The sequence below is a fragment of the Bacteroides intestinalis genome (assembly GCF_003464595.1).
Lineage (GTDB): Bacteria > Bacteroidota > Bacteroidia > Bacteroidales > Bacteroidaceae > Bacteroides > Bacteroides intestinalis_A.
This window is the reverse complement of record NZ_QRZF01000008.1, coordinates 1-57671: the sequence shown is the minus strand read 5'-3', so window position 1 is coordinate 57671 and position 57671 is coordinate 1. Positions and strand designations below refer to the sequence as shown.

Here is a 57671-nt window from a genome sequence, read left to right as displayed (position 1 = left end):
GGGATAACAATTTTGTTACAAAGAATATCAATTATGATACAGGACCGTTTTTTAGCCGTATTTGAGTCCTATTATCATCCTTTTTAGCTACTTTTGTACAAGTATATACAACAAACTCATAAATAAATCATTATGGAAATACTCTTTAACGGAAAACTTAGTATCGAGGTCTCTGCACATGGAGCCGAATTGTGCAGTATTTTCTCTAATGGAAAAGAATATCTGTGGCAAGCAGACCCCGCATTTTGGAAACGTCATTCACCGGTGCTCTTCCCCATCGTAGGCAGTGTATGGGATAATGAATATCGTAACGAAGGTACAACCTATGCCCTTACCCAGCATGGATTTGCCCGCGACATGGAGTTTACGCTTATATTGGAGCATGACGACGAAGTGCGTTATCAACTTGTCAGCAACGAAGAGACACTCAAGAAATACCCCTTTCCGTTCTGCCTCGAAATCGGCTATCGCATCCATGAAAAGAAAGTCGACGTTGTATGGGAAGTGAAGAATACCGGAGAAAAGGAAATGCATTTCCAGATTGGAGCACACCCCGCATTCTATTATCCGGATTTCGATGCTACTACAGAAGAACGAGGCTTCTTTGGTTTCGGTAAAAAGAATAGGCTGAAATATATCCTCATTTCCGAAAAGGGCTGCGCTGATCCGGACACTAAATATCCATTGGAATTGACTGATGAATGGCTACCTATAGATACACACACTTTTGATAAAGATGCACTGATACTGGAAGACAATCAAGTACGACAGGTTACTCTATATAATAAGGAGAAACAACCTTATCTCAGCCTACATTTCAATGCACCTGTAGTCGGTTTGTGGTCACCTCCTTCCAAGAATGCTCCATTCGTCTGTATAGAACCTTGGTATGGTCGTTGCGACAGGGCGCACTATACAGGAGAATATAAAGAAAAGGATTGGATGCAGCATCTGCAACCCGAAGAAATATTCAGAGGAAAATACACTATCGAAATAGAGGAATAAAAGAAAAACAGAACAATCCATATATCTTCCCCATACCAACTCCGTATCAAAGCCGTACCAACTCCGTGTCTGGTCCAACCACTTAGGTACGGAGCATATACGGACTTGGTACGGCTTTGATGCAGATTGGGTATAGAAAAATAGGTAAAACAGACTAATTTTACTTCAATTTATAAACCTTGAACGAACTTACCGTATAGCTTCCACCTTTAGCATAGAAACTGATGCGGTTATAAGGTTCTGATGGAAATACAAGGTTTGTCATTGCAAAACGTCCGTCATCTCCAAATGCTTCAATACTCGATTTATCAACAAAAAGACGTAATGTCATTTCCGAATTATCCTCTATTGGAGCAAAAGTCACTATCGGAAAATCCTGGCTGAATGATACGATTCCACTCTTACTACGGTCCATCGCAAATTTCTTCTCTACCAGATTATAATAGATATCCACTTCTTCTCCTTTTGAATTGAAAAGCTGGAAACCTACAATCTCAGCATTCCGGTTCTTAATTGTCATTTCAATTTCATACGTACCGGTATTATCGGCAAGCAGCTTATCCATATTATAGGTACGGTCCACTTTGAAGGAACGTTTCTTTTCTTCTTTTCCACGCAGTTTCAGCAATTCTCTGGAAGGAGAAGATTTCAGATACGTTTCACCGGCCGAGGTATAAAGGCTCAAGTCGCGGGGCACGGAATTTGCACTACGATATTGCATAGTAGGTACATCATTGGCATACTGCCAATTGCTCATCCATGCTAATGCGATATGACGACCTTCGGGGGCATTGCTCCAGGTGACAGCAGCATAATGATCTTTTCCCCAGTCCATCCATTTCGTCATTTTCGGGGATTCATTCACGAATGTTTTTCCGTCGAACGTTCCTACAAAATATTGGGCAGCACTACCACCGAAAGGTCCACCCGGATTAAGATTACAGATCAAGACCCATTTCTTCAATTCCGTACCTTCAATGGGCAGTTCTATCAAATCGGGACATTCCCAAACACCTCCATGAGCACCCTGTCCTTCACCGAAACTACTTTCATAAGCCCAATCCTTCAGGTTGGGTGAAGAATAAATCTGCATCTCCTGCCCTACGGCGAGAATCATAATCCATTTCTTGGTACCATCATGCCAAATCACTTTCGGGTCACGGAAATCACGTTGTGTAGAAGTCAGAATAGGATTACGCGCATACTTTTTAAAAGTCTTTCCATTATCAAGACTATAAGCCATGCTTTGTACCTGGCGATCACTTGCTGAAGTATAAAAAGCAACAATGGCACCGGCACCAAATCCGGCTGTATTATCCTTATCCACTACACAAGAACCACTGAAAATAGTCCCTAAAGCATCAGGCGCAATAGCTGCGGGCTGATGTTCCCAAGTAACGAGGTCGGTACTGGTTGCATGTCCCCAGTGTAAGTTTCCCCACATAGAACCATAAGGGTTATATTGATAGAATAAATGATAAACTCCATCTTTATATACCATGCCATTCGGGTCGTTCATCCAGCCATACCTGGGAGAGAAATGATATACCGGACGGAATACTTCGCGATTGGCTGTATCGAACTCATCAGAAAGTTCCATCTTGTCCCAGCAGATAGCTGTATCAGGGATCAACTGGAAATTAAAGGAAAGTGATTTATTATCAAATCCGGAGAGATCTACCGGAACAAAGTAATCTATCTTATTTATAGCCAAACGAATGTTCATATAGCGTACTACGTCATTGTCTGCTATCATATACAGTTTTGCTTCCGGGGAAGCCTCCTCTACAGGAAGCAACAGGAATTTCTTTTGATTCTCAATCTGGACAATGCTCTGTCCGTCACCTAAATGTTTAATCACGAAAGGAGGATTAATAGCTTGGCACGAAAAGACCGACCAAATTGTACCTATTATAAAGGTAAGGGTCCATCGCACGGTCAACAAATTGTTTTTTAAATTCATGATGTTTTTGGGTATTACATTTAATTAATAATGGGTTGCTCAGGAAAGCACTTTGCAAAGGAAGCGAATAAAAAAGAAACAGCCTGCTATTTATGTTTCATAAGCTGGTAATTTTGATACCTGCCTTTTATTTTGTTACAAATATGTCAGCATATGAAACATAAATTACAGCCTCTTGTCATAGAATTCCTTTTCTTTGCAACATCAAAACATCACTCGGGAAAGCATGTTTTGAGAGGTAATCCACAGCGATTACAAAATGAAAAGCATATTAATTAAAATCTAAAAACATGGAAGGCATAAAAAGATCGCTTCTATTTGCACTCTTTCTTATAATATGTACAATGGCTCAGGCCCAACGCCTGACGGTACAGGGAAAGGTGGTTTCCAAGACCGACGGAGAGCCTATTATCGGGGCAACCGTCATAGAGACTAACCAGACAGGCAACGGTACCATAACCAATATTGACGGTGACTTTACACTATCTGTGCCACAAGGTGTGGAACTGACTATTTCGTATATCGGCTTCAAGACAGTGAATGTGAAAGCACAAGCTACACTAAACATCACTCTGGAAGAAGAATCCGAATTACTGCAGGAAATTGTAGTCACAGGCTATACCACTCAACGCAAAGCTGACCTGACCGGAGCGATTTCCGTAGTCAGCATGGATGAAATTGCCAAGCAAAATGAAAACAATCCGATCAAGGCATTGCAGGGACGTGTACCGGGTATGAACATCACAGCCGATGGTAATCCCAGTGGAAATGCTACAGTACGCATCCGCGGTATCGGAACTCTGAACAACAATGACCCTCTTTATATTATTGATGGTGTCCCTACCAAATCGGGTATGCACGAACTGAACGGTAATGACATCGAATCTATCCAAGTATTGAAAGATGCAGCTTCCGCTTCTATCTATGGTTCGCGTGCTGCAAACGGTGTCATCATCATCACTACGAAAAAAGGTAAAGAAGGACAGATAAAGATCAACTTCGATGCTTCTATCGCCGCTTCCATGTATACCAATAAGATGGAAGTACTGAATGCGGAAGAATATGGCCGCGCCATGTGGCAGGCTTACGTAAACGAAGGTCAGGACCCCAATACCAATGCACTGGGTTATAAGTATAGTTGGGGCTACGATGCAAACGGTTATCCTCAACTGAACAACATCAGCATGTCCAAATATCTGGATTCCGCCAACACTGTGCCGGCTGCCGATACTGACTGGTTTGACGAAACCACCCGTACAGGTATTATCCAGCAGTACAATGTATCAGTAAGCAACGGTTCGGAAAAGGGTTCTTCTTTCTTCTCCCTGGGTTATTATAAGAATATAGGTATCATCAAGGACAGCGACTTCGAACGTTTCTCTGCCCGTATGAACTCTGATTACAACCTGATTGGCAAATTCCTGACCATAGGAGAACATTTCACCCTGAACCGTACTTCGGAAGTACAGGCACCGGGCGGATTCCTGCAGAATGTATTGCAATTCAATCCCTCACTGCCGGTTTATGATATCAATGGAGAATATGCCGGTCCGGTAGGTGGATACCCTGACCGCGAAAACCCGGTGGCAAGACTGGATCGTAACTCTGATAATCGCTATACTTACTGGCGTATGTTTGGTGATGCCTACATCAACCTCAATCCCTTCAAAGGATTCAATGTACGCTCTACCTTTGGATTGGATTATGCACAAAAATCACAACGCATCTTCACCTACCCTATCACCGAAGGTAATGTGGCAAATGATAAGAATGCCGTAGAAGCCAAGCAGGAACACTGGACGAAATGGATGTGGAATGCCATCGCTACCTACAATCTGGAAATTGGCAAACACCGTGGTGACGCCATGGTCGGTATGGAGTTGAACCGCGAAGACGATATCAATTTTTCGGGCTATAAAGAAGATTATTCCATCCTGACGCCCGACTATATGTGGCCGAATGCCGGTTCCGGCACGGCTCAGGCTTATGGCTCGGGCGAAGGCTATTCACTGGTTTCTTTCTTCGGAAAACTGAATTATACGTATGATGATAAATATCTGCTCTCTATGACAGTACGCCGTGACGGTTCTTCACGTTTCGGTAAGAATAACCGCTATGCCACATTCCCTTCTTTCTCACTGGGATGGCGCCTGAACCGTGAAAAGTTCATGCAGAACCTCAGTTGGATTGACGACCTGAAAGTCCGCGGCTCATGGGGCCAGACCGGTAACCAGGAAATCTCGAACATTGCCCGCTATACTATTTACGTTCCCAACTACGGTGTGACGGAATCAGGCGGTCAAAGCTACGGTACTTCCTATGACATTGCCGGAACCAATGGCGGCAGTATCCTTCAGTCCGGATTCAAACGTAACCAGATTGGTAACGATAACATCAAATGGGAAACAACCACACAGGTCAACCTGGGTCTCGATTTCTCACTTCTCAAACAATCTCTTTACGGCTCATTCGACTGGTTCTACAAAAAGACAACGGATATCCTGGTACAGATGGCTGGTATCGCCGCTATGGGTGAAGGAAGCAGCCAATGGATCAATGCAGGAGAAATGAAAAATGTGGGTGTTGAACTGAATCTCGGTTATCGTAATCAAACTGCATTCGGATTGAAATATGACCTGAATGCCAACATAGCCACTTACCGGAATGAAATTACAAAACTGCCTACTACAGTAGCAGCCAATGGTACTTTCGGAGGTAACGGTGTACAAAGCGTAATCGGACATGCCAATGGTTCGCAAGTTGGTTATGTAGCCGACGGCATCTTCAAATCACAGGAAGAGATTGATAACCACGCCACTCAAGAAGGTGCCGGAATAGGCCGTATCCGCTGGCGCGACCTGGATCACAACGGTATCATTAACGAGAAAGACCAACAATGGATTTATGATCCGACACCAGACTTCAGCTATGGTCTGAACATCTATCTTGAATACAAGAATTTCGACCTCACCATGTTCTGGCAAGGTGTTCAGGGAGTAGACGTCATCAGCGACCTGAAAAAAGAGACCGACCTTTGGAGCGGACTCAACATCGGTTTCCTGAACAAAGGCAAGCGAGTACTCGATGCATGGTCACCCACCAACCCGAACTCTACCATTCCTGCATTGTCACGCAGCGATACAAACAATGAGAAGCGTGTTTCCACTTACTTCGTTGAGAATGGTTCGTTCCTGAAGTTACGCAATATACAGTTGGGCTACAACGTCCCTAAAACCTTTGCCCAGAAGATGAAGATGGAGCGCCTGCGCTTCTACCTGAGTGCACAGAACGTATTCACCATCAAGAGTAAGGAATTCACCGGAGTAGATCCTGAAAATGCCAACTATGGCTACCCCATCCCGATGAATATAACTTTCGGTATTAATGTAGGCTTTTAACAATAAAATCAGTTACTTATGAAAAAGTTAATATATACAGCAATCTTAGGTCTTTCACTGATGTGCGGCAGTTGCACCGACTTTCTGGAAGACCAGCTCCCCCAGGGAACCATCAGTGACGAACAGCTGAAGAACCCGGCATACATCGACAATCTGGTGATCTCTGCTTATGCAGTATGGATTACCGCCGAAGATATCAACTCTTCCTTCTCCATGTGGAACTATGACGTACGTTCGGATGACGCTTACAAAGGCGGAAACGGTACGGAAGACGGTGATGTATTCCACTCACTGGACATCTCGCAAGGTATCATGACTACGGCATGGAACATCAGCGATATGTGGCAGCGTCTCTACAATTGTATCTCACGCGTCAACACATCTTTGCAACTGTTGGAACAAGTGGATGAAAGCACTTATTCATTGAAGCAGCAACGCATTGCCGAAATGAGATTCCTCCGTGCACACGGTCACTTCTTGCTGAAACGCCTGTACAAAAAGATTCCGTTTGCCAACGATGCCAACTTGTCACCGGAAGAATACAACTATCTCTCCAACACTACTTACAACAATGACGAAGGCTGGCAACAGATTGCAGACGACTTCCAGTTTGCTTATGATAACCTTCCCGTGAAGCAGGCAGACAAAGGCCGTCCCGCCAAAGCCGCAGCAGCTGCCTATCTGGCAAAGACTTATCTGTACAAAGCTTATCATCAGGATAATGCAGACAGCCATGAAGTGACAAGCCTCAGCACGGAAGACTTGGTGAAAGTAGTGCAATACACGGACAATGCCATCATGTCGGCAGGCGGCTACGGGTTGGAATCGGATTTCCACAACAACTTCCGTCCGGAACCTCAATATGAAAATGGCGTAGAATCCCTGTGGGCCATGCAATACTCCATGAACGACGGTACCAATAACGGTAATTGTAACTGGTCTTACGGTCTGATTGTTCCCAACATTCCGGGAGTTACCGATGGTGGTTGCGACTTCTACAAACCGAGCCAAAATCTGGTGAACGCATTCAGGACAGATGCTAACGGACACCCGCTGCTGGATTCCTTTAACAGTACCGATTACAATTCACAATCCGATTATGCTGACCCACGCCTCTTCCTGACGGTAGGTATGCCGGGATTCCCTTATGAGTTCAATAAGAACTATATGATGGATCAGTCGACTACCTGGAGTCGCAGCAATGGACTTTACGGATATTACGTGACCTTGAAGCAGAATGTGGACCCGGATGGCGATTACCTGATTAAGGGTGCCTGGTGGGGTTCTCCGATGAACCGTATCGTACTGCGCTACTCGGATGTATTGCTGATGCGTGCCGAAGCACTGATCCAACTGAACGACGGACGTATCGCCGAAGCTATCAGCCTGATTAACGAAGTACGTAACCGTGCCAAACAAAGTACGGCCATGATTGCCGATTACGAAATGGAATATGGCGTACGTTTCAACATTCAGCCTTATACAGGAAGCTACTCACAAACAGATGCCCTGAAATTGCTGAAGTTTGAACGCCGTGTAGAGCTGGCTCTGGAATCAGAACGCTTCTTTGACCTGGTAAGATGGGGTGAAGCTGCCGAAGTGCTGAATAAGTTCTATGCCGAGGAAGCTGCCGACTGCACCATCTACACGAGCGCCTCGTTCACTAAGAATAAAAACGAATATCTGCCTATCCCGTTTGCACAGATGAGTGCCAGCAACGGAAACTATACGCAGAATTGTGGTAACTGGTAACCTTATAAAAAAGAAGAACATTATGAAATCAATACTGAATAAACTAAACCTGCTTGTACTGGGAATCGTTCTGCTGTTAGCATTCCCGGGATGCAGCGATGATAATACATCCGACCTGAAGCTGGACGGAGACACATGGCTCACCGCCCTTGAACTGAATGACGCCTATACGGGAGTGATAGACCGGACCAATAAGACCGTGACCATAGCAGTGCCCGAAGTATACGACACTGATGCTATGAAAGTTACCAGCATCGAAGTATCCGAAGGTGCCGAGGCTTCTGTTAAGGCAGGCGATATGCTGAACTTCTCATTTCCCCAAGTGATAAAAGTGACTAACGGAAATGTATTTCTGGACTATACCGTCAAGATCAAGCATGATGAAGCGCGGATACTCTCCTTCAAACTGAACGATGCGTATGCCGGAGTTATCGACCAGACTAAACGTACCATCACCGTACGTGTGCCGAGCTCAGTCAATATCAAAAACATGGTTCCGATCATTACGACTTCGGCAGGAGCCATCGTAATGCCGGCATCCGGCCAGGCTATCGACTTCAGTAATCCTGTAGAATTCACTGTTTCATACAACACTGCATCCGCCGTTTATACGGTAACGGTTATCCCGACCGATGCACCGAGTGCCGTATATGTAGGTCTGGCAGCTACACTGAATGAATTGAATCCGGAAGAAAAAGAAGCAGCAATCTGGATGCTGAACAATGTTGCCAATTCGCAATATATCTCATTCGAAGATGTGCAGGCAGGAAGAGTAGACCTGAGTGAATGTGAAATCATGTGGTGGCATCTGCACATAGACGGCGGCATCGACAGCATGGATAAGTTTGAAAAGGCAGCGCCTGCGGCAATCAGTGCATTGGTGAAGATGAAAGAACTTTATAATAACGGCATGAACCTGTTGCTTACCCGCTATGCCACTTACTATGCCGCCAAGCTGGGGGCTACCCTGGACGGTAACAACCCGAATAACTGTTGGGGACAATCGGAAGAATCCGGTGAAATAGTAGGTGGTGCATGGAACTTCTTTATCCAGGGACACGAGTCGCATGCTCTTTACCAAAACCTGGTGATGAACAGCGGTGAAACAGACAAGGTTTATACCTTCGATACCGGTTACCGGACCACCAACAGTACAGCACAATGGCACATCGGTTCCGACTGGGGCGGTTACACCACAAATGAAGTATGGCGTACCAATCATGGCGGCGTTGATCTGGGTTATGGTGGCGATGGTGCTATCGTGGCATGGGAATATCTGTCCGAAGGTTCTCGCGGAGGCATCGTATGTATCGGCTCAGGATGCTACGACTGGTATGCCTATGGCATAGACGCTTCAGCGGACAAATACCACGGCAATGTGGCCAAACTGACAGAGAATGCAATTGACTATTTAACGGGTAAATAAAACTAATATATGAAAACAATGATATATTCACTCACACTGGCTGCTCTGATGATCACTTCTTTCAGCAGCTGTAGCGATGACAATGATCCGGTTTTAACTCAGAAGGACTGGGACGGAACCAGCACTTATTTTGCTTCGGCAGATGCCATGAAGTTTGATACTTACTACAAGCCATCTGTAGGTTATGTAGGCGATCCGATGCCTTTCTATGATCCGCAGGCAAAAGACTTCAAGATTATGTATCTACAGGAATACCGTCCGAACCAGGCAGGCACTTACCACCCGATATGGGCGGTAAGTACTCAGGACGCCGCTTCATATACCTCTATGGGTGAACTGATCTCTTGCGGAGGAGTGTCGGAACAGGATGCCGCTATCGGAACGGGTAGTACTATTTATAATCCTTCGGATAAATTGTACTATACCTTCTACACAGGTAACAAATATCAGCCTACTTCTTCCGAGAACGGTCAAGTAGTGATGTATGCTACTTCACCCGACTTCAAGACCTGGACCAAGAATCGCACTTTCTATCTGAAAGGTGACACTGACGGATACAGTAAGAATGATTTCCGCGATCCTTTCATATTTGAGGGTGAAGATGGAAAATACCACATGCTTGTTTCCACTACTAAAAACGGTAAAGGCGTACTGGCCGAATATACTTCTACGGATATGAAAACCTGGGAACATGCAGGTGTATTCATGACTATGATGTGGGATCGCTTTTATGAATGCCCCGATGTCTTCAAGATGGGAGACTGGTGGTATCTGGTCTACTCGGAGATGCATGCAGCCGTACGCAAAGTTCAATATTTCAAGGGACGTACATTGGAAGAACTGAAAGCAACTACCGCCAATGATGCCGGAATCTGGCCCGACAGCCACGAAGGTTTCCTTGACTCCCGTGGTTTCTATGCAGGCAAGACGGCTTCGGACGGAACCAACCGCTACATCTGGGGATGGTGCCCTACCCGCTCGGGCAATGACAATACTGCCGTAGGAGCTTCTCCGAACGAACCGGAATGGGCCGGAAGCCTGGTTGCTCATAAAGTCATCCAGCATGCGGATGGTACTTTGACTTTAGGTTTAGTAGAAGGTATCAGCCAGAAATATGCCACTGCCTCTACCGTAAAAGTGATGGAAAAGAGTAGCGGAGTATCAGAAAGCAACGGTAACTATACTCTGACGGATAATGCTTATATCCTATTCAATCGCTTAAATGTAAACAACAAGATTTCATTCACCGTAAAGACGGCAGGTGATGCAGATAGATTCGGTATTTCTCTGGTACGCGGCACGGACTCCAAGAAGTACTATACCATCGTCGTAAACCCGGAAGACAACAATAATAAACGGAAGATAAACTTCGAAGAAGAAGGTGAAGATGGTAAAGGATTCATTGACGGAATAGACAGTTATCTGTTCGACAGACCTGCTGATAATACTTATAATGTAACGATCTGTACGGATAACTCTGTCTGCGTGGTTTATATCAATGACAATGTGGCTTATACGAACCGCATATATGGCATGCAAAAAAATCCATGGTCGATTAATGGTTATTCTGGAACAGTGGAAGTAAGTAATGTGAAGGTTAGCTATTACTAACCCATTCCGGACAACCAAAGAATTTTATTATAATAATTAGGTTGATAGCATAGGCTGTGCCAGACATTTTTCTATAAATTGAATGGTACAGCCTATTTTGTCTCCGACACCTATATTTACGGATGTCGGAAACCATTCTACTTTGTGTAATTTCGTACGCTTATGGATTAGTGTTCCTCTTTAGCCAACCAGATACTAAAAAAGAGATCGTACACCTGATAATAGTCACGCTCTTTTGTGATGAAATCCTTATCAAGCAACCCAGCCAACGCAGAACGCACAGAACTGGGAGATACCAAACCATGACGCTTAGAAAAGGCACCGGAAACAACATTACGCGCCTGCCCTTCCCGATTGATAGCAATTAGTACCTGTTTCTGCTTTTCGGGCAATTGATAGAGTAGCTCGGCATAAGTATCTGCTGTGAAGTTAACAATGTAATTGATAGCATCTTCTATCATTTCCACCCCACACGTGCCTCCCTCAGGAGTTTTCAGAAAGAGGATATTCATTATTTTCTGTAAGTAGAAAGTCCCACCACGAAAACGGTCGTAAAGCACATTCACCACCTCGGATAAAAGAATCTTTCCATGCTCGCGAAAATGGCGAACGGCAAACTCAGCATACTTATCAAGAGGAATAAGTGGCAGATTCATGATAGTAACACTCTGATAGAACGGACGTGAAGGGGAAGTAAAAATAGTTCCCATCAAATGACGTTGCGAACCGGAAAAGACGAAGCGGGCATTGCTGCAATATTGAACATATGTACGCAATGTAGCTTCAATAGTATCTTCTGGGTATTTTCCTATCTGCTGAAATTCATCAATAGCAATCAGACAAGGGCGATCTGCATGCTGCAAATAATGAAATATTTCGTCAAGTGAAGCGGCAGGGTTGGTAATATCACCAAGTCCTATGTTCCAGGAAGGGACTCCACCTATATCATAAGTTATACCGGCTTGTAAAGAAGTAATAGCATTCACAAAAATTTCCCAAACCTTACGTCCCCGAGGTTTTAAAGCATCCAGAATAACCTTTCCGAACTTGTTTACAAAATCACGCAACGAACGAGTTGCATAAATATCGACAATAAAAGTATAATAATGCTCAGCTACCTCAGGTTGGGAAAAACAATGACGAATCAAATCTGTCTTTCCATAACGACGAGGCGAAATAAGTGCTATGTTATTTCCGTTAAGCAATAACGTTGTAATATCTTTAGTTTCTGTTTTACGGTCGCAGAAATACTCCGGAGAAACATAGCCGTTAGTTACAAATGGATTATTCATAAATAGACCTCCTAAAATACATGGTCTGGCAAAGATAAGAATAAAGAGAGATATTGCCAAATAATGATTGCCATTTTATGGCAATCATTATTTGGCAATACATTTATAATATCTTGATTAATCACTGAAAATCATACTCCTCTGCACACGCATAACCTTCCTCATACAGGTCTGTCAACTTTTGAATATCCCGCTCGATACGATCAACTGTTACAGGCTTCTGAGGACGAATTACAGTAATTTCTCCTGCATCTTCCATGCGCTCCACCAACTCCAATTGTTCATTGTACACACGACAACGACAGCTCAATGCCTCACGCATCTTCGGGTATTTCCGATAGAGGAAAGACGGAACATGTATGTCCTTGGCTTCTTTACGATATCCACGATTGCGGGTAAGTACAACTACATTATGGACAAAGCCTTCACTCCTTGCCCGCATCAGAGGAATGCTATCAACAATGCCACCATCAAGCATAGGTTCACCGTCTACATAAGCTATGGGACATACAAAGGGCAGGCTGCTTGAAGCACGCACTATATCAATCACCCGGTGTTTATCTTGTTTTTCTTCAAAATAATTAGCCTCACCTGTCACGCAGTTCGTAGTCACCATTTCATAGCGTTCGGGACAGCGGAAATATGCTTCATAATCATAAGGCAGGATATGTTCGGGGAACTCCTGGAACAAAAGATCGAAATCCATGATATTACGCTTTTTCAACAAATGTCTCAAACCAATGTACTGGTATTTCTCCAATAAATCAATGTTACTGTACTTGGCACGTCCGCGCTGACCGGACATATAAGAAAGCCCGTTACATGCTCCGGCACTGACTCCGATAGTATAGGGGAAGCGGATGCCACGGTCCATAAAGCTGTCCAGCACGCCGCAAGTGAAGACTCCGCGCATGCCGCCGCCTTCAAGAACTAATCCTGTTTGGGGTTTGATATGTATCTTTTTCTCCATAATTATCTGAATTAACGCTCCAAAGATAGCTTTTGTTTCCGAAATCTCCCTATCTTTGTGGCAGTAACAATCATTTAATATCAATTTAATTATGATGAAAAAGTCAATACTTATTGCCACTTTAGGCCTATTGAGTTTCAATGTGTCAGCACAAGACACTCCGAAATCAGACGAAGGTTTCATCTTCACAACCGTTAAAGAGAATCCTATTACTTCTGTTAAAAATCAAAATCGTTCAAGTACATGCTGGAGTTTCTCAGCTTTAGGTTTCCTTGAAAGTGAGTTATTGCGCATGGGCAAGGGAGAGTATGATTTATCCGAAATGTTTGTAGTACACCACACAATGGTAGACCGTGGTGTGAATTATGCACGTTACCATGGTGACAGTTCCTTCTCACCGGGTGGAAGCTTTTATGACATTATGTATTGCCTGAAAAACTACGGTTTGGTTCCGCAGGAAGCTATGCCGGGAATTATGTATGGTGATACACTGCCTGTACACAATGAATTGGATGCCGTAGCCGGTGCTTACATGAATGCAATAGCTAAAGGTAAACTGACGAAACTGACTCCGGTTTGGAAACAGGGCTTATCTGCTATTTACGATACTTACCTGGGTAAATGTCCCGAAACGTTCACTTATCAAGGAAAAGAATATACTCCGAAGACATTTGCAGAATCTCTCGGCATCAATCCGGATGATTATGTATCACTGACTTCATTCACTCACCATCCGTTCTATACTCAGATGAACATTGAAATCCAGGATAACTGGCGTAATGGACTTTCTTACAATTTGCCTTTAATGGAATTCATGTCTGTTATTGACAATGCTGTTAATAACGGTTATACTGTAGCCTGGGGTAGCGATGTCAGCGAAAACGGTTTCACTCGTGACGGTATTGCAGTGATGCCCGACGCAGATCGTGGTGCTGAACTCACCGGTTCGGATATGGCACGCTGGACAGGTCTTACTGCTGCCGACAAACGTAAAGAACTGACTTCACGTCCATTGCCGGAAATCACTGTTACTCAGGAAATGCGCCAGACAGCATTCGACAATTGGGAAACAACCGACGATCATGGCATGCTTATCTATGGTATCGCTAAAGATCAAAATGGCAAGGAATACTATATGGTAAAGAACTCCTGGGGTACAAACAACAAATACAAAGGTACCTGGTATGCTTCTAAACCTTTCGTAGCTTACAAGACTATCAATATCCTGGTACACAAAGATGCAGTGCCCAAGGCGCTGTTGAAGAAACTGGGAATTAAATAAGTGATTAGTGGTGAGTGATTAGTGATTAATGCTGCGCTGTCATTACCGCATGGTGCTAATCACTAATCACTCACCACTATTTCATCATCCTGCTATTTATATATTCCGTAAACTGATCTTTATAATTCTCTCCTACCGGAATATAAATATCTCCAAAAACAATACGCAAACGGGAAACCTCCGTTATCTTTTTCAGATTGACAATATAAGAACGATGCACACGCATGAATTGCGAAGCAGGCAATGTCTCTTCCAAACGCTTCATACTTAGTAAAGGCATAATAGGCTTTGCTTCTCCTTCAACAAAAATACGCACATATTCACTCATTCCTTCAATATACTTAATGTCCGCCAGATTAATACGTGTGACACGATAGTCATTTTTTACAAATAAAGTACCGTCACTAAAAGAGAGTTCGGATGGCACTGCCGGTGCTGTCATGGTTCCATGTTCTTTACTGCGGAATTCCCACCACTTGTGCGCTTTATCCACAGCTTTCAGAAAATCCTGGAAACCAAATGGTTTCAGCAAATAATCCACTGCATCTACTTTAAAGCCCTCAAGCGCAAATTCAGAATAAGCAGTAGTGAATATAACCAAAGGTTTCTCTGCCAATGAACGTACAAAATCCATTCCATTCAGGTCGGGCATATTGATGTCTACAAACATCAAATCTATTTTTTGTGCAGAAAGTACTTTCATTGCATCAAAGGCATCTTGGCAAGATGCCACCAGATTCAAAAAGGGTACACGAGAGATATAACCAGTCAGTTGCGTAAGAGCCAACGGTTCATCATCAATTGCTATACAATTTATCATATATCATCATTCATTAGTTATTAACTTATCGGCACAGACAACTGCACGTTAAAGCAATCTGGCTTTTCATCAATAGAAAGCTTATAACGATTGCCAAACAGCAAACGCAGACGCTTACGTATGTTATCGAGGCCAATACCATGATGCTGGTCTTCGGTCATATTATAATTACTATTAGCACAACAGAAAATAATTTCATCTCCTTCTATCTGTAAACTGACAGATACAAAAGAGGGAGACTGATAACTGACACCATGTTTGAAAGCATTTTCCACAAACGAAACGAATAACAAGGGAGGGACTTGTATCTCACCTGTATCCATCGGAAAAGACACGTCTATCCGCACTTTATCTGTATAGCGGATACGCATCAGTTCTATATAATGGTTCAGGAACTGCACTTCTTTGGAAAGCAATATCAAACGATTATTCGATTCGTAAAGTACATAACGCATCAACCGGGATAATTCAACAATCGTCTGCTTGGCTTTTTCTGTATCAATATCTACCAGCGCATGTATATTATTGAGGGTATTCATAAAGAAGTGGGGATTTATCTGATACTTCAGATAATCCAGCTCCGTTTGCAAATTGTTGCGTTCCAGTTCTTTCATAGCTTCCTGATCGCGCATGGACTTAAAAAACAGCTTAACTGCTATGTTGAAACTGAACATAAGCAAAACAATCAGCATACGCCCAAGGAAAGGACCACGAAGCAAAGGCATGAAGAAAGGCATTTCCTCAAACGGTGGACGCCGGAAATCTGGATGTCTTGGTGCCGGACGCGCTTCCCGCGTTCTCAAGGTATCAGTAGTCGAAGGAACACCCGGAACGACATACTCCCTCGGCCCGGGCCTTTCTCCCCTCCGGTCGTGCATCCTCTGTTCAACTTGCTGTCGTTTCATCGTAAAAGGGCTGGGTGAAAACAGATACACGACATAAAAGGTAAAAGCAGATATCAAAACAGAGGCTATGACATACACCACCACCTTCTGCTTCAGGAACAGGAAGGGTGCAAGCACGCGGTTATTCAACAGGAACAGTAAAAAGTAGGGCAGCATATTCAGCCACAACATGAAGATACCTTTCCAATGCATTTCCTCTGCCTTACCGGACAACAAATCAAAAAAGTCACTCACGATAGGCACCATAAGCACAATAACCCATACAATGATATATACCATCATCTCTGGCAGATAGCCTTTATAAGTAGCAGTACGGGCAAGCTTTTTTTTCATGTACAGTCTCCGTTCTTTGAGTATCATGGCAAAAATAAGAGATATAAATTCAAACTACAAAAGAAATAGATGAAGAAGCGGTTTTTGTCTGCAAAGTTCTCGTTACCAATGCCAACCACCTCCTCCACCGCCACCACCGGAAGAGATATTACCAACCGAAGTAACCATGCTGCCGGGAGTGAAAGTTGCAGTCTGAGAGCCTGCTGTATAACTTCCGCCGGTCGTTAAACCATAGAAACCGGTACCACCGGTTACCGAACCTCCGGTATAAATCGTATAACTGGTGCCTGATGCCAGTTTTGAACTACTAAACAAGAGTGTCATCTGCGAGTAAGATCGTGGAATGGTATAAGACATTATGTGTGCTCCATCTGTCCCCTGTATACTGATGAGAGTACCATTGCTACCCGTACCACCATAAATAACTGTACGTTGCGTGCAAACACTGGCAGTCGGAGTACTGGTTCCACCACCAATTCCCAGTATAGTGCCACCGGTTATCTTAAATGTATTCTGGTCACAATCGAAACCCTCTTCCGGAGAAGTTGTACCAATAGAAACAATTGTACCACCGGTTATTGTCAATGTTCCGTTGGAATCAACTCCATCATTTCCACTACTGTAGCAATATATATTTCCACCATTAAAAACAATACTTTTAGAAGCATTCATGCAATCGTCATAAGAATATACACTGACATCACCGCCATTCACCGTGAGAACACTTTTACTTTCAATTCCCTCACTTCCTTCCCCACCAGGTGTTTTTACCCAGATCGTACCACTATCGATAGTCAGATTACCGTCTGCCTTAATACCTTTTGCTGAAGAATCAAGGCGATTATAAACATATTGTTTTCCCGTGGTAATTATCTTCAATACACTATTAGCGATATTTAAAGTACCATCACAATTAATGCCTTTACCCGCAGCGCCGGTACTCTTAATAGATAACTCCACACCATTAACAATCATATTGCCATCACATTTAATGCCGGCAGCAGAACTCAGATCATTATCCTCATATAAGGCAGTCCCGGAAGTCAGTAATATCATTTGGCCCCCTGTAAGGGATACATTACCATCTGTTTTAATTGCTTTGGATGCTGCGCCTTTCACTTCTGTTTTCAGAAGACCACCTGATATAGTAACATCTCCCGAAGCTTTCAACCCCATTCCCTTTTCACCGGTAGTGGAAAGTTTCAGCAGCCCACCACGAATATCAATAAAACCTTCCTCGCATTCCAGACCGTCACTCGTAGATGTGACACAAAGAGTGCCGCCACCAATAATAATTTTATCATTGGTATGAATACCGTCCTTCACTGCAGAAGCGATTGTAAGATTACTGCCGCTACGCAGACGAACATAATCATCACTACAGATTCCATGTTTATAATTACCGGTTACAGTCAATGCCCCCGTACCACTAAAGATAAGCTGTCCCTCGCTAAAGAAACAAGCTTTTTCGTCTTCGCCATCTACGGTAGAATAAGCAGATGCATCTGTCAGATTGTTTTCTGTTCCAGCCTTCAATTCTACAAAAACCCGTTTACCCGACTGGATATTGATAGCCGCTCCACTACCATTTGTAAGCGATACGCCCGCAAGCGTAAGCTTGAACTTTTTATCACTATATGCCTTGAACGAGCCATTTGAAGCAGAGCCGCTCAACACATATTCTACTCCTGCCACGGAAGAGTTCACTGTGACATGAGCTCCATTAGTAGTTATTGTAACCCCACTAACGGAGCCGGTCACTGTTGCCGAACCATTTGAATAATCAATCTGTATGGTCGAAGAAAACGTAGAGTTCTCCACAAAATCATCATATTCGTCGTCAGACTTATCCGTAACAATTGTTTCAGCAGTTTCAACATATGATTCATCTGCTACGTCACTCCATGATACATCAAAATCGAGCAGAGTGCCCGAAGCATCCGAGCTTCCACTACTGCCACCGGGGATTGTTCCACCCTCCTCTCCCCAATCATCAAACACACTGTCTGTGCTACAAGCTACGCACAAACCTACACATACTGTAAAAATCCACATTTCATGTATCCGTTTCATTATCTTATCTCCTCTTACTTTAATTATGAGAGCAATAAATAATCTCTTTAAAATTTGAATTTATATCCTGCACCCACCACATGGCCATTTGTTTCATCATCGTCCGAATGGTTCTGATAGCGATAAAAAAAGTCCAGTGAGTTCTTTTTATTGATTTTATAACCTGTCCCGACTGTCCACCGGGTTTTATCCAACGTCCAACTATCTGACATAGAATGATACAATTCGCAGGAAGCATAAGGCGCAAAATTGGATTTCTTTATATTCCACTCTACCTGCAAACGCGAACGGAGTACATTCTTACCCTTTCCGGTAATTTCTTCATCCGCCTTTTGTGAACCGTCGTCACCATCGTATTTAGAAACCATCTGCGAAGTACGGTATGTATATTGATAGCGTTCGCGCAATGAAAAATCAAAGCGGTTCCAAGTCAGTTTACCCGTTAAAGACAAATACATACGATGGCGGGGTGACCAGTAGTCAGACACATAGTTTCCCTTTTTCGTAGTCTCGCCCGGACGGTGACTATAAATAAAGGTGTAACCGGCATCTGCCTTTAGATAAGGAGTAATGCGATATGCTACTCCTGTTCCTGCCGCCCAACGTTCCACGTTCTTCAGACCATCACGAGTACGAAACTCCCCTTCAATGGAAGCATCAAAGCCCGGAAAGATTTTCTTCCTGACTTCGGCACTGGTCCAAATACCCAAATCATCACTTTGCGCATGCACGCCTGTAACCAGCATACAGAAAAGAGCGCTCAATAAGAATATTCGTTTATCCATATCTCATAGTTATTTTATTTTCATTCTCCTTCCCGTGGTATCCGGGTTAACGAATCAATTGTATTTATCTCATCACTTACAGGCTCATAATATACTTTTAGTATAGCTGCATCTCGCAAAAAATCGATATGCCCGATCTCGACTTTAGTCACACTAAGCCCTGTCCTCTTTTCCAGATCTTCAATCAATTCCTGTCTTCGTTGCGGAATGATCAGTTCAATACGGTCATATTTCACCAGTTTGCACGATATATGTTTCAACCAACGATTACTCTCACATAGCCAGATACAAACTACGAACAATAAATTTGTCGCTACCAATTCGGCATAACTCAACTCTACAGACAGTGCATTGATAACTGAAATGGCTATAATAACAAATAGGTAAGTCATCTCACGCACAGGCATTGACTCTGTCCGGTAGCGAATTATGCCGAAGATGGCGAACAAACCAAGTGCAAATCCTATTTTCAATTTCACGCTGCCCAACAGGAAAATCATCAGGAAAATACTGATACTGATAAGTGTAAACGTGAAAAAATAATCTCGACGGCGACTCTTCGGATAATAGAAAAAACGAATAATAGCAAGCACGACTCCCATATTAAGGACGAAGCGCAACAGTAGTTCCATGAAACCCGATGCATCTATCAGCGGCGTTTCCATAAAAGCTATTTCTGAAAATTCATTCATAGTATAAAATCATTATTTAGTATATTCTCACTTGCAGCTTCCATTTTTCTGGCCCTACGTATTTTAGGTTTGAAACGGTTCTGTTTTAATTCTCTATCGGTCAGCACACAGCCCATACAATACTTACTGAAACCGGCAGGCCGAACATGAAGCTCGTTCAGAGTTTCGCGAATAGGCGATGGTGTACGCCCATCACGTTTCAGTTCCACAACCGCAAGTCCCGGCAGGGCAGCAAAATTCTCATTTATCAGATTCCGGAAACAAATATCCGTATCGATAGTGAGTCTTTCTGTCATTGCCCGGTTAACAAGAGTGATACGCTGGAAACGATTTTCGAGTTGCGGCGTCAGTTGCGGTAAAGTATACCAGGCATGCAAAGACAAGAACTCATCCGCTCCTTCGACAGATAATGCATCAAGAGTAGTTACGCGAATGCGTTGCTTGTCCGTGCGCCCTTTATTGTTTTTATTCTTCACTTCAAGAAACGTGAGGTTGGAGGAAACATACGTCCGTACTCTGATTTTTTCCCGTACAGCCCGTCCGTTCTGATGTGCCAGATACATGGCTTTATCCGCAGTATCCAGATAAACAGTATGATAAACAATATTCCGTTCGCCTGCTACTTCCTGTACATGATAGTCACAGGCAGCACGTTTCAACAGTACAGCCAACGTATCCAGCGGAAGCAGATATTTCGTATCCGTCCGGTTCATCAAACGGATACGACTCATTTCCTTCAATGTAATAGGGTTGAAGGAATCCAGCATTCCTGTTATCTCTTTCAAAGTTTCCTCTATTATCATACCTGTTTCGTTTCTGTGACAAATATAACCGGGGACTTGTTACAAGAAAAATCAAATCAACCAACGAGGCTTTTTTGATGGTAAACACATAAAGGAAATCGCCCTATCACCTTACCACCTTATCACTTTTTTATTCCTTTCTTTCCCATAAGAACAATGATGTTTTAACAATTTGTCAAGTTTTATCAATAGCAGCAAGGCACTTTGCAACTTTTTGATTATCAACATGATATTCCGGACCGTATTCAGTATACGACAGAACCCTATTCAGTATACGACTGAATGGCATTCACTATACGACTGAATTAGGTTAAGTATACCACTTTTCCTTAAACATTTGCTATTTGTAAATAATATGCAATATTATTCTGTTCTTGTTTTAGTTCATAACTTTTCCGTTAAAAGCCCCCTATATTGCTCAAAATCCTTTTCAATGTGCATTTTTTGCCCGCATTTCTTGTCAGAACAAACAGTTTGACTAATTTTGCACGCTGATAATTAATGAACCGGAGAATTTCAGTAGTTGAGTTCTATGCATCTCCTACTCTCATTGCCGGTACTGACACTTTGAGAAATACTAATACTAATAATTAATAACATGAGTTTGAAAATCGTAGTATTGGCTAAACAAGTTCCCGACACACGTAATGTTGGGAAAGATGCCATGAAAGCCGACGGAACCATTAACCGTGCGGCACTTCCCGCTATCTTCAACCCCGAAGACTTGAATGCTCTTGAGCAAGCCCTTCGTCTGAAAGATGCACATCCGGGCTCTACCGTAACCATCCTTACCATGGGACCGGGACGCGCAGCCGAAGTTATTCGTGAAGGACTGTTTCGTGGTGCCGATAACGGCTACCTGTTAACTGACCGCGCTTTTGCAGGTGCAGATACCTTAGCGACTTCGTATGCCCTCGCTACTGCCATCAAGAAGATAGGCGAGTATGACATTATCATTGGTGGACGCCAAGCTATCGACGGTGACACGGCCCAGGTAGGCCCGCAGGTTGCCGAAAAGCTCGGTTTGACACAGATCACTTATGCCGAAGAAATCCTGAACGTTGAAAAAACGACAGGACGCGTTGTCGTTAAGCGTCATATTGACGGTGGTGTGGAAACTGTAGAAGGTCCTCTCCCCATCGTTATTACTGTAAACGGAAGTGCAGCTCCCTGCCGTCCGCGTAATGCCAAACTGGTACAGAAGTACAAACGTGCCCTCGGCGCACAGGAAAAAGCTGCCATCACCAAAGAAGGTGCAATCCTGCCTTATGCCGACATCTACGAGAAATGTCCTTATCTGAACATCACCGAATGGAGTGTGGCAGACGTCAATGGCGACCTCGCACAGTGTGGCCTCAGCGGCTCACCGACTAAAGTGAAAGCCATTCAGAACATCTCTTTCCAAGCCAAGGAAAGCCGTACGCTGACCGGAAGCGACCAGGATGTAGAAGATCTTATTGTTGAACTACTTGCTAACCACACCATTGGGTAGTTAACAAGGCGACAAGAGACAAGGTAACAAGGCATGTCCTCGTCAACTTGTCAACTCGTCACCTCAAAAACTTAAAAAGAAATATGAATAACGTATTTGTATATTGTGAACTTGAAGGCACCGTAGTTGCCGAAGTAAGTCTCGAACTCCTTACCAAAGGACGCAAGTTAGCTAATCAACTGGGTTGCCAATTGGAGGCCGTAGTTGCTGGCACTAACCTTGCCGGTATCGAAAAACAAGTATTGCCTTTCGGCGTTGACCGTCTTCATATCTTCGACGCTCCGGGCTTGTTCCCCTATACTTCACTGCCACACTCTTCCGTATTAATCAATCTGTTTAAAGAAGAAAAACCGCAAATCTGTCTGATGGGTGCTACCGTTATTGGTCGCGACCTCGGCCCGCGCGTTTCTTCTGCATTGACCAGCGGACTGACTGCCGATTGTACCTCTCTGGAAATCGGTAACCATGAAGATAAGAAAGAAAGTAAAGTATACGAAAATCTGTTGTATCAGATTCGTCCGGCATTCGGTGGTAACATCGTTGCTACTATTGTCAACCCCGAACACCGCCCACAAATGGCAACTGTTCGTGAAGGCGTGATGAAGAAAGAAATCCTTGATGCCAACTATCAGGGTGAAGTTATCAACCACGATGTGGCCAAATATGTACCGACTACTGACTATGTAGTGAAAGTGATAGACCGCCATGTAGAGAAAGCTAAACACAACCTGAAAGGTGCTCCTATCGTTGTAGCCGGTGGCTACGGTATGGGAAGTCGTGAAAGTTTCGATATGTTGTTCGAACTTGCCAAGGAACTTCATGCTGAAGTAGGTGGTAGCCGTGCAGCTGTCGATGCAGGTTTCTGCGACCATGATCGCCAGATCGGTCAGACAGGCATTACGGTACGTCCGAAACTGTATATCGCTTGCGGTATCTCCGGACAAATCCAGCACATTGCCGGTATGCAGGAAAGCGGTATCATCATCTCTATCAATAATGATGAAAATGCTCCTATTAACACCATCGCTGATTATGTAATCAACGGTACGGTGGAAGAAGTGATTCCGAAAATGATTAAGTACTACAAACAGAACAGTAAGTAAGCTATGGCTAATTTTTATACCGAAGTTCCTGAATTGAAGTTCCAACTGAACAACCCGATGATGGAACGTATCTGTGAGCTGAAAGAGCGCGGATACGAAGATAAAGACAAATTTGACTATGCCCCGCAAGACTATGCGGACGCAATGGACTCTTATGATAAGGTTCTTGAAATCACCGGAGAAATCACCGGAGAGATTATCAACCCGAATGCCGAAGGTGTAGACGAAGAAGGTCCTCACTGTGCCAACGGTCGTGTGGAATATGCCAGCGGTACAAGACAGAACCTGGATGCAATGGTGAAAGCCGGACTGAATGGTATGACTATGCCACGCCGTTTCGGTGGTTTGAACTTCCCCATCACTCCGTACACCATGTGTGCCGAGATTGTAGCAGCAGCCGATGCCGGGTTCGGTAATATCTGGTCTCTGCAAGACTGTATCGAAACACTGTATGAGTTCGGTAACGAAGATCAGCACAGCCGTTTCATTCCACGTATCTGTGCCGGTGAAACCATGTCTATGGATTTGACAGAACCCGATGCCGGTTCCGACTTGCAGAGTGTGATGCTGAAGGCTACTTTCGACGAAAAAGAAAATTGCTGGCGTCTGAATGGTGTGAAGCGTTTCATCACGAATGGTGATGCAGACTTACACCTCGTACTGGCCCGTTCGGAAGAAGGAACCAGAGATGGTCGTGGATTGTCCATGTTTATCTATGATAAGCGCGAAGGTGGCGTAGATGTACGCCGTATCGAAAATAAATTAGGTATTCACGGTTCTCCAACTTGTGAACTTGTTTATAAGAATGCAAAAGCTGAACTTTGCGGCGATCGTAAACTTGGTTTGATCAAGTATGTAATGGCATTGATGAACGGTGCACGATTGGGTATTGCCGCACAGTCGGTAGGTCTGTCACAAGCTGCCTACAACGAAGGTTTGGCATATGCAAAGGACCGTAAACAGTTCAGCAAAGCTATCATCGAATTCCCGGCAGTATATGACATGCTCGCCATCATGAAAGCAAAATTGGATGCCGGACGTGCACTGTTATACCAAACTTCTCGTTACGTAGACGTTTATAAAGCTTTGGATGATATTTCCCGCGAACGTAAGCTGACTCCGGAAGAACGCCAGGAACAGAAGAAGTATTCTAAGCTTGCTGATGCTTTCACTCCGCTGGCAAAAGGTATGAACTCAGAATATGCAAACCAGAATGCCTATGATTGTATCCAGATTCATGGTGGTTCCGGTTTCATGTTGGAATATGCTTGCCAACGTATTTATCGTGATGCACGTATCACCAGTATCTATGAAGGTACTACCCAATTACAGACCGTAGCTGCTATCCGTTATGTAACAAATGGTTCGTATGCTGCTACTCTCCGTGATTATGAAACAATTCCTTGCAGTGAAGAAATGCAACCGCTGATGGATCGCCTGAAAGAAATGACAAATAAGTTTGAGGCTGCCACCAATGCAACGAAAGAAACTGCAAATCAAGAGTTGCTGGACTTCGTAGCCCGTCGTCTTTACGAAATGGCTGCTGTATGCGTAATGTCTCATCTTCTCATCCAGGATGCAACCAAAGCACCTGAGTTGTTCGCAAAATCAGCTATTGTTTATTTGAACTATGCTGAAGCTGAAGTAGAAAAGCACTTCAATTTCATCCGTAAATTCAAAGTTGAAGAACTGGATAACTATCGCAAGTAATTAACCGATTACTATATTTAAAGAAGGCTGCCTCAAAATCAATGAGACAGCCTTCTTTTTCATAAATAAAGCTCCTTACCGGAACAGTCTCAACTGACTGCGTAACTCATGAAGTTCATTCTGCATCTCTTCCATACGCTGTAACAGGTGATGGATGGCATCAATTCCTTCAATATTGATGGATAAGTCATAATACATACGACTGTAACGTTCCACCTCCGGCAGTTGGGTAAATGTCAGATAGCGTTCCCCACCTTCGGTCATTACTTCTATCAGGCCACCTTCCTGTAACAAATCGATAAACGACGGTTCAATGTGGCATTTGCGACAATACTCGCTGACTATGATTAATTCATTCTGCATAGTGCTACCTCCTTTTAGTTCATACTTTGAAGTTTACGGAACAACTCTTTCTGTTCTTCCGTCAAGTTCGTCGGCAGTTTCACGGAATAAGTCACAATGAGGTCACCGAACTGTCCTTCTTTCTTATATACAGGAAATCCCTTACCTTTCAAACGAGCCTTCGTACCGTTCTGTGTTTCGGGTTTCACTTTCAGTTTCACCTTTCCATCCAAAGTGTCCACCAATTGGTCACCACCCAGGATAGCGGTATAAAGATCAATAGGCACATCCACATACAAGTCATCTCCTAAACGCTTGAATACCGGATCATCCGCAATCACAAATGTTATGTACAAGTCTCCGGCAGGTCCACCGTTCACGCCTTCGCCACCATAACCTTTCAATTTGATTACTTGCCCGTTTGCTACCCCTGCAGGAATAGTAATGCGCACATTCTTACCGTTTACAGTCAGCACTTGTTTATGAGTCTGGGCTGCATCACGAAGCGAAAGGTTTAAATCTGCATGGTAGTCCTGTCCGCGGAAGCCTGCATTAGTACCTCCACGCCCCCGGTTTCCGAACATAGATTCAAAGAAATCGGAGAAGCCGCCACCATGGCCGGAAAATTCCTGCCCATCGGATGAATACCAGTAAGAACTACCATCCGTACCATATCCTGCACCCGAACCGCTGCCAAAGCCACTAAATCTACCGGCACCTGCCTCCTGACGGGCACGCTTTTGAGCTTCAAATTCATCGGCATGCTTCCAGTGCTCACCATACTCATCGTATTTTTTACGCTTTTCAGGGTCACTCAGCACTTCATTTGCTTCATTAATTGCCTGAAATTTATCCTTGGCAGAAGAATCGTTCGGATTCAGATCAGGATGATATTTACGTGCCAATTTACGGAACGCTTTCTTTATATCATCCTGGCTTGCCGTCTTATCTACCCCAAGGACTTGATAATAATCTATATAAGCCATAGTCTATAAATTTTGTTATTCTTATATACCCTATCACAAATAACGCACCAAGTAGGTGTTTTGAATATTAAAATACATAAACGAAAACTAAAAAGGAGTATTAAAAAGCATAAACCATAGATAATCAACAAAATATCCATTTATAGAAAGCTTCATTAACGTCTTTTTAATTCTAAAACAATGTAAACGACTCGTAACGTCAATTAATTATTCATGCTAAAACTTCCTAAAATAAACGGAAAACACTTTATTTGTATATAAAATCATGCATTTACAGAAAGCATAATTCCCCCAACCTTAATATATTGACTTATTATGAAAAGTAACCATTGGCTACTTACGGTAGCACTCACTTTCATCGTTCTGCAAACCAAAGCAGATTCATGGATACGCATAAACCAACTTGGCTACTTGCCGCAATCTGTAAAAGTAGCAATATTCATGAGTGAAGAACCCACTGACATACAAGATTATGCACTTGTAGATGCCTTCACCGGACAAACAGTTAGAACTTTCAATTCTATCAAATCAACCGGAAAGATGGGCCTAATGAAGAGTACTTATCGTTTGAATTTTAGCGATTTCAATCAACCGGGAACCTATTACCTGAAAGCAGGTAAAGCTGTATCTCCCCATTTTCCCATCAATAACCATGTATACAATGGAACTGCAGATTTCTTATTGAACTATATGCGTCAGCAGCGCTGCGGTTATAATCCTTTCCTGAAAGACAGCTGTCATGTGCACGATGGCTACATCTTGTATCATCCCACTAAGACGGGACAACACATTGATGTCCGTGGTGGCTGGCACGATGCAACGGATTATCTGCAATATACCACAACTTCTGCCAATGCTATTTATCAGATGATGTTCGCCTATCAGGAAAATCCGGAATCTTTCGGTGATTTCTATGATGCTGCCGGACTTCCCGGTGCTAACGGTATCCCTGACATTGTAGACGAAATAAAATGGGGACTGGACTGGTTAAATCGCATGAATCCCGCTCCCGGCGAACTGTACAACCAGATTGCTGACGACCGTGACCACGCCGGTATGCGTCTGCCCAACGAAGATAAAGTGGACTATGGCTACGGTCCAGGTAACGGACGTCCTGTTTATTTCTGTAGTGGTGAACCTCAGGTACGTGGCCAGTTTATGAACGCAACTACAGGTGTAGCCAGCACGGCAGGCAAATATGCTTCCTGCTTCGCCCTTGGCGCACGCCTCCTGAAGAATTTCTATCCGGAATTTGCAGCCGAAATAGAGGCAAAGGCTGATGCAGCCTATCAGGAAGGAGTAAAGAAACCAGGGGCTTGTCAAACGGCATCCGTCTTGTCTCCGTATATCTATGAAGAAGATAACTGGGTAGACGATATGGAGTTGGGAGCCATGGAACTGTTTAAGAGTACCGGAGATCTGACATATCTGCAGCAAGCCGTTGAGTATGGACGACGTGAACCTGTTACCCCATGGATGGGTGCTGACAGTGCACGCCACTACCAATGGTATCCGTTCATGAATATGGGACATTACCACTTAGCAAAAGTAAACAATGACCGCCTCAGCAAAGAATTCATCCGAAACATGCATACCGGTATTGTACGTACCTACGAGAAAGCAGTCGAAAGCCCATTCATGCATGGCATTCCCTACACTTGGTGTTCTAACAACTTAACAACTGCCATGTTGACACAGTGCCGCCTGTATCGTGAAGCAACAGGTGATGAAACATACAAAGAAATGGAAGCCGCCATGCTCGACTGGTTGTTCGGTTGTAACCCATGGGGAACCAGTATGATCGTAGAACTTCCTCTATATGGAGATTATCCTTCACAACCCCACTCTTCATTACTAAATGCAGGAGTAGGCAACACTACAGGCGGATTGGTAGACGGACCAGTTTACCGCACTATTTTTGAAAGTCTGCGTGGAGTAAATATGACTGGTATTCCCGGTACTCCCGGACAAGATTATGAACGCTTTCAACCGGACCTGATGGTATATCACGATGCTATTCATGACTATTCGACCAATGAGCCGACTATGGATGGAACTGCCTGTCTCACTTATTACCTCTCCGCCATGCAAAAAGAGGGCATGAAACAAGCTAACGTTCAAAGCGATAAGAATGTATATGTAAATGGTGGTATCATTCGCACTGATCCATCAAAAAAACAAATTACACTTGTCTTTACTGCAGCTGATAAAGCAGACGGTGCCGATGCTATCATCAGCACACTGAAGAAGTATGGCATCAAAGGTGGATTTTTCTTCACCGGTGAATTCTACGAACTCTACCCTGAAGTAGTCAAACGTCTGCGTACCGAAGGACATCTGGTAGGTAGCCACAGTTATGGACACTTACTGTATATGCCGTGGGAAAATCGCGATTCCCTATTAGTAACCCGTGAGCAGTTTGAACAGGATATGCTAAAAAGCTACGCAGGTATGCGCGAGGCAGGTATCGAATACAAAGATGCTCCGGTATATATCCCGCCTTATGAATACTATAATAAAGAAATAGCTGCATGGGCAAAAAATATGGGTATCCAACTTATCAACTATACGCCCGGTACAATGAGTAATGCAGATTACACTACCCCGGATATGGGACAGAAATATCGCAGCAGTAAGTTCATCTATGATAAAATCATGGAAGTAGAGAAAAAAGAAGGTTTAAACGGACATTTGATGTTGATACACTTCGGTACGGACGATCGCCGTACGGATAAATTCTATAATGGTTATCTGGATAAAATGATTAAAACATTGAAACGGAAAGGCTATACTTTTGTACCCGTACTCGAAGCAATAGGAATGTAGTCCATACGATTATCATAAAAAGGTTAGTTAAAGGTTATCATGCAAAGGTATTTAAGGTAATATTCAATCGGTTTGTTTTCAGTAGGCTTTTTCCCACCCCCAAGGGAAAAAGTTTCAAGCCAAAGCTCCATGCCTGAGAAGGTCCGGAGCTTTTTTCTGCCACTTTTATAATATGATGAAGAAGATTTTGATGCAGATAAGTGCATCAGCCTACGCAGATAAGTGCATCACCCTACACAGATAAGTCTTCAACCTGATGCAAATAAGTGTGTGGGGTGATGCAGATAAGTGCACAATAAGGAAAATTAGAAACTATCTTTTACTGCCTGTAACAAGGTCTGTATATCTTCCTCTGTTGTATCAAAAGAAGTCACAAAACGAATTTCATTTTCAGCTTCGTTCCAGAAATAGAAGAAGTAAGACTTCATCAGCTTATCAATAACCGAACGAGGCATAGTCAGGAATAACTGGTTACTCTCCATCTTCTGTGTGAAATGTACATCCGGCAATACCTTCAAACCATCATACAGTTTTTGTGCCATTGCATTGGCATGCATAGCATTCTTTTTCCACAAATCATCTGTAAGGTAAGCTGTGAACTGACAAGAAAGATAACGTAATTTAGAAGCTAACTGGGCCGATTGCTTCCGCACATAAAGTGCCTCTTTTTTGAGCTCCGGATTAAAAATGACTACGCTTTCCCCAAGCATCAAACCATTCTTTGTTCCACCAAAACTAAGTATATCAATACCACAATCAACCGTAAGTTCCTTGAAACTAAGATTCAAAGCTACACACGCATTCGCCAGACGTGCACCATCCATGTGTACATACATACCATGTTTATGCGCTAAAGCTGTTAATGCCTTCAATTCCTCCGGAGTATAAACAGTACCCAATTCCGAACATTGGGAAATATAAATAGTACCCGGCTGGGAATGATGTTGTTCGCCAAAATTCTTTAAATAAGGCTGTACCAACTCTGGGGTGAGTTTACCATCCGGTGTTACAATCGGACGGATCTGGCAACCTGTCATACGTGCAGGAGCACCACATTCATCCACATAAATATGCGCTGTCTCCGCACAAAGAATCAAATTATAAGGACGCGTAGCCAACTGTAAAGCTACTGCATTACTACCTGTTCCATTAAAAACAAAAAGCGGTTCACAATCAGCTGTAAATGTCTCCTTGATTTTACGGATGGCTTCCTCCGTCCAAGGATCGTCACCGTAGCCTACTGCATGATTTTGGTTTGCCCGGTTTAGTGCTTCCATCACCAATGGATGTACACCGGAATTGTTGTCTGAAGCAAAACTTCTCATAGTCATATTCATTTTATCGATAAATTATCTTAGCACCCGAATTATCATTTACTACTAAGAGCATGCAAAGGAACGAAATATATTCGTTAGCAGAAAAAAAGAAGCGTGGATTTTAAAAATCCACGCTTTCGTTTAGGTTTTCAATCGGTTTTTTCATTCTTTAGCCGATATAAACATTCACGCCCAAAAAAATGTAGAGCTCTTCGTTCTCTTGGTGCAATACAATCTTGTCTTCACAAGCTAACCATCCCAAGGCGGCTCCCAGTTCTTTGTCCTTCAGCCCGGACTTTCTCTTCAAAGTCCCATAGTCCCATTTGGCGTAATTGCTAAGCAACCTCCAAATCTTGCCTGCGTTCAGGCCGATGTCGCTTTTGTTCATCTCTTCTCGTCATTAAAAAGGTTAAATAATTGATTGGTTTTTGTTTAGGTTATCCTAATTTATCACCCTAAAGGTATCACTTTTTATTTATAAAACATAAAAAACGAACAAAAGATATCTTTTTTAATCAAAATTGTAACAGTTTCGTAATAATATACAGGTAATATGAGTAGAAAAAGACTAGAAAAGAGAAAAAAAGACCACAGTACCTTCATAGAGATACTGTGGTCATTTATTATAATTATGAGTTCAGGGAAAAACGGGTATTACATCATGCCACCCATGCCGCCCATACCGGGAGCACCCATTGGCATTTCAGGTTTGTCTTCCTTTTTTTCAACGATTACACATTCAGTAGTCAGGAACATACCTGCAATAGAAGCAGCATTTTCCAAAGCTACACGAGCAACCTTTGCAGGATCAACTACACCGGCAGCATGCAAGTTTTCATATATATCAGTACGAGCATTGTAACCGTAGTCACCTTTACCTTCACGTACTTTCTGTACAACTACAGCACCTTCTTTACCTGCATTGGCAACGATCTGGCGCAACGGTTCTTCAATAGCACGCTTGATAATGTCAACACCGGTAGTTTCATCGATGTTATCACCTTTGAAGCCTTCCAATGCATCGAGTGCACGGATGTAAGCTACGCCACCACCCGGTACGATACCTTCTTCTATAGCAGCACGTGTTGCACGCAAAGCATCGTCTACACGGTCTTTCTTCTCCTTCATTTCAACTTCAGAAGCAGCACCTACGTAAAGAACAGCAACACCACCAGACAATTTAGCCAGACGTTCCTGCAATTTTTCTTTGTCATAATCAGATTTAGTAGCAGCAATCTGAGCTTTAATCTGTTCGCAACGTTCCTTGATATTTTGTTTGTCACCGGCACCGTTTACGATAGTAGTGTTATCTTTAGAAACTGTGATCTTATCAGCAGTACCTAGCATTTCGATGGTAGCCTGTTCCAGTTTCAGACCCTTTTCCTCACTGATCACTACACCACCAGTCAATACGGCGATATCTTCCAGCATTTCTTTACGACGGTCACCGAAGCCCGGAGCTTTCACAGCACAAATCTTCAATTGAGAACGCAGACGGTTTACAACCAACGTAGTCAAAGCTTCACTATCCACATCTTCTGCGATTACCAACAGAGGACGTCCGGTTTGTACAGCAGGTTCCAGGATAGGCAAGAAATCTTTCAGGTTAGAAATCTTCTTGTCGTAGATCAGGATATACGGTTTTTCCATTTCACACTCCATCTTCTCCGTATTAGTAACGAAGTAAGCGGAAAGGTAACCACGATCAAACTGCATACCTTCTACCACACCAATAGTAGTATCAGTTCCCTTAGCTTCTTCGATAGTAATTACACCGTCTTTAGAAACTTTACGCATAGCATCAGCAATCAACTTACCGATAACCGGATCATTGTTTGCAGATACAGAAGCAACCTGTTCAATCTTATCGTAGTTGTCACCTACTTTTTCAGCCTGTGACTTAATTGAGTCAACCACTTTGGCAACAGCCTTGTCAATACCACGTTTGATATCCATAGGACTTGCACCGGCAGTTACGTTCTTCAAGCCTTCAGCAACAATAGCCTGTGCCAATACAGTAGCAGTAGTAGTACCGTCACCAGCATCGTCACCAGTCTTGGAAGCTACTTCTTTCACCAACTGTGCACCCGTATTCTGGTATGCATCAGACAGTTCCACTTCCTTAGCTACAGTTACACCGTCTTTCGTAATGTGAGGAGCACCGAATTTCTTTTCGATAATCACATTACGACCTTTAGGGCCGAGAGTTACTTTCACAGCATTTGCCAGTGTATCGATACCTTTTTTCAATTGGTCGCGGGCATCGATATTGAATAATATTTCTTTTGCCATAATGATATTTACAATTTAAATATTTTATAATTACTATATTAACCTAACACAGCGAGTACGTCACTTTGACGCATAATCAGATATTTAGTGCCTTCAACTTCCAGTTCAGTACCGGCATACTTGCCATACAAAACGTTGTCGCCCACCTTCAATACCATCTCTTCATCTTTCGTACCGTGACCAACTGCCACAACTTCACCTTTCAAAGGTTTTTCTTTTGCTGTATCCGGAATAATGATACCGCCAATTGTTTTCTCTTCTGCAGGTGCAGGGAGTATCAGCACTCTGTCTGCCAATGGTTTAATGTTCATAGTTCTTTTGTTTTTTATATGTTATACATTTATTATAGTAATGTCTTGCCTCGTTATTGGTGAGACGCAAAATAAATTGCGAAAAGCGTGCCAAACAGCAAAGCTAAATTTCTGTCAGTATAAAACTGCCAAATTGGCAAAGAATAAGACAATATTCCATTATCTTTAGAGAAGATAAGCGGCATCTCAGCATAACTTTTCATGATTTGCATTATCTTTGCCCCCTCAAAAAACGTTTTTAGAACATGAATGCAGTCTGGATTGTTTTGCCCATTCTCACATTATTAATGTTTGAGCTGGGATTGACACTTGAAATTAAAGATTTTAAATTATTTCGTCAACGCCCCTATCCTGTAATTGCAGGATTGATAGGACAGATAATTCTTTTACCTGTATTAGCCTTTGCACTGGGGTATCTGTTTCATCTGGAACCTCTATTTTTTATTGGATTGGTACTCATAGCCTGTTCTCCGGGAGGAAGTTCTTCCAATATATTCTCTATGATTGCCAAAGGCGATGTGGCACTTTCCGTTTCGTTAACTGCCCTCAGCAGCATTATCACCCTATTCACTATTCCTGTCATTATGGAGTTTGCCACACAAGTTGCAGGAGACAATAGTGGAATGATCATACACTTACCTGTCGGTAGCCTCATCGCCCAGAATTTACTACTTATGTTGCTCCCCATTGCAACAGGTATTTTAACAAAACGTTTCTGTCCTAAAGCGGCCGAACGGATACACAAAGTGTTATCTAAAGTAGCTTTTCCCGCCTTGATATTATTAGCTTCTGTCTTCTTCATACAACATCACGAAACGATAGCTGCACAGATCGGACGATTAGGATTGTGTATCACAATGATGATTTTGCTGGCTATGGGTGGAGGATATATAATCTCTTGGCTAATGAAATTGAACAGAAAAGAGCAACGCACACTTATCATTGAAATAGGAATGCAGAATGCAGCTCAAAGTATTGCTATTGCAAGCAGCCCGTTTATATTCAATAATGATGTAATTGCTATACCAGCCATTATTTATGCGCTGATGATGAATATTATCTTATTAGTATATGTGGGAATAGTAAAGAGAAGATAATCAACAGTGAAAATTACACTAAAATTCCCTCTTACAAGAAGTTAAGACCTTGCATGCAAGAAGTTAACTTCTTGTCAACAGGGAGTTAAGTTCTTGTCAACAAGAAATTGGCGACTGAAAAAATGATAAACTAAGCCAGTTTAGTCAATATCCAGATCCGTATCACAACTCAATTCTGTCGAATATCCCTGCCAGAAGCTCTTGGTAGAATGTACTAAAGCACTCCCCATCAAGAAAAGGAATATTACGGCTATTAACGTCATCACCATACCGATGGCTGCGTAATACTTCGGTTCTAAAACATCCATAATAGTTATCTTTGTTAGGTTAGTACTACAAAGATAACCAAGATGGACTACAAAGAGTTTACCCTTTTATGAAGTTTTTATTTCTTTAAAGTTTGTATCAATTCTTCGGCCGAAACCAAGCTCTGTTCACCAGTCTCCATATTCTTCAGCGTCACCTTATTCTCATTCATTTCATTCTCTCCCACAAGGGCTACAAATGGAATGTTTTTGGCATTAGCATAGCTCATTTGTTTTTTCATCTTTGAAGAATCCGGAAAAATTTCTGCACGAATACCTTCGGTCCGTACCTTGGCAAGTACATTCAGAGAGTAAGCAGCTTCTTTCTCACCAAAGTTAATAAAGAGAAGTTGTGTACTGTTCACAGCTTCCTTCGGATAAAGGTCAAGCTGATTCAATACATCGAAGATACGATCGGCTCCAAAAGAGATACCTACACCGGAAACACCAGCCATACCGAATACACCGGTCAGATTATCATAGCGGCCGCCACCTGTGATACTTCCGATCTGCACATCCAAGGCTTTCACTTCAAAGATAGCGCCAGTGTAGTAGTTCAACCCGCGGGCAAGCGTCAGATCCAGTTCCAGTTCATTTTTCAAACCGAAAACAGACAGAGTTTTCAAGATAAACTCGCTTTCTTCCACACCTTTTTGACCGATCTCACTACCCGCAAGCACTTCTTTCAAAGTAGTCAGTTTTTCTTCATTCGTACCACTCAGCAGAATAATAGGTTGTAGTTTCGCAATAGCTTCATCACTGATACCTTTTTCTTTCAGTTCTGCATTCACATTGTCCAGACCTATTTTATCCAGCTTATCAATGGCTACTGTGATATCCACTATTTTATCAGCCTCACCAATAATCTCGGCGATACCGGTCAGAATCTTACGGTTATTGATCTTAATACAAACCCGGATACCAAAACGAGTAAAGACTGTATCAACAATCTGCATCAACTCTACTTCATTCAGTAAAGAGTCACTACCCACTACATCAGCGTCACATTGATAAAATTCACGATAACGTCCCTTCTGTGGACGATCTGCACGCCAAACGGGTTGTATCTGATAACGTTTGAAAGGGAAAGTTATTTCATCACGATGCATTACCACGTAGCGGGCAAACGGCACAGTGAGATCATAACGCAAACCTTTCTCACAGAATTTACTGGCAAGTTTAGCAGCATTACGACTCAGCAGTTCCTCATCAGTCAGTCCGGAAAAATAGTCACCTGAGTTCTGTATCTTGAACAGGAGTTTATCACCTTCTTCACCATACTTCCCCATCAGTGTAGAAAGCATTTCCATTGCAGGTGTTTCAATCTGCTGAAAACCATAGAGGTGGTATACATCGCGAATGGTATTGAATATATAGTTACGCTTCGCCATCTCTACTGGCGAAAAGTCACGGGTTCCTTTGGGAATACCTGGTTTTGCTGCCATAATTATTCTATATTATTTAGTTTGGAATGCAAATTTACGGCAAATTATTGAATTAGCTGAAAGAAAGACAGGAGATTTTGAATGAATATGTACATAGCCATGTGTTCGTATATGGAGAACATGTCCGCTTTCGAACAATGCCCAATACATACATTCAATTAGATATCAACACCTTATCCTTTCGGCATATCATTTGCTATAGGTGTTACCAAAAACATTAAAAGAAGAATATTATGAAAAAACAAATCAGTTTATTATTCGCAGTGTTCCTATGTTGCTCTACTATCAGCTGGGCACAAAACCCGGAAGAGTCTAAAATGAAAGACGAGTTTTACAAGACACTCAACTCATTGAGGCAAGAGAAAAAACAAGCTTTAGATAAAAAAGATTATGCAAAAGTAGAACAGTGCAACTGGGATATCATCGACAATTACAAGAAACTTCCGGAAGCAGTACAGAAAGGAATAGAATTAAACTATGGATACTATTATTATGATATTGCCTGTTACCAATCTCTACAAAAAAAGACAGAAGATGCTTTGAAACATTTTGATCTGGCTTTTCAGAATGGATATATCAATTACGCTCACATACAGAAAGATACAGATTTGGATAACATACGCAACGAAAAGAAATTCCAGGAGATACTGACTAAAATCAGAGAAGAAGGAGATTATCTTTATATTCTGCAAAAAGCAGCCGAATATACTAGTACTCCTCCCCATTTCACATATATGGAGCCGAACGATAGTAATCTGATAGGTGTGAAGGAATATTTTAGATTAGATAGCGTAGCTGGCACAGGGGATGAACTCTCGAAGATAAAAAACATACTGACCTTTATACATAATAAAATCAAACATGACGGACAACATGGCAACCCTAAGCATCTAAATTCCATTGCCTTGGCGGAAGCCTGTAAAGACGGTTCCCGTGGTTTGAACTGCCGCGGACTGGCCACTGTATTGAATGAATGTTACCTCGCAATGGGTTTCAAATCACGTTTTATAACCTGTATGCCTAAAAAATTCATCAGTGATTGTCACGTTATTAATGCTGTTTATTCTAAAGCTCTGGATAAATGGGTATGGGTAGACCCTACACAAAATGCTTGGGTCATGGACGAAAATGGTACCATGCTCAGCATACCGGAAGTACGCGAACGAATGCGTACAGGCTTGCCACTGGTATTGAATGAAGAAGCCAACTGGAATAATAAACGAAAAACCACTAAAGAAGACTATCTGGACTCTTACATGGCTAAGAACTTGTATTATATTAATTGTACATTCCGTAGCGAATTCGGTACAGAAGACAAAAAGTATAACCCTGCAGACTATGTTGCCCTTATGCCTACCGGTTATTATAATGACATGGAAAAAGGTTCCTACATCACTTATGATGCCGACTGGTTCTGGCAATCACCATATCAGAAATAAAAACAGACCATCTATCTTAAGCAAACAGACCATCTATTCGCAGTGAATAGATGGTCTGTTTTTATCGTTTTATATATTGGATAAGATTAGTCTCTGCGTCCCATAAATATCATAATATAATAAATCAGTGTTGCCAATGAGCCTAATGCAGCCACTACATAGGTATAAGCAGCAGAACGAAGTGCGTCTTCAGCCTGTTTATGATTGTAAGAGTTCGTAATGCCCGAACGACTTAACCATACCAATGCACGCTTACTTGCATCTATTTCCACCGGCAAAGTGATGAAACTGAACAGCGTTGTCATAGCAAACAAAATAATACCTGCCAGCAACAATTGTGGGAATGTATTTAGCAGCAAGATACCACCTAGCAACAACCAGGTCATCCACTGTGAAGCAAACGATACCACCGGTACAAGCTTGCTACGCATAGTCAGCGGAGCATAAGCCCGTGCGTGCTGTACTGCGTGACCACACTCGTGAGCAGCAACGGCAGCAGCCATGATACTATTACTTTCATATACACCTTCACTCAAGTTTACTGTCTTATTGGCAGGGTTATAGTGGTCTGTCAGTTGTCCCGGCGTATGAGTCACCTGAACGTCATAAATTCCATTGTCATGTAGCATCTGAAGGGCAACATCACGGCCCGTCATTCCATTACCGGTAGGGATCTTGGAGTATTTCTTGAACTTGTTCTGCAAGTTCATTTGCACCAGCCAGCTGACCACAGCTATACCAATAAAGATAATCCATTGTATTCCTATCATTCCTTCCATATTCTTTTTCTGTTTTTAGTAATTAAAAATGTGTCGTTTGTTATATACAATACAAATTGTTTGCCAAAAATAAAAGGAAACCGTGAGCTTTACTACAGTTTCCTTTATCTTTTAGGAAGAATTAGCGAAAACCAGCTACTGCCCAACAAGTTGTAACTCTATCACGTAATCTGTATCTGCAGGAACTTCCGGTAATTGCAACACCACTCCCTGTCCGGCACGAGTGATCCGTACCGGAGATTGATCTTTAAACAGAAAGCCTTTCTTCACCATTTTTCCATCCAATGGAAGATACAGTGCATTATCCGTCAGGTTCAGAATATGAACAAAGAGCCTGTTTCCCTTTTGCGTTGTCACACCCCAGTCATGTGGAGCAACCATACCACCACGCGTACCGTAAATCGTTTCACCATAAACTTTCATCCACTCTCCTACTTCTTTCAACCGCTGAACTGCCACTTCCGGTAGACATCCGTCAGGCTGAGGGCCTATATTCATCAACAAGTTTGCATTCTTTCCGGCAGCCTTCACCAGATAATGGATCAAAGTTTTCGTTGACTTATACTTTTGGTCGGTTATTTTATATCCCCACATTCCATTCATGGTTTCACAAGTTTCCAAAGGCAGTCGACTGACATCTTGTCCGGAAAGCCCTGCACTGTTCTCACCCGGCAGATCACGCTCGAAAATCTGTATATCCTCTCCAGGGAAAGGCATCTGGTGATGATTGTTGCCCACCAAGCAAGCAGGTTGCAGGCCATGTATCAACGCATACTGTTCCGGTAACTGCCAGTCGAAATCAGGATTAGCATCCTGATCCCACCAGCCATCGAACCAGATAGCACCTATCGGACCATAGTTCGTCAGCAACTCCGTCAACTGGTTGTTCATAAAGGTATAATAGCTTTTCCAGTCTCCCTTCGGATTAGGACGTCCGGTTCCACGCCCTGTGCGTCCCCACGGTGCATCTTCACGATACCAGTCGATATGGGAATAATAAAAATGTAATCGAATCCCCTGTTTATGACATTCATCTGCCAGTTCTTTCACGATATCCCGTTTGAAAGGAGTGGCATCCACAATATTATAATCAGAATATTTAGTATGGAACATAGAAAAGCCCTCATGATGACGACTTGTAAAGCAGATATACTTGGCTCCGGATGCCTTAATAGCACTTACCCATTCAGCCGCACTAAACTTGGAGGGATAGAAACCTCCGGCAAGTTTGGCATATTCTTTATAATTCAAATCTTTATTGGTCATTGTCCATTCACCGGTAGCCAACATACAGTATAGTCCCCAGTGCAGAAATATTCCAAACTTATTGTCTTGAAACTCCTGACGGGCTTTCAGGTTCTCAGCAGACGGTTGATAAGTCTGCGCCTTTGCAGGTAAAAAGGATGCTGCAAACAAAAGAAATAAAAGAAGTTGTGTTTTCATCATAAGTATGCGGATGAGTTAATAAAAAAATGAGATTACATCAGCACATATACTGATGTAATCTCATTATAATATAATTAGACTTACTCTTCTGTATAACGTTCAATCGTCTGTCCACGGTCAGGACCTACGGAAACAATCTTGATGGGCACACCAAGCTGTTCTTCCAGGAATGTCAGGTAAGCATTAAATTCTTCAGGGAATTCGTCTTCGCTCTGCATTCTCGTCATGTCAGTCTCCCAACCGGGTAACTCAACATAAACCGGCTCAAGACCTTCGCTGATGTCATACGGGAAATAATCAATTTCTTCACCGTTTACTTTATAAGCTACACAGGCTTTGATTGTTTCGAATGAATCGAGTACATCGCTCTTCATCATGATCAATTTGGTAACACCGTCTACCATAATGGCATACTTCAACGCCACCAAGTCAATCCAACCGCAACGACGTTTACGACCTGTTACCGAACCGAACTCATGTCCCAGTGTACAAATTTGGTCACCTGTCTTATCAAACAGTTCCGTCGGGAACGGACCTGCACCTACACGTGTACAATATGCTTTGAAGATACCATAAACTTCACCAATCTTATTTGGAGCCACACCCAAACCGGTACATGCACCTGCACAAATAGTATTGGAAGAAGTAACGAACGGATAAGAACCAAAGTCGATATCCAACATCGTACCTTGAGCACCTTCACAAAGTACTGACTTATTATCGTTCAGCAGGTTATTGATCTCATGCTCGCTGTCTACCAACGGGAATTGCTTCAGGAACTCAATACCTTCCATCCAGGCCTTTTCAATCTCTGTCAGGTCATACTCATAACTCAAACCTTTCAGAATTTGCTCATGACGAGCTTTGGCTTCAGCATATTTCTGTTCGAAGTTATGCAGGATATCACCTACACGCAGACCGTTACGGCTAATCTTATCGGTATAAGTCGGACCGATACCTTTACCCGTCGTGCCTACTTTAGCATCACCTTTCGCAGCTTCGTAAGCGGCGTCCAATATGCGGTGGGTCGGCAAGATGAGATGCGCCTTTTTAGAGATATGCAAGCGCGCTTTCAGGTTATGACCGGATGCTTCCAATGCTTCAGCCTCTGCCTTGAAGAGAGCCGGATCAAGCACTACGCCATTACCAATGATATTCACCTTGTCACCTTGGAAAATTCCCGAGGGAATAGAACGGAGCACATACTTCTGCCCTTCGAACTCGAGTGTATGTCCGGCATTCGGTCCGCCTTGGAAGCGAGCCACGACATCGTATCTCGGAGTTAATACGTCAACGACTTTGCCTTTGCCTTCGTCGCCCCATTGTAATCCTAATAGAACATCTACTTTCATTTTTCTTTCTTATGGTTATTACTTTTCTTCTTACGTTTGTTAGCTCGGTCGCACTTACTGCACAATCCATACAGATAAAGCGAATAATGCGACAAACTGAACCGACTCAATTTAGTATTCCCAATCGCCTGCTGTAATTCTTCGTTCTGAAACTCAGTCACTTTACCACACTGCGTGCAGATCTGATGGTGATGCGTATCACGGTTATAGCTCTTTTCGTATTGGGAGGAATTTCCGAACTGGTGTTTAATAACCAGTCTTGCATTGATGAGAAGGATAATAGTATTGTAAAGAGTCGCGCGGCTTACACGGAAATTCTCCTGGTCAGCCATCAGCGAATAAAGTGTATCGATGTCAAAATGACCATCAATGGAATAGATAGTATCGAGTATGGCATAGCGCTCGGGAGTCTTGCGATGCCCGTTCGCGTTGAGATATTCAGTGAATATCTGCTTTACCGTATCTTTCACATTCTGACTTTCCATTTTGGCGGCGCAGTTTTTTACAGCCAACAAAGTTAAGCCTTTTTTGCGGAAAGCAAATGAGAAAGGGGAAAAAAAACAAAAAAAGAGTGATAGAGTAATCACCCTATCACTTTATTCTATTTCTTCTTTTACAAGATTATATAACAACAGTTCGGCTTCCGATTCGGAATGTTCCATCTCTTCCACCCGGCGACATACTTGGAAAGCATGTTCTTCGCTATGCTGCATGAAGCGGCGAATGGCCGCCATAGCTGCATTGCGCACGTGGTAGGAACCGGAAATGAAAGCACAAACTGCCTGGTCGAGAAATTCGTTCGCAGTACGTTCATTCATATCCCCCTTCTTCATCAGCAAGCGGGCAATGGTGAGAAAACCACACGTCTGTATATACTCCCGCTCATCGGCAATCCATTGAAAAGACTTCGCAGGAGCATATGGAAGATACTGGAACAGATTCATGGAAGTAAGTTCCGCTATTTCAATATTCTGAATGCTTTCCACCCAGATATCAGCAATCTCCGGAAAGAAGCTGTCTACAGGCTGTAACAGTCCCGCCATAATCTTACATTCACGGATATCCTCTTTCCACAAGGCTTGCGCCAATGAGTGATCTTTTTCATATTCTCCGGCAATTGCTTTGATACGGGGAAGTTCTACACCGAAATTCAATTTGTAAACCAGTCCCTTTTCACGCATACTTTGAGACACAGCCCCGTTCATAGAGAGGCGGAGCTGTGTCTTTATTTCTTTCAGTTGTTCATGTAAATCCACAAAACAATGATTTATAGTTAATTATTAATAGAAGGCAGATTAGAATAATCCTTACTGTAACGCAACATTTGTTCCGCATAACCTTCGTCATAAGTCACTTTTACGTCGGTTATCTTACCGGCTGCATCTACCACTGCTTCATATTTCGGATTTACAAATCCCTTGTACGGAGCCAAGTTCAGTTTCTTATAACGTTCCAGAACTTCGGCATGCAAAGCCGGATCTACCTTCACTGCATAGTTTTCCACCAAATCATGCGCACCTTGATAATCGCCTGTTGATTTGATACGTTGGATCTCGGACAGTAATTCACCGAAGAGTGCACGCAATTTTTCGTAATCGTTCACTACTACATAAGTCTTACCATCTTTCTTCACCAGTTCTACTACTTTATCCGCCGCACCTTTCTCAAACACCCAGCGGGCAATGAGCTGACGATTACGCATGTGGGCTTCTTCCACATTATTACCCGGTTCAATGCGAACCAACTGTGTCATCAGGCCGTTCATCAGATAAGTATAATATTCTGCTTTGTAAGCATCTGCATTGGGTGTCAGCCCCAATTCTACCAACTTAGGATCAGCTACATAATACAGACCGAACAAGTCCGCACGTGCTTCCTCAATCGTGGAGCCATAAGCTTTCAAAGCATCCGGATCAACTCCCGGAAGCAACTTTCCGGAACCATGTCCCAGACATTCATGCAAGTCCGTATGAAGTTCACCGGTCAGATCGGCATATTTATCTATCAACTGCAATTCGGCATCGCTATACACAAATTCTTCATTGAATCCGTTACCATGAGCTGCTTTATTATATGCATCCGTAATATTACCGATAGTCACAGATTTAGAACCATGATGGCTGCGTATCCAGTTGGAGTTAGGCAAATTGATACCGATAGCCGTTGCCGGATAAAGGTCACCGGCCAGAATAGCAGCAGTAATCACCTTAGCGGAAACACCTTTCACTTCATCTTTCTTGAATTGTTTATCTACCGGAGAGTGATCTTCAAACCATTGCGCATTGCCACTGATAATCTCAGTACGATGCGTAGCTTCCATATCCTTAAAATTCACCAATGATTCCCAGCTTGCCTTCATACCCAACGGATCACCATAGCTTTCAGTAAATCCATTCACAAAGTCCACAAGGGAATTCAAATCTTTCACCCAAAGGATAGCATATTCATCAAAAGTCTTCAGATCACCGGTCTCATAAAACTTTATCAGTTCGGCAATCACAGCCTTCTGTTCCGGATTTTCAGCCACGCCTTCCGCTTTCTTCAACCAGTATACAATCTTATCGATAGCCTGTCCGTACAGACCACCCACTTTCCAGACCTTTTCCTGAATCTTGCCGTTTTCCTTCACCAGACGACTGTTCAGACCGTAAGAAACAGGCGTTTCATCTTTCGGGTCTTTCATTGCATTATAGAAGTCTTCAGCTTCTTTCTGCGTCACACCGTCATAATAGTTGCAAGCAGAAGTCAACACTAAGTCCTCTCCTGCTGCCTGGTTCACGCGCTTCGGCATTACAGTCGGATCGAAAATAACCGGAGACAGCTCATCGCATAATTGTTCTACGGTTTGTTCTTCAGCCAGCGGCAATGTAGAGGCATCTACACTCAGCATAGCCTCTTTGAAAAATTCGGGAGCAAAACCAGGCACGAACTTCTCAGAGCCATAATGGTGGTGAATGCCATTAGAAAACCACACACGTTTAAGATATACTTCCATCGCCTTAAAATCAGGCGTATTTTTGTCTCCTTTATATCCTGTATAAACTGCTTCCAATGTTCTCCGAATGCGCAGGTTATATTTTCCATTCTGATCGAAGAGAATGTCACGGCCCTGCAAAGCAGCTTCCGTAAGGTAATACACCAGCTCTTTCTGTTGGAGCGACAAGTTCTCGAAACCGGGAACCCGGTAACGTAATATTTGTAAGTCTGCAAATTGTTCCACTGTATAATCAAATTTATCTGCCTCGGCAGTTGTTGTTTTCGAACCGCTACAAGCTGTCAGCAATGCAAAAGCGGCACATGCCATTAGTTGTTTCTTCATGTGTCGGGAGATATGTGAGTTGGTATTTAGAAAAGACGAAAAGGAAGTATTCCGAAACAGTTGCTCCGGAATATTTCCTTTTTATACATTGTTCTACGCAGAATTACAGTTTTTTATCTGCGTGTTTTTTACGATATCCGTTAGGAGTTTCACCTACATTTTTATAAAATGCAGCGTAGAAAGACTGACGGTTGGCAAAACCTACCATCGTGCTAATTTCTTCTACATTCTTGTCGGCATATCTCTTGTCCGTCAATAAATGCTTAGCATCTTTTACTCTGTACTCATTCAACAGGCATGAATAGTTCATACCAAAACGAGAATTTACTACAGCAGACAGATAGCGAGTGTTGGTTTTCAACTCTTTCGCCAAGTCTTTAGCCGAGTAATCGGGATCTTTGTACTTCTTCTGTACAACAACGATATTCAATATCCTGTCATACAACTCATCTGCCAATTCCGGACGAATTAACGAGCGGTAAGCGGCATTCTTCTCTTTTTTCTCTCTCAGGTTATAAGGGCGCTTCTTAGGAGCCGCTTCCTGATTCTTGTTTTCTAAATCACTCATTTGAATTAACTGGTTAGGGTTTGTTAAAACATGAAAGCCCGAAGGATTTTCCTTTAGACTTTACAAAAGTCTGACATTTTTTTTTAATACGCAACTTTTCTCGTACATATTTTTGACCTATAAACAACGAAAAAGGTTGAAAAGTAGTATTTGAGCCGATTTAATAAGAAACTTTAACCTTTACAAAAGAGCTTATGATATAAAATGAATACGTTTATCAGCTTGTTTTATATACAATAATTAATGTACCTTTGCAGGATAAAACTTTATCAGCGAAAATGATACAAACGCTTAAACGATATTTTGGTTACGACAGTTTCCGGCCTTTACAGGAAGAGATTATCCGCACAGTACTGGATGGAAGAGACTCACTGGTATTGATGCCTACCGGAGGTGGAAAGTCCATTTGTTACCAGCTTCCGGCCCTGTTATGCGAAGGAACTGCCGTAGTAGTTTCCCCTTTGATTTCCCTGATGAAAGATCAGGTGGAATCACTTTGTGCCAACGGTGTAGCCGCGGGTGCTCTGAACAGCAGTAATGACGAGACTGAAAATGCCGTTCTACGCCGTGCTTGCATGGAAGGGAGACTGAAATTACTCTACATTTCGCCTGAGAAATTAATAGCTGAAGCCAACTATCTTTTAAGAGATATGCATATCTCATTATTTGCCATCGATGAAGCGCATTGCATTTCTCAATGGGGACATGATTTTCGTCCGGAATATGCACAAATGGGATTCATACGTGAGATGTTTCCCAATATTCCGGTTATAGCTCTTACTGCTACGGCAGATAAAATTACACGCGAAGATATTGTACGACAGTTACATCTCCGCCAGCCGAAAATTTTCATCTCCTCATTCGACCGTCCCAACCTGAGTCTTACCGTGAAACGGGGATACCAACAGAAAGAAAAAAGTAAAGCAATTCTGGATTTCATCGGTCGCCATCCCGGTGAAAGCGGCATCATCTATTGCATGAGTCGCAGCAAAACGGAGACAGTGGCACAAATGCTGCAAAAGCAAGGGCTCCGTGTAGGCGTTTATCATGCCGGGTTATCCTCCGCCCGAAGGGATGAAGCACAGAATGATTTCATCAACGACCGTGTACAAATAGTTTGTGCCACGATTGCTTTCGGTATGGGAATCGATAAAAGTAATGTGCGCTGGGTCATCCATTACAATCTGCCTAAGAGTATAGAGAGTTTTTACCAGGAGATTGGGCGTGCCGGACGAGATGGGTTGCCAAGTGACACTCTCTTATTTTATTCTCTGGCCGACCTTATTCTATTAACCAAGTTTGCGACGGAAAGCGGTCAGCAAGGCATCAATCTGGAGAAGTTACAACGTATGCAACAATATGCAGAAGCTGATGTTTGCCGGCGTCGCATCCTGTTGAGTTATTTCGGAGAGACCACTACAGAGGATTGTGGAAACTGCGATGTCTGCAAAAATCCTCCCCAACGTTTTGACGGAACTGTTATTGTACAAAAAGCTTTAAGCGCTATTGTCCGTACAGAACAGCAGATTGGCACGAGTATTCTTGTAGATATCTTACGCGGAAATAACACTCCGGATGTATCGGAGAAAGGATATCAGCAACTGAAAACGTTTGGTGCCGGACGTGAAGTTCCTGCCCGTGACTGGCAGGACTACTTGCTACAAATGTTACAATTGGGGTATTTTGAAATAGCATACAACGAAAACAACCATCTGAAAATAACAAGCAGCGGTAGTGATGTCCTCTTCGGACGGGCACAAGCACGGTTGGCAGTAATCCGGCGTGAAGAGTCCGCACCCGCCAAAGGGAGAAAGAAAAAATCAACGATTCCGGTCAGAGAGCTACCATTGGGGTTACCGAACACAGAAAGCGAAGAACTTTTCGAAGCTCTGCGTGCGTTACGGAAACGGCTTGCAGACCAGGAAGCACTACCGGCTTATATTGTACTTTCCGACAAGGTATTGCATTTACTCAGCACCGCCCGCCCTACTACAATGGAAGCGTTCGGCAATATCAGCGGAATCGGTGAATATAAAAAGAAGAAATACGGAAAGGACTTTGTCGAGTTAATCAAGAAATACGTTTAATAGTGATTAGGGGTTAGTGATAAGTGATTAGTGCCATGCGGTATAACAGCGTAGCTTACTAATCACTTATCACTAACCCCTAATCACTACTTGCATTGCTGTAGCAATCCTCTGAGATCCGCCTGCGGCACTCCAAGAGACATTGCTTTCTCAAAATCCTGCTTTGCCAAATTTTTCTTCTTCTGGGACAGATAGATTTGTCCGCGCATCAGATAGGCTTCCGTTTGCGAAGGATTCAGTTTCAGAGCTTCTTCCAAGTCAATCATTGCCAGATCGACATGCTGCATATCCTGTTCTATTCCCGCACGTGCTACGTATAAGGCTGCATCCTGCGGATCTTCTACCAGCATCTTATTCAATATCTCCAAGGCTTTTTGTAAATTTCCGTCTTTCTGCTCCAAAGTAGCGAGTCCTAAACGGGCATTATAATTCTGAGGATCGAGCTTCAGTAATCGTTCATAATCTGCCCGGGCAAATTTGAGATCGCGCAGAGTCACATAAATATAGGCACGCATCAGGAGTGCTTCCCGGTTATCCTTTTCCAGATCCAGCACTAAAGAATAGTCTACACGTGCCTGCTCATTCCGTCCCATTTCAAGATTCAGTGCGGCACGATTCAAGAGAATGGGAACTGCCCGTGGAGCAATGTTCAAGGCATACGTGTAGGATTCTAAAGCCTGATCATAATCCCGTTGCCGACGTTGGATAGTACCGAGATTAGAAAACAATAAGGCATTATGCGGATTAGCAGGTTCCAGTTTCAAAGCCTGGCGGATATAATTTTCCGCCTGTGCCAGACTATCTTGTTCCGTACAAGCAATGGCACGGTCCGAAAGTTCCTGATAGGTTTGGGCAAACACTGGAGATACACCTATTATATATATAAGGAAAGAAAGAACAGACTTCTTCATTTTTAATTTATTTAAAGATTATGTTTCAAGACAGGAAATCATTTGTTTCATTACTTGAAACGGTTAGTTTCATTGCTTGAAACTCCTAGTTTCACACTGAGAAACTGCTTGTTTCATCGCTTGAAACTGTTTGTTCCACACGAGGAAACACTTATTTCCAAATACACAACGAAGCGTTTAATAAGGATAACTAATCCAGCGGATAAGTCTCGAATGCAAACAGCTCTGTCGACAGATAACGCTCTCCCGTATCAGGCAGAAGAACTACAATCTTCTTATCCGCAAACTCCGGACGTTGTGCCAGCAAACGCGCTGCATATACAGCTGCACCGGAAGATATGCCCGCCAGCAATCCTTCGGTAGACGCCAACTCACGTCCGCCACGAATTGCTTCATCATCGGGCACAGGAAACACTTCATCTACAACGGAGGCATCATAAATAGCAGGAATAAAATTGGCTCCGATTCCCTGAATACGATGTGGTCCTTCCACTCCGCCTTCCAATACAGGAGATGATTCCGGTTCTACGGCAACAATATACACATCCGGATTATGTTTTTTCAAGGCACGTGCCACCCCGCAGATGGTTCCGCCTGTTCCCACTCCGGCAACAAAGACATCCACTTTTCCGTCTGTATCCGTCCAGATTTCTTCACCTGTAGTGAGCGTATGAATCTGTGCGTTAGAAGGATTTTCAAATTGTTGAAGGATGACCGAACCGGGAATAGATGCCCTCAACTCCTGCGCTTTTGCAATGGAGCCGGCCATACCGGCCAATCCATCTGTCAGTACAATTTCAGCACCCAGTGCTTTCAGCAGATTACGGCGCTCTATACTCATGGTTTCGGGCATCGTGAGCATCAGGTGATATCCTTTGATTGTAGCAACCATCGCCAGTCCCACACCGGTATTTCCACTGGTAGGCTCTATAATCGTCGCACCGGGCTTCAGTGCTCCGCGCGCTTCTGCATCTTCGATCATGGCAAGCGCCACACGATCCTTCACACTCCCAGCCGGATTGAACGCTTCCAACTTTGCAATGATATTCTGTTTCAGTCCATATTTACGACTGTATTCCGCTAATTCCATAAGCGGAGTGCGACCGATAAGTTCCGTCAGGTTCTTTGCTATTTTTGCCATAACAATCTAATTATTAATTTATGCTTTACAGGTAGCCTGAAAGGCTTTTATTATGAGTAGGCTTTTCTTGAGAGCCTTTCAGCCAATCTAATAATATAAGCAGGTATCTTCGTACAAAGATAGATAAAAAACTATTTCGCTGCTCAAGTGTTACATTTCTATCACGTAAATTTGCATAATAAAATTTATATAACTCTTACACCTTATTAAATATATGTCACACGAACATTCACATCAGCATAGCCATACCATCAACGCAGAGTCGCTGAACAAGGCATTTATTATAGGCATTGTTCTCAATTTAGCCTTTGTCGTCATAGAGTTTGCAGCCGGTTTCTGGTTCGATTCCCTCGCGCTGCTTTCCGATGCAGGACACAATCTAAGCGATGTAGTTAGTCTCGTGCTGGCATTGCTGGCTTTCCGCCTGGCCAAAGTCAAAGCCAATGAACGCTATACGTATGGTTATAAAAAAAGTACGATCCTGGTATCCCTGCTCAATGCAGTCATTTTGCTGGTAGCCGTAGGCGCCATTGTCATCGAAAGTATTCATAAGCTGAGTAATCCGGCAGTTGTTCCCGGTGGAGCCATTGCTTGGGTAGCGGGTGTGGGTGTACTTATCAATGCATTCACAGCTTTCCTCTTTATGAAAGATAAGGAAAAAGACCTGAACGTAAAAGGGGCTTATCTGCACATGGCGGCAGATGCTTTGGTATCAGTGGGAGTATTAGTGGCAGGTATCGTTATCAGCCGGACCGGCTGGTATATTATCGACCCGATTATCGGTCTGATTGTGGCTGTTGTCATTCTCATCTCTACGTGGAATTTACTGCATGACAGTCTTCGTCTGACGCTGGATGGCGTGCCCACGAGTATAGACAGTCAAAAAGTAGTAGAAGCCATCCGTGCCCTTCCCGGTGTTGATGACGTTCACCATATACATATATGGGCCATCAGCACCACAGAGAATGCACTGACAGCCCATATTGTTTTAAAGCAACCGGAAGGTATGCAAGAGGTGAAACATCTTATCCGCCACCGGCTTGAAGATTTCGGCATTGGCCATGCCACCCTGGAGTTTGAAGTTCCGGGCGAACATTGCGAAGCCGTATTTGCCGAAGATTAGCTACGTTTGATATAATCTACCACCCATGCTCCTACTTCTTTGGTACCATACTTCGCACCACCTTCTACCTGAATTTCCGGTGTACGGACGTTAGCATCCAAAGAAGCATCTACAGCTTTGCGAATCAATGCGCCTTCTTCCAGCAAATTGAAATATTCGAATAACATGGCAGCCGAAAGGATTTGTGCCAACGGATTAGCGATGTTCAAACCTTTAGCCTGTGGCCATGAACCGTGGATCGGTTCGAATACAGGAGTGCTTTCGCCTGTAGAAGCCGAAGGAAGCAATCCCATAGAGCCACTGATTACAGAACCTTCATCCGTAAGGATATCACCGAATGTATTTTCGGTAACCATTACATCAAAGAATTTAGGCTCCTGAATCATCTTCATGGCTGCATTGTCCACGAACATATAGTCCGTAGTCACTTCAGGATATTGCGGTGCCATTTCCTGGGCAATCTGTCTCCACAGGCGTGAAGATGCAAGCACATTGGCTTTATCTACCACCGTAAGGTGCTTATTGCGTTTCATGGCATACTCGAAACCAACTTTCAGAATACGTTCAATCTCCGGACGAGTGTACATATTGGTATCATACGCTTTATCGTTGTCCTGATACTTCTCACCGAAATACATACCGCCGGTCAGTTCGCGGATACAAAGAAAATCTGCGCCATCCACCAGTTCTGCACGAAGTGGTGATTTATGGAGCAGACATTTGAAAGTTTGTACCGGACGGATATTGGCAAACAATCCCAGTTTCTTACGCATAGCCAGCAGCCCCTGTTCGGGACGTACTTTGGCAGTAGGATCATTGTCGAATTTCGGGTCGCCTACAGCCGAGAACAAAACAGCATCCGCGTTTTTACAAACTTCATAAGTAGCTTCGGGGAACGGATCGCCCACTTTGTCGATAGCATCTGCACCGCAGATGGCATATTCGTAGTTTACTTTATGTCCAAACTTCTCACATACGGCGGTCATTACGTCCACACCTACGGTGGAAATCTCCGGGCCAATGCCGTCACCGGCTAATACTGCAATTTTAAAATCCATTGTTTTCTTTATTTTTTAGATATTCTTCTATTTTCTTCTGATTCACAAGATTTTTGCGACGATAACGGTCGCCCCACACAAAACCCGCTGTTAGTATAAGGGTATTGATAGCAGAGATGAAATATTCGTCCGCACTCAACTCCCTATCCTTCCAACGCAGAAAGAGATTGAAAGCAAAGAGCAAGACTGCATACAGCGCATAACACACCTTCGGATGATTTTCAAAGAATGATTTCTTTTTCTCAGCGGGGTTCATCATTCTGATTTTTTAAGTTCATAGTCATCCTCAATGATATTCAGCATCTTCATCGTCGCCTTAATCGCTGCCTCCGTCTGGTCGGCATCCAGTCCGCGTGTACGGAACACCGTGCCGTCATAGCTCCAGGTAATCACTGTCTGCACAAAAGCATCGGTACGCCCACCGGGAGGGATGGTTACGGCATAGTTCGTCAGCATGGGGAATTTGCGTCCCAACGTCACCTTATAAATCTTACGCAGAGCACGTACAAAAGCATCATACTGACCGTCACCGCTGGAACTTTCTTCAAACTCCTGTCCGTTGATTTCAATCTTCAGCGTAGCCATCGGCTTCAAACCGTAAGCAAGGTTAACGATGTATGTCTTCAGTTTCACTTTCTCATTCATCACTCCGTGCTTCAGTACATCCGAAACGATATAAGGCAAATCTTCCTGAGTAACCAGTTCTTTCTTGTCACCCAACTCGATAATCCGTTCCGTCACCTTACGCATGGAATCCTCATCCAGCGTCAGTCCCAGATCTTCCAGATTCTTACGGATGTTCGCCTTACCACTGTTCTTACCCAGTGCATACTCCCGCTTACGTCCGAAACGCTCGGGTAACAGATCGTTGCAATAAAGGTTACTCTTATTGTCTCCATCTGCGTGTACCCCCGCTACCTGCGTGAACACATTTTCACCTACAATCGGTTTATTGGCGGGTATAGCGATGCCCGAATAAGATTCAACCACCCGGCTGACTTCATTCAGACGGCCTTCGTCAATGTTAGTGATAGCATTGAAATGATCTTTCAGAATGGCCTGCACACTGGACAACGGTGCATTACCGGCACGTTCGCCCAGACCGTTGATCGTGGTATGAAGTCCCTTCGCACCACTCAGTACGGCGGCCAGCACATTGCTCACTGCCAGGTCGTAGTCATTATGCGGATGGAAATCGAAGTGAGCATGCGGATAGCGCTTCACCATCTTCCGCATATATTCGATGACCTGCAACGGATTCAGCACACCCAGCGTATCAGGCAACATATACCGTTTGATATTCGTGTGCATCAGTGCATCCACCATCTGGAAGACATACTCCGGAGAATCTTTCATCCCGTTGCTCCAGTCTTCCAGGTAAATATTCACCTCCATATCCTGCTCATTGGCATAATTCACTACGCCAATAATATCCTCGATATGTTCTTCAGGGGTCTTTCTCAACTGACATGTGCAATGCTTCAGCGAACCTTTGCACAGAAGATTAATGACGCGGCAGCCGGTAGCGTGTATCCAGTCTACCGACGTATGCCCGTCTACGAAACCCAACACCTCCACCCGGGGCAATAAATTACGCCGCGCCGCCCAGTCACATATCATCTTGACTGCGTCGAACTCACCGTCCGAAACCCGTGCCGAAGCCACTTCCACCCTGTCCACTTTCAGTTCTTCCAGTAGCAGACGGGCTATCATCAGCTTTTCATGGGGGACGAACGACACACCGCTGGTTTGCTCACCGTCGCGGAGCGTGGTGTCCATGATTTCTATTTGGGGCTGTTTATACTTCATTTTTATTTTCCCACGCTTCTATTTTATCTTTATTCTCTACCAGGAAATCGATGTCATCCAGGCCATTCATCAGGCAATGTTTCTTGTAAGCATTGATTTCGAAAGTCTCACTTTTACCTGTTGCCTTGTTGATGATTGTCTGTTCCGGCAGGTTCACCACTACCTCCGTTTTCGGATCGGCGGCAATGGAATCAAACAATTCTTTCAGGAACGGTTCGCTCACCACTACAGGCAATACGAAATTATTCAGTTCATTATTCTTGTGAATATCTGCAAAGAAACTGCTGACTACCACGCGGAAACCATAATCTGCAATGGCCCATGCTGCATGCTCGCGGCTACTGCCCGAACCGAAGTTCTTTCCGGCTACAAGCACCTGTCCGCTATAGGTCGGATCGTTCAGAACGAAAGAGTCGATTTTGTTTCCTTGTTTGTCATACCGCCAGTCGCGGAACAGATTCTCTCCGAAGCCTTCTTTAGTCGTAGCTTTCAGAAAACGTGCAGGAATAATCTGGTCTGTATCTACATTCTCCAACGGGAGAGGCACACAAGTACTGGTGATGATATTGAATTTCTGTTTCATTGTTTCTTATCTTTGATTTTGAAATACTTATTATTAATGACTTCTGCCAGGAGGACTGAAATTACATCAGTTCTCTCGGGTCCGTAATCACTCCCGTCACTGCTGCCGCAGCTGCTACCAGCGGACTGGCAAGCAACGTGCGTGAACCCGGTCCCTGACGACCTTCAAAGTTACGGTTACTTGTAGAAACCGCATACATTCCGGCAGGCACCTTATCATCATTCATTGCCAGACAAGCCGAACATCCCGGCTGGCGGATAGCAAAACCTGCTTCCTCCAATACCTTATCCAGACCTTCTTCACGAATCTGTGCATCTACCATCCACGAACCGGGTACCAACCAGGCAACCACATGTTCCGCCTTCTTATGGCCTTTCACTAACGAGGCGAAAGCACGGAAATCTTCAATACGTCCATTCGTACAAGCACCCAAAAACACATAATCTATCTTTTTGCCCAATACTCCCTCACCGGGTTGGAAGCCCATATAATCCATTGATTTCAGGAATGAAGTTTTTGCAGCCTCTCCCATTCCGTCAGTCGTGGGAATGTGCTGCGTGATACCCATACCCATACCCGGATTTGTTCCGTATGTAATCATCGGTTCGATATCCGCCGCATCAAAATGCACTTCTTTATCAAACGTAGCATTCTCATCGCTCTTCAACGTCTTCCAGTATGCCAACGCCTTCTCCCATCCCTCACCTGCCGGAGCATATTCACGGCCTTTGATATATTCGAATGTCACTTCATCCGGTGCCACCATACCACCACGTGCACCCATTTCTATACTCAGGTTACACAGCGTCAGGCGTCCTTCCATGGTCAGACTGCGAACAGCTTCTCCGGCATATTCCACAAAATAACCGGTTGCACCACTCGTTGTCATTTTAGACATCATATAAAGAGCAATATCTTTTGCCGTCACACCTTTACCCAGTTTTCCATCCACTGTGATGCGCATTGTCTTGGGGCGTGTCTGCAAGATACATTGTGAAGCCATTACCATTTCAACCTCACTTGTACCAATACCAAAAGCTACTGCTCCCATCGCACCGTGCGTTGAAGTATGCGAGTCACCACACACAATCGTCATTCCCGGCAATGTCAAGCCTCTTTCCGGACCTACCACATGGATGATACCATTCTTCTTATGCAACATGCCGAAATGTGTCAATCCAAAATCTTCCGCATTCTTGGCCAGTGTATCCACCTGTGTTTTGGAGATCGGATCTTCAATCGGCTTGTCCTGGTCGTGGGTCGGTGTGTTATGGTCGGGCATACAAACAATCTTTTCCGGACGGAAACATTGGATACCACGTGCGCGCATTCCCGCAAAAGCCTGCGGACTGGTTACTTCATGGCAATAAAGGCGATCTATATATAACTGTGTGGGACCATCTTCCACTTGCTGAACCACGTGGGCATCCCAGATTTTATCAAATAATGTATTCATCAGATTTATTACGATTTTACAATTTATAATTGAGGTTAGTCTTATGATTTGAACTTATTGATACAATCGATATAAGCTTCTACCGATGCGGCAATAATATCCGTATTCGCACCGAAACCATAATAGATATGATTGTCATATTCCACCTGCATGTGCACCTTACCCATATCATCACTACCCTTACTGATAGCCTGGATCGTAAATTCCTTCAGTGTCATATGGCGGTCAATGATCTTCTTCAAAGCCTTTATTGCTGCATCTACCGGACCGTTTCCACTGGCAGCCGCTTCAAACTTTTCACCGGAGATATTCAGTCCCAGACTGGCAACCGAACGTACACCTACTCCACTGGTCACTTGCAGATATTCCAGTTTCACACGGTGGTTCTGTGTACGGTCTGCACCGGCAAGCACCAGAATGTCATCATCATTAATATCCTTCTTCTTATCCGCTAATTTCAAGAAAGCTTCATATACCTTGTCCAGTTGTTCCTGTTCAAGCTCCACGCCTAATACCTGTAAACGGTTCTTCAAAGCAGCACGTCCGCTACGGGCAGTCAATACTATAGAATTATCGTCGATACCCACATCGTGCGGGTCGATAATTTCGTAAGTCTGCACATTCTTCAACACACCATCCTGATGGATACCCGATGAGTGTGCAAAGGCATTGCGACCTACGATAGCCTTGTTAGGCTGCACCGGCATGTTCATCAAACTTGAAACCATGCGACTTGTCGGATAAATCTTCTGTGTATTGATGTTCGTTTCAATTTCAATATCTTTATGGCATTTGATAATCATAGCCACTTCCTCAAGCGAAGTATTACCTGCGCGTTCACCGATACCATTGATAGTAACCTCTACCTGGCGGGCACCATTCAGTACACCGGCCATCGTATTTGCAGTAGCCATTCCCAAGTCATTATGACAGTGCGTAGAAAGGATCGCTTTCTCAATACCACTCACATGCTCCATCAAATACTTGATCTTCGCTCCATATTCATCCGGCAGACAGTAACCGGTCGTATCCGGAATGTTCACTACTGTAGCACCCGCTTTAATTACAGCTTCCACCACACGAGCCAGATATTCATTATCCGTACGACCTGCATCTTCTGCATAGAACTCCACATCATCCACGTAACGACGGGCATACTTCACGGCAGCTACTGCACGCTCGATGATTTCCTCACGATTGGAATTGAATTTATACTTGATATGCGAATCCGATGTACCGATACCTGTATGAATACGTTTGTGCTTGGCAAACTTCAGAGCATCTGCAGCTACATCTATATCTTTTTGTACCGCACGGGTCAATGCACAAATAGTAGGCCATGTCACCGCTTTGGATATTTCAATAACAGAGTTGAAATCTCCCGGACTGGAAATCGGGAATCCGGCTTCAATAACATCCACGCCCAGCAGTTCCAGTGCCTTTGCTACCTGAATCTTTTCCACTGTGTTCAATTGGCATCCCGGAACCTGCTCGCCATCGCGGAGCGTTGTGTCGAAAATAAATAACTTGTCACTCATTTCTTATAGTTTTTATAAATTATTGCCATTAAAAAAAGCCTTTCGCACTTGGAAGTGAGAAAGGCTTTCGAATATCCTAATCGTTACATATATTCACGCACAGCACTCACTTCCACTAAACCTTGCCAGTAGAATAATAATACCACACAGTAGAATATATGTAAAGTTCTGTATCATTTTTATCTTCTTGTTTTTATTATGACGGTGCAAAGGTATAGATAATTTCGTAGCATACAAACAAATTCGTAACTTTTTTCTCTAAAAAAACATCATTTTATAAGTATGCTATCAAATAACTCTATAAAGTATAACAAAAAAGGGACATACTTGAACGTATGCCCCTTTTTTATATGATCCTATGTGATAAGAATTACTTCTTGTCGCAAGCTTTATCACATTCTTTTTTCTCTTTGCAGCAAGCTTTTGTGCTATCGCAAGCAGCAGAATCTGCCTTGCAGCAAGCTTTTGTTGAATCACATGCCTGTACTTCTTCTACAACTTCAACTTCAGTAGCTTCTACTTCAGTATTAGCTGCCTTTTTGTTACCACAAGAAGTCACGGCGAAAGAAAATGCAACTGCAACAGCTGCCAAAAATAACTTTGTCTTCATCTCTAATTTTGCTTTAAACATTAATAATAAATAGTGCGGCGCAAATATAAGCAAAAAAATAGAATTATACAAATACAAAAAGCCCCCATATCGTTAGATATGGAGGCTTTCCTCTAA

General features: G+C 43.3%; 47 protein-coding genes. 14 read left to right on the top strand and 33 right to left on the bottom strand.

The annotated features are described in order from the left end of the window. The first annotated feature begins 132 nt into the window (after window positions 1-132). Window positions 133-1005 carry an aldose 1-epimerase family protein gene (locus tag DWW10_RS12930; protein WP_022393511.1) on the top strand — a complete coding sequence of 291 codons (873 nt, stop codon included), beginning with the start codon at window positions 133-135 and terminating at the stop codon, window positions 1003-1005. A 160-nt stretch (window positions 1006-1165) separates the two neighbouring features. On the opposite strand, the gene DWW10_RS12925 is transcribed toward DWW10_RS12930, so the two are convergent. After that, window positions 1166-2968: a glycoside hydrolase family 32 protein gene (locus tag DWW10_RS12925; RefSeq protein ID WP_022393512.1), complete on the bottom strand. Its 1803-nt coding sequence runs from the start codon at window positions 2966-2968 to the stop codon at window positions 1166-1168. Window positions 2969-3312: 344 nt separating this feature from the next. Here DWW10_RS12925 and DWW10_RS12920 point away from each other — a divergent pair, with 344 nt between their 5' ends. The 4 genes from DWW10_RS12920 to DWW10_RS12905 are packed head-to-tail and all read left to right on the top strand — an operon-like array spanning window position 3313 to window position 11155. Beyond that, window positions 3313-6366, top strand: a complete 3054-nt coding sequence (locus DWW10_RS12920) for a SusC/RagA family TonB-linked outer membrane protein (RefSeq protein ID WP_409012365.1) — start codon at window positions 3313-3315, stop codon at window positions 6364-6366. Between the two features lie 18 nt (window positions 6367-6384). After that, window positions 6385-8118: a RagB/SusD family nutrient uptake outer membrane protein gene (locus DWW10_RS12915; protein WP_022393514.1), complete on the top strand. Its 1734-nt coding sequence runs from the start codon at window positions 6385-6387 to the stop codon at window positions 8116-8118. A gap of 22 nt (window positions 8119-8140) precedes the next feature. Next, window positions 8141-9544 (top strand): DUF4960 domain-containing protein, encoded by a 1404-nt coding sequence (locus DWW10_RS12910; protein ID WP_022393515.1) that lies wholly within the window; start codon window positions 8141-8143, stop codon window positions 9542-9544. A gap of 9 nt (window positions 9545-9553) precedes the next feature. Next, a complete protein-coding gene (locus DWW10_RS12905; RefSeq protein ID WP_022393516.1) occupies window positions 9554-11155 on the top strand; it encodes a glycoside hydrolase domain-containing protein in 1602 nt (533 codons plus the stop codon). A gap of 167 nt (window positions 11156-11322) precedes the next feature. Here DWW10_RS12905 and DWW10_RS12900 read toward each other — a convergent pair whose 3' ends face one another. Then, window positions 11323-12447, bottom strand: a complete 1125-nt coding sequence (locus DWW10_RS12900) for an AAA family ATPase (RefSeq protein WP_118222505.1) — start codon at window positions 12445-12447, stop codon at window positions 11323-11325. Between the two features lie 121 nt (window positions 12448-12568). Next, window positions 12569-13417 carry a patatin-like phospholipase family protein gene (locus DWW10_RS12895; protein WP_022393518.1) on the bottom strand — a complete coding sequence of 283 codons (849 nt, stop codon included), beginning with the start codon at window positions 13415-13417 and terminating at the stop codon, window positions 12569-12571. A 94-nt stretch (window positions 13418-13511) separates the two neighbouring features. On the opposite strand from DWW10_RS12895, the gene DWW10_RS12890 reads away from it, so the two are divergent. Continuing rightward, entirely contained in the window at window positions 13512-14699 is a 1188-nt protein-coding gene (locus DWW10_RS12890; protein ID WP_118422069.1) for a C1 family peptidase, read from the top strand. 76 nt (window positions 14700-14775) lie between these two features. Here the strand turns inward: DWW10_RS12890 and DWW10_RS12885 are convergent, their stop codons facing one another. From DWW10_RS12885 to DWW10_RS12860, 6 genes are all read right to left on the bottom strand, one after another. Beyond that, window positions 14776-15519, bottom strand: coding sequence for a LytR/AlgR family response regulator transcription factor (locus DWW10_RS12885; RefSeq protein ID WP_022393520.1), 744 nt, complete (start codon window positions 15517-15519; stop codon window positions 14776-14778). A 20-nt stretch (window positions 15520-15539) separates the two neighbouring features. Further along, window positions 15540-16757, bottom strand: coding sequence for a sensor histidine kinase (locus tag DWW10_RS12880; protein ID WP_022393521.1), 1218 nt, complete (start codon window positions 16755-16757; stop codon window positions 15540-15542). A 102-nt stretch (window positions 16758-16859) separates the two neighbouring features. Further along, window positions 16860-18830, bottom strand: a complete 1971-nt coding sequence (locus DWW10_RS12875; RefSeq protein WP_022393522.1) for a carbohydrate-binding domain-containing protein — start codon at window positions 18828-18830, stop codon at window positions 16860-16862. A 47-nt stretch (window positions 18831-18877) separates the two neighbouring features. Beyond that, window positions 18878-19615: a DUF2490 domain-containing protein gene (locus DWW10_RS12870; RefSeq protein WP_022393523.1), complete on the bottom strand. Its 738-nt coding sequence runs from the start codon at window positions 19613-19615 to the stop codon at window positions 18878-18880. A gap of 20 nt (window positions 19616-19635) precedes the next feature. Then, window positions 19636-20307 (bottom strand): DUF4956 domain-containing protein, encoded by a 672-nt coding sequence (locus DWW10_RS12865; protein WP_022393524.1) that lies wholly within the window; start codon window positions 20305-20307, stop codon window positions 19636-19638. Continuing rightward, a complete protein-coding gene (locus DWW10_RS12860) occupies window positions 20304-21110 on the bottom strand; it encodes a polyphosphate polymerase domain-containing protein (protein WP_022393525.1) in 807 nt (268 codons plus the stop codon). Before DWW10_RS12860 ends, DWW10_RS12865 begins: the two co-directional genes overlap by 4 nt. A 598-nt stretch (window positions 21111-21708) precedes the next feature. On the opposite strand from DWW10_RS12860, the gene DWW10_RS12855 reads away from it, so the two are divergent. From DWW10_RS12855 to DWW10_RS12845, 3 genes are all read left to right on the top strand, one after another. Beyond that, window positions 21709-22602, top strand: a complete 894-nt coding sequence (locus tag DWW10_RS12855) for an electron transfer flavoprotein subunit beta/FixA family protein (RefSeq protein WP_022393526.1) — start codon at window positions 21709-21711, stop codon at window positions 22600-22602. 83 nt (window positions 22603-22685) lie between these two features. Beyond that, a complete protein-coding gene (locus tag DWW10_RS12850) occupies window positions 22686-23705 on the top strand; it encodes an electron transfer flavoprotein subunit alpha/FixB family protein (protein ID WP_022393527.1) in 1020 nt (339 codons plus the stop codon). Window positions 23706-23708: 3 nt separating this feature from the next. Continuing rightward, a complete protein-coding gene (locus DWW10_RS12845) occupies window positions 23709-25415 on the top strand; it encodes an acyl-CoA dehydrogenase family protein (protein WP_022393528.1) in 1707 nt (568 codons plus the stop codon). Between the two features lie 75 nt (window positions 25416-25490). Here DWW10_RS12845 and DWW10_RS12840 read toward each other — a convergent pair whose 3' ends face one another. Further along, window positions 25491-25778 (bottom strand): chaperone modulator CbpM, encoded by a 288-nt coding sequence (locus DWW10_RS12840; protein WP_022393529.1) that lies wholly within the window; start codon window positions 25776-25778, stop codon window positions 25491-25493. Window positions 25779-25792: 14 nt separating this feature from the next. Further along, the gene (locus DWW10_RS12835) at window positions 25793-26743 is read right to left on the bottom strand and encodes a DnaJ C-terminal domain-containing protein (protein WP_022393530.1); all 951 of its coding nucleotides are present in this window, start codon (window positions 26741-26743) and stop codon (window positions 25793-25795) included. Between the two features lie 315 nt (window positions 26744-27058). Here DWW10_RS12835 and DWW10_RS12830 point away from each other — a divergent pair, with 315 nt between their 5' ends. Next, window positions 27059-29569, top strand: coding sequence for a bifunctional glycoside hydrolase family 9 protein/polysaccharide deacetylase (locus DWW10_RS12830; RefSeq protein ID WP_022393531.1), 2511 nt, complete (start codon window positions 27059-27061; stop codon window positions 29567-29569). 305 nt (window positions 29570-29874) lie between these two features. Here DWW10_RS12830 and DWW10_RS12825 read toward each other — a convergent pair whose 3' ends face one another. From DWW10_RS12825 to DWW10_RS12810, 4 genes are all read right to left on the bottom strand, one after another. Next, window positions 29875-30906: a threonine aldolase family protein gene (locus DWW10_RS12825; protein ID WP_118422061.1), complete on the bottom strand. Its 1032-nt coding sequence runs from the start codon at window positions 30904-30906 to the stop codon at window positions 29875-29877. Window positions 30907-31054: 148 nt separating this feature from the next. Beyond that, entirely contained in the window at window positions 31055-31273 is a 219-nt protein-coding gene (locus tag DWW10_RS12820; protein ID WP_007664492.1) for a winged helix-turn-helix domain-containing protein, read from the bottom strand. Window positions 31274-31539: 266 nt separating this feature from the next. Continuing rightward, the gene (groL, locus tag DWW10_RS12815) at window positions 31540-33177 is read right to left on the bottom strand and encodes a chaperonin GroEL (RefSeq protein WP_022393533.1); all 1638 of its coding nucleotides are present in this window, start codon (window positions 33175-33177) and stop codon (window positions 31540-31542) included. Between the two features lie 38 nt (window positions 33178-33215). Then, on the bottom strand, window positions 33216-33488 hold the full coding sequence (locus tag DWW10_RS12810) for a co-chaperone GroES (protein ID WP_007664495.1): 273 nt from the start codon (window positions 33486-33488) through the stop codon (window positions 33216-33218). Window positions 33489-33733: 245 nt separating this feature from the next. Between DWW10_RS12810 and DWW10_RS12805 the strand changes: the two genes are divergently transcribed. Continuing rightward, window positions 33734-34585 (top strand): bile acid:sodium symporter family protein, encoded by an 852-nt coding sequence (locus DWW10_RS12805; RefSeq protein ID WP_022393534.1) that lies wholly within the window; start codon window positions 33734-33736, stop codon window positions 34583-34585. 140 nt (window positions 34586-34725) lie between these two features. Here DWW10_RS12805 and DWW10_RS26045 read toward each other — a convergent pair whose 3' ends face one another. Both DWW10_RS26045 and hisS read right to left on the bottom strand, forming a co-directional pair. Then, window positions 34726-34893 carry a hypothetical protein gene (locus DWW10_RS26045; protein ID WP_007214867.1) on the bottom strand — a complete coding sequence of 56 codons (168 nt, stop codon included), beginning with the start codon at window positions 34891-34893 and terminating at the stop codon, window positions 34726-34728. A gap of 77 nt (window positions 34894-34970) precedes the next feature. Then, a complete protein-coding gene (gene hisS / locus DWW10_RS12800) occupies window positions 34971-36335 on the bottom strand; it encodes a histidine--tRNA ligase (RefSeq protein WP_022393535.1) in 1365 nt (454 codons plus the stop codon). A 233-nt stretch (window positions 36336-36568) separates the two neighbouring features. On the opposite strand from hisS, the gene DWW10_RS12795 reads away from it, so the two are divergent. Then, entirely contained in the window at window positions 36569-37774 is a 1206-nt protein-coding gene (locus tag DWW10_RS12795; protein WP_022393536.1) for a TPR end-of-group domain-containing protein, read from the top strand. Window positions 37775-37860: 86 nt separating this feature from the next. On the opposite strand, the gene DWW10_RS12790 is transcribed toward DWW10_RS12795, so the two are convergent. The 7 genes from DWW10_RS12790 to DWW10_RS12760 all read right to left on the bottom strand — a co-directional run bounded on the left by DWW10_RS12790 (window position 37861) and on the right by DWW10_RS12760 (window position 45238). Beyond that, on the bottom strand, window positions 37861-38553 hold the full coding sequence (locus tag DWW10_RS12790; RefSeq protein WP_009132767.1) for a zinc metallopeptidase: 693 nt from the start codon (window positions 38551-38553) through the stop codon (window positions 37861-37863). Window positions 38554-38688: 135 nt separating this feature from the next. Beyond that, window positions 38689-39996: an alpha-L-fucosidase gene (locus DWW10_RS12785; RefSeq protein WP_182021403.1), complete on the bottom strand. Its 1308-nt coding sequence runs from the start codon at window positions 39994-39996 to the stop codon at window positions 38689-38691. Between the two features lie 83 nt (window positions 39997-40079). Continuing rightward, entirely contained in the window at window positions 40080-41351 is a 1272-nt protein-coding gene (locus DWW10_RS12780) for an adenylosuccinate synthase (protein WP_022393538.1), read from the bottom strand. Beyond that, complete coding sequence (locus DWW10_RS12775) at window positions 41348-41836, bottom strand: Fur family transcriptional regulator (RefSeq protein ID WP_022393539.1); 489 nt, start codon at window positions 41834-41836, stop codon at window positions 41348-41350. Before DWW10_RS12775 ends, DWW10_RS12780 begins: the two co-directional genes overlap by 4 nt. A gap of 111 nt (window positions 41837-41947) precedes the next feature. Further along, a complete protein-coding gene (locus DWW10_RS12770) occupies window positions 41948-42607 on the bottom strand; it encodes a DNA alkylation repair protein (RefSeq protein WP_118422062.1) in 660 nt (219 codons plus the stop codon). A 17-nt stretch (window positions 42608-42624) separates the two neighbouring features. After that, complete coding sequence (locus DWW10_RS12765) at window positions 42625-44670, bottom strand: dipeptidyl-peptidase 3 family protein (RefSeq protein WP_118422063.1); 2046 nt, start codon at window positions 44668-44670, stop codon at window positions 42625-42627. Window positions 44671-44773: 103 nt separating this feature from the next. After that, entirely contained in the window at window positions 44774-45238 is a 465-nt protein-coding gene (locus DWW10_RS12760; RefSeq protein ID WP_022393543.1) for a helix-turn-helix domain-containing protein, read from the bottom strand. A gap of 278 nt (window positions 45239-45516) precedes the next feature. Here DWW10_RS12760 and recQ point away from each other — a divergent pair, with 278 nt between their 5' ends. After that, the gene (gene recQ, locus DWW10_RS12755) at window positions 45517-47325 is read left to right on the top strand and encodes a DNA helicase RecQ (RefSeq protein ID WP_118422064.1); all 1809 of its coding nucleotides are present in this window, start codon (window positions 45517-45519) and stop codon (window positions 47323-47325) included. Between the two features lie 86 nt (window positions 47326-47411). Here the strand turns inward: recQ and DWW10_RS12750 are convergent, their stop codons facing one another. Together DWW10_RS12750 and cysK are read right to left on the bottom strand one after the other, a co-directional pair. Then, complete coding sequence (locus DWW10_RS12750; protein WP_118422065.1) at window positions 47412-48236, bottom strand: tetratricopeptide repeat protein; 825 nt, start codon at window positions 48234-48236, stop codon at window positions 47412-47414. A 190-nt stretch (window positions 48237-48426) separates the two neighbouring features. After that, window positions 48427-49377: a cysteine synthase A gene (gene cysK, locus DWW10_RS12745; protein ID WP_118422066.1), complete on the bottom strand. Its 951-nt coding sequence runs from the start codon at window positions 49375-49377 to the stop codon at window positions 48427-48429. A 214-nt stretch (window positions 49378-49591) separates the two neighbouring features. Between cysK and DWW10_RS12740 the strand changes: the two genes are divergently transcribed. After that, window positions 49592-50500 (top strand): cation diffusion facilitator family transporter, encoded by a 909-nt coding sequence (locus DWW10_RS12740; RefSeq protein ID WP_118422067.1) that lies wholly within the window; start codon window positions 49592-49594, stop codon window positions 50498-50500. Here the strand turns inward: DWW10_RS12740 and leuB are convergent. The 7 genes from leuB to DWW10_RS12705 form a co-directional block, all read right to left on the bottom strand. Beyond that, entirely contained in the window at window positions 50497-51558 is a 1062-nt protein-coding gene (leuB, locus tag DWW10_RS12735; protein WP_007214989.1) for a 3-isopropylmalate dehydrogenase, read from the bottom strand. The two genes, DWW10_RS12740 and leuB, sit on opposite strands and share 4 nt — an antisense overlap. Continuing rightward, the gene (locus DWW10_RS12730) at window positions 51548-51817 is read right to left on the bottom strand and encodes a hypothetical protein (protein ID WP_259320477.1); all 270 of its coding nucleotides are present in this window, start codon (window positions 51815-51817) and stop codon (window positions 51548-51550) included. The genes leuB and DWW10_RS12730 overlap by 11 nt, the downstream gene beginning before the upstream one ends. Next, complete coding sequence (locus tag DWW10_RS12725) at window positions 51814-53367, bottom strand: alpha-isopropylmalate synthase regulatory domain-containing protein (protein WP_007214990.1); 1554 nt, start codon at window positions 53365-53367, stop codon at window positions 51814-51816. Before DWW10_RS12725 ends, DWW10_RS12730 begins: the two co-directional genes overlap by 4 nt. Then, a complete protein-coding gene (gene leuD / locus DWW10_RS12720; RefSeq protein ID WP_022393197.1) occupies window positions 53357-53950 on the bottom strand; it encodes a 3-isopropylmalate dehydratase small subunit in 594 nt (197 codons plus the stop codon). The genes DWW10_RS12725 and leuD overlap by 11 nt, the downstream gene beginning before the upstream one ends. A gap of 61 nt (window positions 53951-54011) precedes the next feature. Then, window positions 54012-55406 carry a 3-isopropylmalate dehydratase large subunit gene (leuC, locus tag DWW10_RS12715; RefSeq protein ID WP_022393198.1) on the bottom strand — a complete coding sequence of 465 codons (1395 nt, stop codon included), beginning with the start codon at window positions 55404-55406 and terminating at the stop codon, window positions 54012-54014. Window positions 55407-55447: 41 nt separating this feature from the next. After that, window positions 55448-56944 (bottom strand): 2-isopropylmalate synthase, encoded by a 1497-nt coding sequence (locus DWW10_RS12710; RefSeq protein ID WP_007217258.1) that lies wholly within the window; start codon window positions 56942-56944, stop codon window positions 55448-55450. Window positions 56945-57314: 370 nt separating this feature from the next. Continuing rightward, complete coding sequence (locus DWW10_RS12705; RefSeq protein ID WP_022208084.1) at window positions 57315-57554, bottom strand: hypothetical protein; 240 nt, start codon at window positions 57552-57554, stop codon at window positions 57315-57317. Window positions 57555-57671: the final 117 nt, after the last annotated feature.

Bases quoted from the DNA above. Each gene is read 5' to 3' on its own strand.
- DWW10_RS12930 (WP_022393511.1), top strand. From the start codon at position 133: ATGGAAATACTCTTTAACGGAAAACTTAGTATCGAGGTCTCTGCACAT.
- DWW10_RS12925 (WP_022393512.1), bottom strand. From the start codon at position 2,968: ATGAATTTAAAAAACAATTTGTTGACCGTGCGATGGACCCTTACCTTT.
- DWW10_RS12920 (WP_409012365.1), top strand. From the start codon at position 3,313: ATGGCTCAGGCCCAACGCCTGACGGTACAGGGAAAGGTGGTTTCCAAG.
- DWW10_RS12915 (WP_022393514.1), top strand. From the start codon at position 6,385: ATGAAAAAGTTAATATATACAGCAATCTTAGGTCTTTCACTGATGTGC.
- DWW10_RS12910 (WP_022393515.1), top strand. From the start codon at position 8,141: ATGAAATCAATACTGAATAAACTAAACCTGCTTGTACTGGGAATCGTT.
- DWW10_RS12905 (WP_022393516.1), top strand. From the start codon at position 9,554: ATGAAAACAATGATATATTCACTCACACTGGCTGCTCTGATGATCACT.
- DWW10_RS12900 (WP_118222505.1), bottom strand. From the start codon at position 12,447: ATGAATAATCCATTTGTAACTAACGGCTATGTTTCTCCGGAGTATTTC.
- DWW10_RS12895 (WP_022393518.1), bottom strand. From the start codon at position 13,417: ATGGAGAAAAAGATACATATCAAACCCCAAACAGGATTAGTTCTTGAA.
- DWW10_RS12890 (WP_118422069.1), top strand. From the start codon at position 13,512: ATGAAAAAGTCAATACTTATTGCCACTTTAGGCCTATTGAGTTTCAAT.
- DWW10_RS12885 (WP_022393520.1), bottom strand. From the start codon at position 15,519: ATGATAAATTGTATAGCAATTGATGATGAACCGTTGGCTCTTACGCAA.
- DWW10_RS12880 (WP_022393521.1), bottom strand. From the start codon at position 16,757: ATGAAAAAAAAGCTTGCCCGTACTGCTACTTATAAAGGCTATCTGCCA.
- DWW10_RS12875 (WP_022393522.1), bottom strand. From the start codon at position 18,830: ATGAAACGGATACATGAAATGTGGATTTTTACAGTATGTGTAGGTTTG.
- DWW10_RS12870 (WP_022393523.1), bottom strand. From the start codon at position 19,615: ATGGATAAACGAATATTCTTATTGAGCGCTCTTTTCTGTATGCTGGTT.
- DWW10_RS12865 (WP_022393524.1), bottom strand. From the start codon at position 20,307: ATGAATGAATTTTCAGAAATAGCTTTTATGGAAACGCCGCTGATAGAT.
- DWW10_RS12860 (WP_022393525.1), bottom strand. From the start codon at position 21,110: ATGATAATAGAGGAAACTTTGAAAGAGATAACAGGAATGCTGGATTCC.
- DWW10_RS12855 (WP_022393526.1), top strand. From the start codon at position 21,709: ATGAGTTTGAAAATCGTAGTATTGGCTAAACAAGTTCCCGACACACGT.
- DWW10_RS12850 (WP_022393527.1), top strand. From the start codon at position 22,686: ATGAATAACGTATTTGTATATTGTGAACTTGAAGGCACCGTAGTTGCC.
- DWW10_RS12845 (WP_022393528.1), top strand. From the start codon at position 23,709: ATGGCTAATTTTTATACCGAAGTTCCTGAATTGAAGTTCCAACTGAAC.
- DWW10_RS12840 (WP_022393529.1), bottom strand. From the start codon at position 25,778: ATGCAGAATGAATTAATCATAGTCAGCGAGTATTGTCGCAAATGCCAC.
- DWW10_RS12835 (WP_022393530.1), bottom strand. From the start codon at position 26,743: ATGGCTTATATAGATTATTATCAAGTCCTTGGGGTAGATAAGACGGCA.
- DWW10_RS12830 (WP_022393531.1), top strand. From the start codon at position 27,059: ATGAAAAGTAACCATTGGCTACTTACGGTAGCACTCACTTTCATCGTT.
- DWW10_RS12825 (WP_118422061.1), bottom strand. From the start codon at position 30,906: ATGAATATGACTATGAGAAGTTTTGCTTCAGACAACAATTCCGGTGTA.
- DWW10_RS12820 (WP_007664492.1), bottom strand. From the start codon at position 31,273: ATGAACAAAAGCGACATCGGCCTGAACGCAGGCAAGATTTGGAGGTTG.
- groL (WP_022393533.1), bottom strand. From the start codon at position 33,177: ATGGCAAAAGAAATATTATTCAATATCGATGCCCGCGACCAATTGAAA.
- DWW10_RS12810 (WP_007664495.1), bottom strand. From the start codon at position 33,488: ATGAACATTAAACCATTGGCAGACAGAGTGCTGATACTCCCTGCACCT.
- DWW10_RS12805 (WP_022393534.1), top strand. From the start codon at position 33,734: ATGAATGCAGTCTGGATTGTTTTGCCCATTCTCACATTATTAATGTTT.
- DWW10_RS26045 (WP_007214867.1), bottom strand. From the start codon at position 34,893: ATGGATGTTTTAGAACCGAAGTATTACGCAGCCATCGGTATGGTGATG.
- hisS (WP_022393535.1), bottom strand. From the start codon at position 36,335: ATGGCAGCAAAACCAGGTATTCCCAAAGGAACCCGTGACTTTTCGCCA.
- DWW10_RS12795 (WP_022393536.1), top strand. From the start codon at position 36,569: ATGAAAAAACAAATCAGTTTATTATTCGCAGTGTTCCTATGTTGCTCT.
- DWW10_RS12790 (WP_009132767.1), bottom strand. From the start codon at position 38,553: ATGGAAGGAATGATAGGAATACAATGGATTATCTTTATTGGTATAGCT.
- DWW10_RS12785 (WP_182021403.1), bottom strand. From the start codon at position 39,996: ATGAAAACACAACTTCTTTTATTTCTTTTGTTTGCAGCATCCTTTTTA.
- DWW10_RS12780 (WP_022393538.1), bottom strand. From the start codon at position 41,351: ATGAAAGTAGATGTTCTATTAGGATTACAATGGGGCGACGAAGGCAAA.
- DWW10_RS12775 (WP_022393539.1), bottom strand. From the start codon at position 41,836: ATGGAAAGTCAGAATGTGAAAGATACGGTAAAGCAGATATTCACTGAA.
- DWW10_RS12765 (WP_118422063.1), bottom strand. From the start codon at position 44,670: ATGAAGAAACAACTAATGGCATGTGCCGCTTTTGCATTGCTGACAGCT.
- DWW10_RS12760 (WP_022393543.1), bottom strand. From the start codon at position 45,238: ATGAGTGATTTAGAAAACAAGAATCAGGAAGCGGCTCCTAAGAAGCGC.
- recQ (WP_118422064.1), top strand. From the start codon at position 45,517: ATGATACAAACGCTTAAACGATATTTTGGTTACGACAGTTTCCGGCCT.
- DWW10_RS12750 (WP_118422065.1), bottom strand. From the start codon at position 48,236: ATGAAGAAGTCTGTTCTTTCTTTCCTTATATATATAATAGGTGTATCT.
- cysK (WP_118422066.1), bottom strand. From the start codon at position 49,377: ATGGCAAAAATAGCAAAGAACCTGACGGAACTTATCGGTCGCACTCCG.
- DWW10_RS12740 (WP_118422067.1), top strand. From the start codon at position 49,592: ATGTCACACGAACATTCACATCAGCATAGCCATACCATCAACGCAGAG.
- leuB (WP_007214989.1), bottom strand. From the start codon at position 51,558: ATGGATTTTAAAATTGCAGTATTAGCCGGTGACGGCATTGGCCCGGAG.
- DWW10_RS12730 (WP_259320477.1), bottom strand. From the start codon at position 51,817: ATGATGAACCCCGCTGAGAAAAAGAAATCATTCTTTGAAAATCATCCG.
- DWW10_RS12725 (WP_007214990.1), bottom strand. From the start codon at position 53,367: ATGAAGTATAAACAGCCCCAAATAGAAATCATGGACACCACGCTCCGC.
- leuD (WP_022393197.1), bottom strand. From the start codon at position 53,950: ATGAAACAGAAATTCAATATCATCACCAGTACTTGTGTGCCTCTCCCG.
- leuC (WP_022393198.1), bottom strand. From the start codon at position 55,406: ATGAATACATTATTTGATAAAATCTGGGATGCCCACGTGGTTCAGCAA.
- DWW10_RS12710 (WP_007217258.1), bottom strand. From the start codon at position 56,944: ATGAGTGACAAGTTATTTATTTTCGACACAACGCTCCGCGATGGCGAG.
- DWW10_RS12705 (WP_022208084.1), bottom strand. From the start codon at position 57,554: ATGAAGACAAAGTTATTTTTGGCAGCTGTTGCAGTTGCATTTTCTTTC.